The 57,671-nt window shown below is 60.4% G+C and carries 55 protein-coding genes (2 of these 55 cut by a window edge); 43 read left to right on the top strand and 12 right to left on the bottom strand.

The annotated features are described in order from the left end of the window. The 4 genes from leuC to HMPREF3149_RS03270 all read left to right on the top strand — a co-directional run. Nucleotides 1–1,301, top strand: partial view of a 3-isopropylmalate dehydratase large subunit gene (gene leuC / locus HMPREF3149_RS03290; RefSeq protein ID WP_070536574.1) — the 3' portion only. It extends 124 nt beyond the left edge of the window; 1,301 of the gene's 1,425 nt are visible here — the last part of the coding sequence; its start codon lies beyond the left edge, outside the window; the stop codon is at nt 1,299–1,301. A gap of 46 nt (nt 1,302–1,347) precedes the next feature. Next, a complete protein-coding gene (gene leuD / locus HMPREF3149_RS03285) occupies nt 1,348–1,938 on the top strand; it encodes a 3-isopropylmalate dehydratase small subunit (protein ID WP_070536572.1) in 591 nt (196 codons plus the stop codon). A 114-nt stretch (nt 1,939–2,052) separates the two neighbouring features. Then, the gene (locus HMPREF3149_RS13725; RefSeq protein ID WP_070536570.1) at nt 2,053–3,105 is read left to right on the top strand and encodes a hypothetical protein; all 1,053 of its coding nucleotides are present in this window, start codon (nt 2,053–2,055) and stop codon (nt 3,103–3,105) included. 160 nt (nt 3,106–3,265) lie between these two features. Next, nucleotides 3,266–4,246, top strand: a complete 981-nt coding sequence (locus tag HMPREF3149_RS03270) for a hypothetical protein (RefSeq protein ID WP_141741440.1) — start codon at nt 3,266–3,268, stop codon at nt 4,244–4,246. A gap of 51 nt (nt 4,247–4,297) precedes the next feature. Here the strand turns inward: HMPREF3149_RS03270 and HMPREF3149_RS03265 are convergent, their stop codons facing one another. After that, a complete protein-coding gene (locus HMPREF3149_RS03265) occupies nt 4,298–5,296 on the bottom strand; it encodes an NUDIX hydrolase (protein ID WP_070536566.1) in 999 nt (332 codons plus the stop codon). Between the two features lie 130 nt (nt 5,297–5,426). Here HMPREF3149_RS03265 and HMPREF3149_RS03260 point away from each other — a divergent pair, with 130 nt between their 5' ends. Both HMPREF3149_RS03260 and HMPREF3149_RS03255 read left to right on the top strand, forming a co-directional pair. Then, complete coding sequence (locus HMPREF3149_RS03260; RefSeq protein ID WP_070536564.1) at nt 5,427–6,425, top strand: NAD(P)H-dependent glycerol-3-phosphate dehydrogenase; 999 nt, start codon at nt 5,427–5,429, stop codon at nt 6,423–6,425. A 21-nt stretch (nt 6,426–6,446) separates the two neighbouring features. Next, on the top strand, nt 6,447–7,517 hold the full coding sequence (locus HMPREF3149_RS03255; protein WP_070536562.1) for a D-alanine--D-alanine ligase family protein: 1,071 nt from the start codon (nt 6,447–6,449) through the stop codon (nt 7,515–7,517). 7 nt (nt 7,518–7,524) lie between these two features. On the opposite strand, the gene HMPREF3149_RS03250 is transcribed toward HMPREF3149_RS03255, so the two are convergent. After that, complete coding sequence (locus HMPREF3149_RS03250; protein WP_070536560.1) at nt 7,525–8,430, bottom strand: DUF3515 domain-containing protein; 906 nt, start codon at nt 8,428–8,430, stop codon at nt 7,525–7,527. A gap of 46 nt (nt 8,431–8,476) precedes the next feature. Between HMPREF3149_RS03250 and HMPREF3149_RS03245 the strand changes: the two genes are divergently transcribed. From HMPREF3149_RS03245 to HMPREF3149_RS03210, 8 genes are read left to right on the top strand one after another with little or no spacing between them, the layout of a single operon-like run. Next, nucleotides 8,477–9,436 (top strand): thiamine-phosphate kinase, encoded by a 960-nt coding sequence (locus tag HMPREF3149_RS03245; RefSeq protein WP_236684056.1) that lies wholly within the window; start codon nt 8,477–8,479, stop codon nt 9,434–9,436. Continuing rightward, nucleotides 9,433–10,074 carry a uracil-DNA glycosylase gene (locus tag HMPREF3149_RS03240; protein WP_070536558.1) on the top strand — a complete coding sequence of 214 codons (642 nt, stop codon included), beginning with the start codon at nt 9,433–9,435 and terminating at the stop codon, nt 10,072–10,074. Before HMPREF3149_RS03245 ends, HMPREF3149_RS03240 begins: the two co-directional genes overlap by 4 nt. 10 nt (nt 10,075–10,084) lie before the next feature. Next, entirely contained in the window at nt 10,085–11,470 is a 1,386-nt protein-coding gene (locus HMPREF3149_RS03235; protein ID WP_070536556.1) for a DAK2 domain-containing protein, read from the top strand. 3 nt (nt 11,471–11,473) lie between these two features. Then, nucleotides 11,474–13,570, top strand: coding sequence for an ATP-dependent DNA helicase RecG (locus tag HMPREF3149_RS03230; protein ID WP_070536554.1), 2,097 nt, complete (start codon nt 11,474–11,476; stop codon nt 13,568–13,570). 46 nt (nt 13,571–13,616) lie between these two features. Further along, nucleotides 13,617–14,186, top strand: a complete 570-nt coding sequence (gene rsmD / locus HMPREF3149_RS03225; RefSeq protein WP_070536552.1) for a 16S rRNA (guanine(966)-N(2))-methyltransferase RsmD — start codon at nt 13,617–13,619, stop codon at nt 14,184–14,186. Nucleotides 14,187–14,190: 4 nt separating this feature from the next. After that, nucleotides 14,191–14,667: a pantetheine-phosphate adenylyltransferase gene (gene coaD / locus HMPREF3149_RS03220; RefSeq protein WP_042530683.1), complete on the top strand. Its 477-nt coding sequence runs from the start codon at nt 14,191–14,193 to the stop codon at nt 14,665–14,667. A 5-nt stretch (nt 14,668–14,672) separates the two neighbouring features. After that, nucleotides 14,673–15,428 (top strand): sulfite exporter TauE/SafE family protein, encoded by a 756-nt coding sequence (locus tag HMPREF3149_RS03215; RefSeq protein ID WP_070536550.1) that lies wholly within the window; start codon nt 14,673–14,675, stop codon nt 15,426–15,428. A 51-nt stretch (nt 15,429–15,479) separates the two neighbouring features. Beyond that, on the top strand, nt 15,480–16,334 hold the full coding sequence (locus tag HMPREF3149_RS03210; protein WP_070536548.1) for a PPK2 family polyphosphate kinase: 855 nt from the start codon (nt 15,480–15,482) through the stop codon (nt 16,332–16,334). On the opposite strand, the gene HMPREF3149_RS03205 is transcribed toward HMPREF3149_RS03210, so the two are convergent. The 5 genes from HMPREF3149_RS03205 to HMPREF3149_RS03185 all read right to left on the bottom strand — a co-directional run bounded on the left by HMPREF3149_RS03205 (nt 16,331) and on the right by HMPREF3149_RS03185 (nt 19,810). Further along, nucleotides 16,331–16,822 carry a YbjN domain-containing protein gene (locus tag HMPREF3149_RS03205; RefSeq protein WP_070536546.1) on the bottom strand — a complete coding sequence of 164 codons (492 nt, stop codon included), beginning with the start codon at nt 16,820–16,822 and terminating at the stop codon, nt 16,331–16,333. The genes HMPREF3149_RS03210 and HMPREF3149_RS03205 overlap by 4 nt on opposite strands. Next, on the bottom strand, nt 16,819–17,367 hold the full coding sequence (locus HMPREF3149_RS03200) for a hypothetical protein (protein WP_070536544.1): 549 nt from the start codon (nt 17,365–17,367) through the stop codon (nt 16,819–16,821). The genes HMPREF3149_RS03205 and HMPREF3149_RS03200 overlap by 4 nt, the downstream gene beginning before the upstream one ends. Further along, nucleotides 17,367–17,867: a YbjN domain-containing protein gene (locus HMPREF3149_RS03195; RefSeq protein ID WP_042530693.1), complete on the bottom strand. Its 501-nt coding sequence runs from the start codon at nt 17,865–17,867 to the stop codon at nt 17,367–17,369. Before HMPREF3149_RS03195 ends, HMPREF3149_RS03200 begins: the two co-directional genes overlap by 1 nt. Then, nucleotides 17,860–18,375: a YbjN domain-containing protein gene (locus HMPREF3149_RS03190; protein WP_042530695.1), complete on the bottom strand. Its 516-nt coding sequence runs from the start codon at nt 18,373–18,375 to the stop codon at nt 17,860–17,862. Before HMPREF3149_RS03190 ends, HMPREF3149_RS03195 begins: the two co-directional genes overlap by 8 nt. 97 nt (nt 18,376–18,472) lie before the next feature. Further along, nucleotides 18,473–19,810 carry a TIGR01777 family oxidoreductase gene (locus tag HMPREF3149_RS03185; RefSeq protein ID WP_070536542.1) on the bottom strand — a complete coding sequence of 446 codons (1,338 nt, stop codon included), beginning with the start codon at nt 19,808–19,810 and terminating at the stop codon, nt 18,473–18,475. Nucleotides 19,811–19,981: 171 nt separating this feature from the next. Between HMPREF3149_RS03185 and pyrR the strand changes: the two genes are divergently transcribed. From pyrR to secG, 29 genes are all read left to right on the top strand, one after another. Next, entirely contained in the window at nt 19,982–20,578 is a 597-nt protein-coding gene (pyrR, locus tag HMPREF3149_RS03180; protein WP_070536541.1) for a bifunctional pyr operon transcriptional regulator/uracil phosphoribosyltransferase PyrR, read from the top strand. Continuing rightward, a complete protein-coding gene (locus HMPREF3149_RS03175) occupies nt 20,579–21,550 on the top strand; it encodes an aspartate carbamoyltransferase catalytic subunit (protein ID WP_070536539.1) in 972 nt (323 codons plus the stop codon). It abuts the gene before it with no gap. Between the two features lie 18 nt (nt 21,551–21,568). After that, nucleotides 21,569–22,921 carry a dihydroorotase gene (locus HMPREF3149_RS03170; RefSeq protein WP_070536537.1) on the top strand — a complete coding sequence of 451 codons (1,353 nt, stop codon included), beginning with the start codon at nt 21,569–21,571 and terminating at the stop codon, nt 22,919–22,921. 117 nt (nt 22,922–23,038) lie between these two features. Beyond that, complete coding sequence (carA, locus tag HMPREF3149_RS03165; protein WP_070536716.1) at nt 23,039–24,184, top strand: glutamine-hydrolyzing carbamoyl-phosphate synthase small subunit; 1,146 nt, start codon at nt 23,039–23,041, stop codon at nt 24,182–24,184. 30 nt (nt 24,185–24,214) lie between these two features. Then, a complete protein-coding gene (gene carB, locus HMPREF3149_RS03160; RefSeq protein ID WP_070536535.1) occupies nt 24,215–27,556 on the top strand; it encodes a carbamoyl-phosphate synthase large subunit in 3,342 nt (1,113 codons plus the stop codon). Next, nucleotides 27,540–28,379, top strand: coding sequence for an orotidine-5'-phosphate decarboxylase (pyrF, locus tag HMPREF3149_RS03155; protein WP_070536533.1), 840 nt, complete (start codon nt 27,540–27,542; stop codon nt 28,377–28,379). Before carB ends, pyrF begins: the two co-directional genes overlap by 17 nt. Before the next feature lie 258 nt (nt 28,380–28,637). Next, a complete protein-coding gene (gene mihF, locus HMPREF3149_RS03150) occupies nt 28,638–28,958 on the top strand; it encodes an integration host factor, actinobacterial type (RefSeq protein ID WP_039675208.1) in 321 nt (106 codons plus the stop codon). Nucleotides 28,959–28,966: 8 nt separating this feature from the next. Beyond that, nucleotides 28,967–29,536: a guanylate kinase gene (gene gmk / locus HMPREF3149_RS03145; protein ID WP_042530710.1), complete on the top strand. Its 570-nt coding sequence runs from the start codon at nt 28,967–28,969 to the stop codon at nt 29,534–29,536. Between the two features lie 38 nt (nt 29,537–29,574). After that, nucleotides 29,575–29,877, top strand: a complete 303-nt coding sequence (rpoZ, locus tag HMPREF3149_RS03140) for a DNA-directed RNA polymerase subunit omega (protein WP_042530712.1) — start codon at nt 29,575–29,577, stop codon at nt 29,875–29,877. Nucleotides 29,878–30,021: 144 nt separating this feature from the next. After that, on the top strand, nt 30,022–31,263 hold the full coding sequence (coaBC, locus tag HMPREF3149_RS03135; RefSeq protein ID WP_070536531.1) for a bifunctional phosphopantothenoylcysteine decarboxylase/phosphopantothenate--cysteine ligase CoaBC: 1,242 nt from the start codon (nt 30,022–30,024) through the stop codon (nt 31,261–31,263). A 130-nt stretch (nt 31,264–31,393) separates the two neighbouring features. After that, nucleotides 31,394–32,617 carry a methionine adenosyltransferase gene (metK, locus tag HMPREF3149_RS03130; RefSeq protein WP_070536529.1) on the top strand — a complete coding sequence of 408 codons (1,224 nt, stop codon included), beginning with the start codon at nt 31,394–31,396 and terminating at the stop codon, nt 32,615–32,617. A gap of 11 nt (nt 32,618–32,628) precedes the next feature. Then, complete coding sequence (locus HMPREF3149_RS03125; protein ID WP_070536527.1) at nt 32,629–34,662, top strand: primosomal protein N'; 2,034 nt, start codon at nt 32,629–32,631, stop codon at nt 34,660–34,662. 149 nt (nt 34,663–34,811) lie between these two features. Further along, nucleotides 34,812–35,321 (top strand): peptide deformylase, encoded by a 510-nt coding sequence (gene def, locus HMPREF3149_RS03120; protein WP_070536525.1) that lies wholly within the window; start codon nt 34,812–34,814, stop codon nt 35,319–35,321. A gap of 35 nt (nt 35,322–35,356) precedes the next feature. After that, a complete protein-coding gene (fmt, locus tag HMPREF3149_RS03115; RefSeq protein ID WP_070536523.1) occupies nt 35,357–36,337 on the top strand; it encodes a methionyl-tRNA formyltransferase in 981 nt (326 codons plus the stop codon). Next, nucleotides 36,334–37,926 carry an RsmB/NOP family class I SAM-dependent RNA methyltransferase gene (locus HMPREF3149_RS03110; RefSeq protein ID WP_070536521.1) on the top strand — a complete coding sequence of 531 codons (1,593 nt, stop codon included), beginning with the start codon at nt 36,334–36,336 and terminating at the stop codon, nt 37,924–37,926. Before fmt ends, HMPREF3149_RS03110 begins: the two co-directional genes overlap by 4 nt. A gap of 28 nt (nt 37,927–37,954) precedes the next feature. Beyond that, nucleotides 37,955–38,632, top strand: a complete 678-nt coding sequence (gene rpe / locus HMPREF3149_RS03105; RefSeq protein ID WP_070536519.1) for a ribulose-phosphate 3-epimerase — start codon at nt 37,955–37,957, stop codon at nt 38,630–38,632. Between the two features lie 11 nt (nt 38,633–38,643). Continuing rightward, nucleotides 38,644–39,657: a bifunctional diaminohydroxyphosphoribosylaminopyrimidine deaminase/5-amino-6-(5-phosphoribosylamino)uracil reductase RibD gene (ribD, locus tag HMPREF3149_RS03100; protein ID WP_141741438.1), complete on the top strand. Its 1,014-nt coding sequence runs from the start codon at nt 38,644–38,646 to the stop codon at nt 39,655–39,657. A gap of 4 nt (nt 39,658–39,661) precedes the next feature. Further along, a complete protein-coding gene (locus HMPREF3149_RS03095) occupies nt 39,662–40,276 on the top strand; it encodes a riboflavin synthase (protein WP_070536517.1) in 615 nt (204 codons plus the stop codon). A gap of 11 nt (nt 40,277–40,287) precedes the next feature. Beyond that, nucleotides 40,288–41,550 (top strand): bifunctional 3,4-dihydroxy-2-butanone-4-phosphate synthase/GTP cyclohydrolase II, encoded by a 1,263-nt coding sequence (locus HMPREF3149_RS03090; protein WP_070536515.1) that lies wholly within the window; start codon nt 40,288–40,290, stop codon nt 41,548–41,550. A gap of 21 nt (nt 41,551–41,571) precedes the next feature. Continuing rightward, the gene (gene ribH, locus HMPREF3149_RS03085; RefSeq protein WP_070536513.1) at nt 41,572–42,054 is read left to right on the top strand and encodes a 6,7-dimethyl-8-ribityllumazine synthase; all 483 of its coding nucleotides are present in this window, start codon (nt 41,572–41,574) and stop codon (nt 42,052–42,054) included. 68 nt (nt 42,055–42,122) lie between these two features. Beyond that, nucleotides 42,123–42,689 carry a PH domain-containing protein gene (locus HMPREF3149_RS03080; protein ID WP_042533231.1) on the top strand — a complete coding sequence of 189 codons (567 nt, stop codon included), beginning with the start codon at nt 42,123–42,125 and terminating at the stop codon, nt 42,687–42,689. Further along, nucleotides 42,689–44,743: an excinuclease ABC subunit UvrC gene (gene uvrC, locus HMPREF3149_RS03075; RefSeq protein ID WP_070536511.1), complete on the top strand. Its 2,055-nt coding sequence runs from the start codon at nt 42,689–42,691 to the stop codon at nt 44,741–44,743. The genes HMPREF3149_RS03080 and uvrC overlap by 1 nt, the downstream gene beginning before the upstream one ends. Nucleotides 44,744–44,851: 108 nt before the next feature. Further along, on the top strand, nt 44,852–45,733 hold the full coding sequence (gene rapZ / locus HMPREF3149_RS03070) for an RNase adapter RapZ (protein ID WP_083280762.1): 882 nt from the start codon (nt 44,852–44,854) through the stop codon (nt 45,731–45,733). 65 nt (nt 45,734–45,798) lie between these two features. Further along, nucleotides 45,799–46,764, top strand: coding sequence for a gluconeogenesis factor YvcK family protein (yvcK, locus tag HMPREF3149_RS03065; RefSeq protein ID WP_070536509.1), 966 nt, complete (start codon nt 45,799–45,801; stop codon nt 46,762–46,764). A gap of 128 nt (nt 46,765–46,892) precedes the next feature. Further along, nucleotides 46,893–47,882 carry a DNA-binding protein WhiA gene (gene whiA, locus HMPREF3149_RS03060; protein WP_042530740.1) on the top strand — a complete coding sequence of 330 codons (990 nt, stop codon included), beginning with the start codon at nt 46,893–46,895 and terminating at the stop codon, nt 47,880–47,882. Between the two features lie 398 nt (nt 47,883–48,280). Further along, nucleotides 48,281–49,288, top strand: coding sequence for a type I glyceraldehyde-3-phosphate dehydrogenase (gap, locus tag HMPREF3149_RS03055; RefSeq protein WP_042530742.1), 1,008 nt, complete (start codon nt 48,281–48,283; stop codon nt 49,286–49,288). A 152-nt stretch (nt 49,289–49,440) separates the two neighbouring features. Next, on the top strand, nt 49,441–50,658 hold the full coding sequence (pgk, locus tag HMPREF3149_RS03050) for a phosphoglycerate kinase (protein ID WP_070536507.1): 1,218 nt from the start codon (nt 49,441–49,443) through the stop codon (nt 50,656–50,658). Between the two features lie 37 nt (nt 50,659–50,695). Continuing rightward, nucleotides 50,696–51,475 carry a triose-phosphate isomerase gene (tpiA, locus tag HMPREF3149_RS03045; RefSeq protein WP_070536505.1) on the top strand — a complete coding sequence of 260 codons (780 nt, stop codon included), beginning with the start codon at nt 50,696–50,698 and terminating at the stop codon, nt 51,473–51,475. A gap of 185 nt (nt 51,476–51,660) precedes the next feature. Continuing rightward, the gene (gene secG / locus HMPREF3149_RS03040) at nt 51,661–51,894 is read left to right on the top strand and encodes a preprotein translocase subunit SecG (protein WP_039675251.1); all 234 of its coding nucleotides are present in this window, start codon (nt 51,661–51,663) and stop codon (nt 51,892–51,894) included. A 131-nt stretch (nt 51,895–52,025) separates the two neighbouring features. Here secG and pgl read toward each other — a convergent pair whose 3' ends face one another. From pgl to tkt, 5 genes are all read right to left on the bottom strand, one after another. Continuing rightward, nucleotides 52,026–52,787, bottom strand: coding sequence for a 6-phosphogluconolactonase (pgl, locus tag HMPREF3149_RS03035; RefSeq protein ID WP_042530748.1), 762 nt, complete (start codon nt 52,785–52,787; stop codon nt 52,026–52,028). Between the two features lie 44 nt (nt 52,788–52,831). Continuing rightward, nucleotides 52,832–53,770: a glucose-6-phosphate dehydrogenase assembly protein OpcA gene (locus tag HMPREF3149_RS03030; protein WP_070536503.1), complete on the bottom strand. Its 939-nt coding sequence runs from the start codon at nt 53,768–53,770 to the stop codon at nt 52,832–52,834. A gap of 20 nt (nt 53,771–53,790) precedes the next feature. Next, nucleotides 53,791–55,323 (bottom strand): glucose-6-phosphate dehydrogenase, encoded by a 1,533-nt coding sequence (gene zwf, locus HMPREF3149_RS03025; protein ID WP_042530752.1) that lies wholly within the window; start codon nt 55,321–55,323, stop codon nt 53,791–53,793. A 170-nt stretch (nt 55,324–55,493) separates the two neighbouring features. Further along, nucleotides 55,494–56,579 (bottom strand): transaldolase, encoded by a 1,086-nt coding sequence (gene tal, locus HMPREF3149_RS03020; protein ID WP_070536501.1) that lies wholly within the window; start codon nt 56,577–56,579, stop codon nt 55,494–55,496. Nucleotides 56,580–56,647: 68 nt separating this feature from the next. Then, nucleotides 56,648–57,671 carry the final stretch of a transketolase gene (gene tkt, locus HMPREF3149_RS03015; RefSeq protein ID WP_210385400.1) on the bottom strand. The gene runs 1,052 nt beyond the window's last position, so the window shows 1,024 of its 2,076 coding nt (coding positions 1,053–2,076); its start codon lies off the right edge, out of view; its stop codon occupies nt 56,648–56,650.

Below are 57,671 nucleotides of genomic sequence, written 5' to 3'. Positions count from 1 at the left end.
AAGCCTTCGATGGGCTGCGCTTGGCTGGGCGTACCATGCGTCATCCTGAGCTGCACTTGGCTACAGAGGACCACAACGTTCCCACTGTGGGGATTAAGACCGGCAATCTGCTGGAGATTAAGGATGAGATCTCCCGTACCCAGGTCTCCACGTTGCGCAAGAACTGCGAAGAGTTCGGCGTGCGTCTTCATGCGATGGGGGATGCACAGCAGGGCATCGTTCATACCGTTGGCCCCCAGCTTGGTATCACGCAGCCCGGCATGACCATCGTGTGCGGTGACTCCCATACCTCGACGCATGGAGCGTTTGGCTCCATTGCCATGGGTATCGGCACCTCAGAGGTCGAGCACGTCATGGCCACCCAGACGCTCTCGCTGAAGCCCTTTAAGACCATGGCTATCGAGGTGAGTGGTGAGCTGGCAGAAGGCGTTTCGGCTAAGGATCTTATCCTGGCTATCATCGCCAAGATTGGCACCGGTGGCGGCCAAGGCCACATCATTGAGTACCGCGGCGAGGCCATCCGTAAGATGTCCATGGAAGCTCGCATGACCATCTGCAACATGTCTATCGAGGCGGGCGCCCGCGCCGGTATGGTAGCTCCGGATGAGACGACCTTTGACTACGTCAAGGGCCGCGAATTCGCACCGAAGGGTGAGGATTGGGACGCTGCTGTGGAGTATTGGAAGACCTTGCCTACTGATGATGGCGCCGAGTTCGACACCGTCGTCCACATCGACGGCTCTGCACTGACTCCATTCGTAACCTGGGGCACCAACCCGGGACAGGGACTGCCGCTGAGTGCGTCCGTACCGGACCCGGAATCCTTTGGTGACGAAGGCGACAAGGCAGCCACCGAAAAGGCCTTGGCCTATATGGATCTCAAGCCCGGCACCCCGCTGCGTGAGATTGAGATCGATACGGTCTTCCTAGGTTCCTGCACGAATGCCCGAATCGAGGATCTGCGGGCGGCCGCTGAGGTGGTCAAGGGCCGCAGCATTGCTGACGGCACCCGCATGATGGTCGTGCCCTCCTCAGCCGTTGTGAAGGCGCAGGCGGAGGAAGAAGGACTCGACAAGATTTTCACTGATTTCGGTGCTGAATGGCGCACGGCTGGTTGCTCGATGTGCCTAGGTATGAACCCGGACCAGTTGAAACCGGGGGAGCGGTCGGCGTCGACAAGCAACCGCAATTTCGAAGGCCGACAGGGCCCAGGCGGGCGTACCCATCTCGTTTCGCCCGCTGTTGCAGCAGCCACCGCAGTTCTGGGCCACTTGGCGTCACCGGCAGACATCGACGCCTAAGAGGGGACGAGGAAGTACAAGGAAGAATCGGAGAAAGCAGAAGACAATGGACAAATTCGTAAATCACACTGGCGTAGGTGTTCCGCTGCGCGCTTCGAACGTGGATACTGATCAGATCATTCCGGCTCGCTACCTCAAGTCCGTCAAGCGCACGGGCTTTGCTGAAGGGCTGTTTTCAAACTGGCGCTCGGATGAGAACTTTGTACTCAACCAGCCCCAATTCAAAGATGGCTCCGTGCTCTTCGCAGGACCAGATTTCGGTACGGGCTCGTCCCGTGAGCATGCCGTCTGGGCATTGGCTGAGTACGGTTTCAAAGCTGTATTTTCTTCGCGGTTTGCCGATATTTTCCGTGGAAACTCAGGCAAGGCTGGGCTCCTGACCGGGCTCATGGCTCAGGAAGACATCGAGTTGATTTGGAAGCAGCTTGAGTCCGGCGAGACACAGGTGAGCGTTGATTTGGAGGCGCGTACCGTGACCGTGGGCGGCAACAGCTATACGTTCGACATTGATGACTACACGCGGTGGCGCCTCATGGAAGGTCTCGACGATATTGGACTTACCCTGCGCAACGAGGCGGACATTGAGGATTTCGAAGCTGGCCGTCCCTCGTTCAAGCCGAAAGTTGGTGCACAATAATGGTCGGCATCGCGTGAGAATGTGTAAATATCGTTAACCCCTTCTGAGGTAGGAAGGGGTAGTATTCCCCGTCTCATGTGGCACCCCTAACAGGGTGCCGTTAGTGTTTTCCGCATGACCAACCCTTTTGATAGCAATAGAGACCCGTCCAGCGATCAGCACGGCGGAAACAACGGCCACAACAGTTCTGGAGCCTATGGATCCGGCAACGGGGCCTCCACCGGTGGAAATACCTATGGCTCCTATGGGTCCGACCAGAGTAGCTTTGGCAACAAGAACTACGGCGGAACTTCGTATGGGGAGAACTCCTACGGTGCCAGCCAGGGTACGTACGGTCAGGAGTACCAGGATCCCAACGGATACGGTCAGGGATACCAGCAGCAAGGTGGCTATGGCGCGGGCTACCAACAGGAAGGTGGCTATGGCGCGGGTTACCAGCAGCAAGGTGGTCTGACCGTCTCGCCGGTCGACGCCATGGATTCCATCGGTCAGGCGTTCAAGGGTTATTTCAAGCAGCCTATGCCGGGTGCTCTCGCCGCTCTTGCCTACTTCGCAGTGATGGGAATCGGGATTTTCCTGCCTCTTTTCGTCGTGAGCATTGGTGCTGCGTCTACTGCCGCGACGTCGTATGACCCAGCGACTGACGCCTTTTCCGACGGTGGCGCTGCGGGCCTTGGGGCATTGAGCATTTTCGGTTTGGTCGTTGTTTACTTCTTGGCGATTCTTCTCTCTGCTTGGATGTATGCCGGCTGCGTCTCCGCCTCACGCAAGATTGCTAATGGGGAAAATGTCTCTTTCGGCGACTACTTTAAGGGTGGCAACGTCAAGGGTATTTTCGGTGTGTATATCTGCTACATCATTGCCTTTGTTATCGGTAGCTTTACCATCGTTCTGGGCATCGTGGCGGCCGTGCTTTTCTGGGCGGCACCGGTGATCAAAGCTGAAGACCCCGAAAAGAGTATTGGTGAGTGCTTTAAAGAATCGATGAACCTTGTCGTGAACAACTTCGGTCAAATGTTTATTTTCTACCTCTTGTTCTCGATCTTGATGAGCTTGTTCATGTTGATTCCCATTGTTGGAGTGCTCTGTGCTCCTCCGCTCATGAGCTTGGGACATGTCCTTTTCTTGCGCACCGTGCGCAAGCGTCCGGCCATGCGCTGGGCCTAACATCTGGATTGTGTGACAGGGGCGTTCGTCCAAGACGGCGCCCCTTTCGTCGTGGGCGGAATGACTTCACTTGCGTTGCGTGGGGAATAGACCCCTGTTATTGCCGGGATGGAGGGCACTTCAGCGCGCCGACACTGAAACTCCCTATAGACTCCAGTGCATGACCAACCCATATGAAGGATATGACGGGCCACACGGGTATACCGGGCAAGGTGGATTTGGAGGCTCCTCTAGCCCCAACATGGGGCCACACCAATCTGGTTATGGAGCGCAGGGAGGAGGGGTGCCGCCCTACTCAGGACACGGTGGCCCTTATCAGCCGGGGCCCTATGGGGGTGGAAACTACTCAGGCTCCTTTGAGAACCACTTCAACGGAACCGGCCCTTACCAACAAGGGCCGTGGCCGCAGCAGCCCCCAGTGATGATGGGGGTGCCGCAGGCAGAGCCCGGCTATATTATTGGGCAGTCTTTTAAAGCCTTCGGGGATGCTGCTGCAGAGTGGATCGTGGGTGTCCTTGCCCATCTGGGCATCCTTACCGCTGTCTATTTTGCGGTCAATTTTGCCGTGATGGTGGTGTCCTTCAACGTCGCCATTGTTATGGGCAGCATTTCCTCCACCGCGGCCTCTGAACCTTTGAGTTTCGCGGGCGTCGTCGCCTTGCTGCTGACGTTCGTCGCAATTTTCGGTTGCGTGTTTGCTTGCATGCTGTGGATGCAGGCAAACTTTTGCTATGCCGCCAATAAGGCGTTGGACGGCGAAAAGCTGACGTTCGGAGATTTCTTTCAATTCAAATCCGTCGCTGGCTTGATGAAGGTTTTTCTGTGCGTAGGATTTATGGTCACCGTGGGCTCGCTGCTCATCATCCCAGGGATTGTTGCGATCGTGCTGTTCTGGGCGGCACCAGTCATCAAGGCGAAAGAACCTTCGCTTACCGTGGGCCAATGTCTGAGCTTGTCACAGCAGATGGTGCGCCAAAACTTCGGCACTGCCCTGGGCACTGTAGTTCTGCTCGGGTTGATTCAGTTTGCCTTCTCATTGTTTCTGTTTCTCGGGCTAATTCCCGCCTTTCCTATTACGGCATTGGGGTTTGCGTTTGCCGCTCGCGCCATCTCACAGCAGCAATGCAGGCTCTGGCCGTAACTTTGGGGCGGGGGGAAGATGGGATGAGCAAGAAACCTCCCATTCGCGGAGCTAACGCACCGGTAGGGGGCTAGCTAGGTAGTCCGCGCCAGTCAGCTCACCGTCGTTGAAAGACAGCACCCACACTGAGGCCTTCTTAAACTTCAGCTCCTCGATAGGGGTTGTGATGAACTTCGGGGCATAGGACTCGATGATGCCCGGAATAGTGAGACCCTGGCTTACGACAACCGGAACGCCACCGCCATCGACAACGCGCTGGAAAGCTGCGCGGGCGTCCTCAGGTGCGGCGTCAAAAACATCATCACCAAAGGCCTTGTTGATGGCGATGTCCATTCCCAGTTCGTCAGCAAGCGGAGCGGCCGTCTGTTGGCAGCGTTGCGGTGGGGCGCAGTAGATGGCCGTCGGGTGGTAAGGGGCGAGCATCGGGACGAGCATCTCAGCCTGGCGGCGACCCTTCTTGTCCAACGGGCGCAGATCATCATCGCCCTCCCAGGTTCGTCGCTGGTGGGCGTGGGCATGCCGCACGTAGAGAACACGCGTGGTCGGGGCTAGGCGCAGTCGCTTTTGAGCCTTAGCCAACACTTGCGTATCGACTTCATAAGACAGCAACTCGCAGGCTTCGTCGATGGACACCCACCGCAGCTCATCGCTTTCATCATTCGGAGTGTAGGAGCCCTCCAGAACTCGCGCCATCCAGTAGTAGACCACCTTTGTTCGGCCTTGTACCGGGTACGCTACCTTCCCGATGAGCTTGCCCAATCGCACCGTGTAGCCGGTCTCCTCTAGAATTTCGCGGGCAGCGGTAGCTGGCAGTGATTCGCCCGGATCGACCTTGCCCTTGGGCAGCGACCAATCGTCGTAGTGCGGGCGGTGGATGATGGCCACCTCTGGATCCTGCGGCTCACCGCGCCACAACACCGCACCGGCAGCCAGCGTGGTGCGCTTGAACTCATCGGCCGGATCCACCGGAATTTCCTGATGGCGCCCGGAAACAAACACCTCCGATTGGGTATCTTTATCCGTTTCGTGCATGTTCTTTGCCTTGGGCATACTGCTCCTTCAACACCGGTATTTTTCGCTCCCTCCATCTTCCTCCACTGTCCGCCGTGATGCAGCCTTACGCGCCGAGCGTGCTTTAATGGTGGAAACCGACAAAAGCGATTCAAAAGTGAGGTGGCACATGGTTAATGTGGCCGTAATGGGAGCAGGCTCCTGGGGAACCACTCTGGCCAAAGTTTTTGCGGACGCCGGCAACGAGGTGCGCCTGTGGGCTCGCCGTGCAGAGCTGGCGGAGGCCATCAACACTCGCCACGAGAACCCAGACTACCTACCGGACCTGCCACTTCCCGAGTCAATTCAGGCAACGACGGATCCTGCGCAGGCGCTTGGCGACGCCTCCATCGTCATCTTCGGTGTCCCCTCCCAGACCCTGCGCGCTAACCTGGAAGACTGGGCGCCGTTACTGCCGCAGGACGCCACGGTGGTGTCCATCTCCAAAGGCGTGGAAAAGGAAACGCTTAATCTCATGAGTGAGGTTATCGCGGATGCCGCCGGGGTAGGAGAAGAGCGCATCGCGGTGCTTTCAGGGCCAAACTTGGCCAAGGAGGTGGCACAGGAACAGCCGGCGGCGACGGTTATCGCCTGCACCGATGTGGCGCGCGCTGAAGAAGTTCAGCATGCAGCGGCCGCACCTTACTTCCGCCCGTACACCAACACTGATGTCATTGGCGCAGAAATCGGTGGTGCATGCAAGAACGTCATCGCGCTTGCGTGCGGTATGGCCTCCGGAAAGGGCTTGGGTAATAACACCATGGCCACCATCATTACTCGCGGTTTGGCGGAGATTACGCGCCTCGGCGTGGAGCTGGGCGCCGACCCGTTTACGTTCTCTGGTCTGGCAGGAATGGGTGATCTCGTAGCAACGTGTAGCTCGACGCTGTCGCGTAACCGTACGTTTGGCTACCGCCTCGGTCAGGGCGGGACGCTGGAGGAAGCGAAGGCCGCCACCAACGGTCAGGTGGCCGAGGGCGTTATTTCCTCGGACTCCATTTTCCGCCTTGCGCAGCGCGCGGGCGTGGAGATGCCGATTACCCAGGCTGTCTACGGCGTGTGCCACCAAGGGGTAAGCGTGGATGACATGATCGTGGCTCTGATGGGTCGCACCAAAAAGGCGGAGTAGAGCCGAGTAAAGTTGCCGGGTATGACTGAAGCGAAACCTGTGCGCGTAGCCGTCGTCTACGGCGGGCGCAGCTCCGAGCACTCGGTGTCCTGCATTTCCGCGGGCGCCATTATGGAGCACCTCGACCCGGAGAAATACGAGGTGGTGCCTATTGGCATCACCCGTGATGGTATGTGGACCCAGGGTACCCGGGAGGGCCTGCAGATTGTTGACGGCCGCCTCCCAGAGGTTGAACTGCACGATGAGCTTGCCCTCTCCCTCAACCCCGCCACCCGCGGTCGCATTCATAACGTGACCCGTCACGAGCACTATACCGAGGTGGACGTCATCGTCCCGGTCCTGCACGGACCGTTTGGTGAGGACGGGACGGTGCAGGGCCTGTTCGAGCTGTCCGGAATTCCGTACGTGGGCGCCGGAGTGCTGGCGTCTGCCGTCGGGATGGATAAGGAATTCACCAAGAAGCTGCTGGTGGCCGAAGGCCTGCCCGTGGCGCCTCAGGTTGTGCTCACCGGAGAGACTGTGTTGAGCGATGAACACAAGGCCCACCTTGGCCTTCCCGTCTTCGTCAAACCAGCACGCGGCGGATCCTCCATCGGCGTGTCCAAAGTTTCAGCCTGGGAGGATTTCGAGGCAGCCGTACAGCTGGCCTACGAGTCCGATGGAAAGGTGCTCGTGGAGCCGGAGATCCTCGGCGCCGAGGTTGAGGTCGGCGTGCTCGAACACCCAGACGGAACCCTCCAGGCCTCCGTACCCGCGAAACTCCTCGGAACCACGGAGTCCGAGGAAGGTTTTTATGACTTCGACTCGAAGTACATCAATGAGGGCGTTTCTGCAGAAATCCCTGCGCCTTTGAGCCAGGAACTCAGCGCAGAAATCCGCGAACGCGCCATCGAAGCCTTCCGAGCGTTGGGCGCAGCGGGGCTGTCCCGCGTGGACTTCTTCATCACCGACGAGACCTACTACATCAACGAGGTCAACACCTTCCCGGGATTTACCCCGATTTCGATGTATCCGCAGGTCTTCTCCGCAGTCGGCGTGGGTTATGCCGAGCTGCTTGACATACTGATCCAGACTGCGCTCGCGCGCGCCTAGCCGCTGTTTAGGACTGGGGCGGTGTGGCCTTAGCGAGAGCGTCACTCAGCCGAACGAGCGCCGAGTTCGCCGCGTCCTGCGGGGCAGATAGTGCGAGATCCTCGGAGCGTCCCAAGGCGAACCACGTGCCGGCTGTGGTGCCCTCAGCCAAGGTGGTGTCCTCAAACCACGGAACCTCATTGACTTGCTGTAGCTGGACGCCGGCTGCGTAGTTCTCCGGAGCGGCCACGCCGCAGCGTACAACAATTTCCTCGCGCCCCGGCGCGCTATACACCCATGTGTTCTTGTCGCCCACATCCGAGCGGCGTGTGTAGCCTTCCGCGAGCGTTCCTGGCAAAGCTTTGTCGAGCTTAGGGCACATCTTATCCGGCCCGGCGGCTAGCTGGGAGAGCGGAGCTGGGTGTGGCGTGAGGGATTCATGGGGGAGACGGGAGAGGGCGTCGCTAAGCCCCTGTGGTTCCTCATCTGCCGCGGTTGTCATGGCCACGGCCGGGGACCGCTGCGTGGAGTACCACGTTGTGAGGTTCGATCCTGGTGTCGCATCGATAACCTTGAGCCATTCTTCGCCCTCGACGTCGAGGGTCTGCGAGTATTCAGTGTACTGCTGTGGCAAATCTACGCCGCAGCGCACCGTTACGCGGTCCTCCGAGGTACTGGCCCATGCAGCGACGCCGGCGGGCGCAGGATCGGCGAGTTCCGCGCGGGGGTGGCCCAGGAGGACGTCGGGAAGCGCTCGCACCAGCTCCGCACATTCGGGGGAGTCCGCGGCCTCCGACGGGGTCGGTGGCAGCGCAACCGGCTGCTGAGCAGTGGACGTGAAGACGTATTTGGCCCCAAAGATCACGGCCAGCACCATTGTGATGGCAATCCCGAGTGAGACGTAGATGGCGGTGCGGTTAAATTGGGTATCCATAGGGGCTTATCCTAACCCCGGGAGGCCTAAAAGAGAGAAGGAGTCTATGGGTTTGTCGCACACGCTGGAGCAGGTCGGTGAACGGCACGTCATCCATGAGATTGTTGCTGCAGCACCGAGCGCACTCAACGGCGACGATGCAGCGGTACTGTATCCGGCCGCGCCCAATTCCCGGACGGTAGCCTCAACGGACATGATGGTGGAAGGGCGCCACTTCCGCCGTGACTGGTCGACGGCCGCGGAGGTGGGACAGAAGGCGATAGTGCGCAACTTTGCCGATATCGAGGCAATGGGGGCGCGGCCTACCGCAGCTCTGTTGGCCATCGCCGCACCAGGAGACACACCGGTGGGTTACGTGCGAGGAATTGCACAGGGAATCGCGGAGCGGTGTGCGCTGTACAACGCTGAGCTGGTCGGTGGTGACCTCACACGCAGCGACAGTTTGGTCATCAATGTGACTGCCATGGGATCACTGGGTGGCAGCGGTGCGCCGTTGACGTTAGACAAGGCGCGAGCGGGACAAACCCTGGTAGCGCACGGAAAGATTGGCTATTCCGCGGCGGGCCTGGCGCTGTTGGAGCGCTTCGGCCGTGCATTGCCTCAGGAATTGGAGGACCTGTGGCCGCTTGTCGACGCCCACTGTGCCCCCACCCTCACCCCCGGTCGCGGTGTTATCGCGCGCGCTACTGGGTCGACAGCGATGACGGATAACTCCGATGGTTTGGTGCGTGACATGGGTCTTATGGCCCAGCGCTCCTCCGTGAACATCGATCTTGACCCAGCGGCGATTGCGCCGGATGCGCTGCTTGTCTCGGCCGGGGCCGTGTTGGATGTGGACCCGTGGGAATGGGTTCTGAGCGGTGGAGAGGATCACACGCTGCTGGCGACGACGTACAAGGCCGCGCCGTCTGGATTCCGTGAGATTGGCCAGGTGCAGCGCGGAACAGGAGTAACCGTGGGCGGCGAGGCTCCCCGCTTCACCGGGGGATGGGAGAGCTTCGCATGATTGACACCTCACGGATCCACTACTCCTGGCTGCCGTACATCCGTCACGCCCTGGAGGAGAACCTGCCGCGTATTGAGGAGCACATCGGCCAGGAGTTTTTACCGCCACCTGCGGACGTCTTTGCCGCGTTGTCCATGCCGCTTGAGGATGTTCGCGTGCTCATCGTGGGCCAGGATCCCTATCCCACTCCGGGTCATGCCATGGGGCTATCCTTCTCCACGCGCCCAGGTGTTGCGGCTCCCCGCTCGCTGCGGAACATTTATGCCGAGTTACAGGATGACCTTGGACTATCCGGCCGCGACGACGGTGACTTACGTGCCTGGAGCGCACAGGGGGTGTTGCTGCTCAACCGCGTTCTCACCGTTGCCCCGGGGCAGGCGGGCTCGCACCGCCGACTGGGGTGGGAGGCGATTACGGAGGCAGCGATCCGGGCGCTTGCCGGGCGCGACATCGTGGCCATCTTATGGGGCCGCGATGCCCAGAACTGCCAGGCTTTCCTGCCCGGCACCGACTGCATTACCTCGCCGCACCCCTCGCCACTGTCGGCGCGGCGCGGTTTCTTCGGCTCGAAGCCGTTCTCCCGGGCCAATGCAGCCCTCGAGGCACGCGGCGTGCCCGCGGTGGACTGGCGCTTGTAAACTAGCCCTCATGTCGTATCCCGCCGAGTTGGACGCTCGCGGCCTGCATTCCTGGGCCGCGCGAACCGTGGAGGAGCTCAAACGCCGCCGCGCCGAGATTAACGCCCTCAACGTGTTTCCCGTTCCCGATTCCGACACGGGATCCAACATGGCTTTCACCATGGAGTCCGCGCTGGCGGAGGCAAACAAGGGCGAGACCGATGTGGCTGAGGCGCTAGCTCTGGGTTCGGTGCGTGGTGCCCGCGGAAATTCCGGCATGGTGCTCTCCCAGGTGCTGCGAGGGGTGGCGGATACTACGACGGAATCTCGCGTCGACGGGGCTGTTCTAGCGGATGCCCTTACCCACGCTGTCGACCTCGTCGATCGCGCACTTGCCGCACCAGTCGAAGGCACGATTATCACCGTGCTTCGCGCAGCGGCCGAGGCTGCTCGCGGCGCAGGGGCTCTCCCCGGCGCAGAGCTGCATGGCATCCTCACCGCGGCTCTTGAAGCTGCCCGTCGCGCATTGGCCGCCACGCCCTCTCAACTGCCCGCCCTGCGCGACGCCGGTGTGGTGGATGCCGGTGGGGCCGGACTCGTTATCTTGCTTGAGTGCCTGCTGGCTGAGGTCACTGGTGCAGGACCCACGCCACAGCCGTTGACGGTGGATGAGCGGGAGCCTGTGAATGCTGAGGTGAGCGGGGCGGAAATTGAGGCCATCTTTTTCTATGAGGGTGACCTCGATGAACTCCAGCGGGCATTGGACCACATGGGAAATAGCCTCGTTATTGCACGTGCGACGGAATCCTCGGCGAGCGTGCATATCCACAGCTCGGAAATCGGACCGGTGATTGAGAAGGCTTATGAGCTGGGCGGAGTCAGCCGCTTGCGTGTGGAAGCCTTGCCTGCGGCCGGCCTCGGGTCAGCGGATGAGTCCGTCGCGGACACAGGCCGCCGCATTTTTGCTGCCGTGTCCGAGGACGGGGTGCGGGAACTCTTCGAAAAAGTTGGCGTGATTGTGGTGGACCCAGGCGCCGAACTGAATCAAGCACGTGACGGTGATCTGTTTCTACCCAATGGCTGCGGCGGCGATGCGGGGCGGGCCACCGTTATTCCCTCCGATTCCGTGGTGGCTAGCTTGGCCGCTATGTCGGTCTATGACCCGGAGAATCCTGATACCGCTGAGGTCGTGGCAGCGATGGGAGATGCCGCGCGGTCCATGCGCATGGCGCATCTCGCTGAGGAAACCGAGTCCTGTCTGGAGGACACCTGCCGGGCCCTCTTGGTTCAGGGTGGTGAGCAAGTCACCGTGCTGACCTCGCTGGATGTTGCTGAAGAAGAGCTCGCCCACAGACTTGGCGTGGACACTGTTGTCGTAAGCGTTTCCGGTGCGCGCACAGAAATTGGGGTGGAGTAGGCCGTGCTGGGCTGGCAAGATGACCGCGCGCTCACGGCTGTGCTGCCGAAGAAAGATGCCGCGGCGCTCAAGAAGGCTTTCGGCTACACCACCTGCGGTGAGTTACTCAGCCATTACCCGCGCGATTACATCCGCCACAACAAGGAGGTGGGCCTTGGCGGTGCCGAGGAAGGTGACCAGGTCACCATTACCGGCGTCATCACCGATGTGCGCACGCGCTACACCTCCAAGGCGATGGTCTTCACTCTGTATATGGACAGTGGCATTCAGGCGGCTTTTTTCAATGCGCACTTTGTCCAGCGCATCCTGCGTGGCGGAATGCGCATCATGCTCTCCGGAAAGCTGAAGTACTTCCGTGGCACACCGAGTCTTCAGCACCCGGATTTCCTCATCCTGGACCCAGGGACTGCCCAGAGCTCGCTGCTGGATAAAGCAGCAGGGACGGGCACAGGTTCGCTCAAAAAGCTCGCGCAGTTTGGTTCGCTGGAGACCTTCCTCAAACGAGAGTGGATTCCCGTGTATCCGGCCAGCGGCACAGCCACCTCCTGGTACGTCATGGGGGCAATTCACAAGGTACTGGAGAACACCCCACCAATCACGGAGCCGCTGGACTACCGCATGATGGTGACTCTGGATCAGGCTGTGCGTGAAATCCACGAGCCTGGTCCACAGGGGCCGGAGCGGGCGATTCAGCGTCTCAAGTACAACGAGGCACTGTCCATCGGACTCGTCATGGCGTTGCGCCAGCGTGATGTCAAGGCCCGCACGGCACCATCGATGCCAGCCATCATCGATGGTTACCGCGATGAGCTGCTCATGGAGCTTCCCTTCGCGCTTACCGATGGCCAGCGTCGCGTCATTGGTGAAATCGACGAAGACCTGTCCGGAACCGTTCCCATGATGCGACTGTTGCAGGGCGAAGTTGGCTCCGGCAAGACCCTCGTAGCCACGTGCGCGATGCTGCAGGCAGTTGACGCCGGTAAACAAGCAGCGCTACTGGCGCCAACAGAAGTGCTGGCGGTGCAACATGGGGCGTCGATAAGCACAAGCGTTCCCGAGGGCGTCACCGTCACCGTGCTTACAGGCTCGATGAAAACCGCGGACAAGCGCCAAGCCCTTCTGGAGATTGTCTCTGGCGAAGCCGATATCGTCATCGGCACCCACGCCATCATCCAAGACACTGTTGAGTTCTTCGACCTCGGCGTCGTCATCGTTGATGAGCAACACCGTTTTGGTGTGGAGCAGCGTGACAGTCTGCGAACCAAGACGCGGGAGGGAACAAGCCCGCACCTGCTCGTCATGACCGCAACACCGATTCCTCGCACCATCGCCATGACAGTCTTTGGTGACCTTGCCGTCTCAACTCTTAAGGAACTACCGGGTGGGCGCAAGCCCATCTTGTCCGCGGTGGTGCCGGAATGGAAGCCGGAATGGGTCCGCCGCGCAATCGAACGCATCCGTGAAGAGGTAGAGAAAGGCCACCAGGCCTATATCGTGTGCCCTCGCATCGACGGCGAGGGAGGAGTCGAGCAGATGTCCGTTCAGCTGCGCAACCTGCCCTTTAGGGGGCTGACCGTGGAGATGCTGCACGGCAAAATGCCAGACAAGGACGAGGTCATGGCCAGGTTCGCGCGGGGAGAGATCGACATCCTCGTGGCCACCACGGTGATTGAGGTCGGCGTGGACGTGCCGAATGCCACGGTGATGCTCATCCGTGAATCAGAGAATTTCGGCGTGTCCCAGCTGCACCAGCTGCGCGGGCGTGTGGGCCGAGGCGGCAATGAATCGGTGTGCTTGTTGCACACGACGGCGCAGCCGAACTCTAAATCCTATCGGCGCGTGTCCGCCATTGCGGATACCCCATCTGGTTTTGACTTGGCAGAACTGGACCTCAAGCAGCGCCACGAGGGTGACATCCTCGGAACCCTGCAGTCAGGCACGAAACGCACACTCAAACTCTTGGACTTAAGCAATGACCGTGAGATTGTCGAGCGTACGCACAACGATGCCGCTGCGATGGTGGAGCGCAACCCCCAGCTTGCCGAAGAGCTTACCCAGAATCTCACCGCGGACGAGCAGGGTTTCCTAGAAAAGAATTAGGGGGACATCTCCCGACGCTGGACTTTGGGGGGATAGGGTAGAGGCCATGACGAGAATCATCGCTGGGGAAGCCCGCGGGCGCACCATCAAGGTGCCCGAGTCTGGGACGAGGCCAACTTCCGACCGTGCCCGCGAGGGCCTTTTTTCATCTCTCGATGTGCGCTGGGGTTTCGTGGATTCCCGTGTGCTCGATCTCTTTGCTGGCTCCGGTGCGTTGGGCCTTGAGGCCGCCAGCCGCGGTGCGGAGGAGGTCGTTCTGGTGGAACATAACCCCGCTGCGGTCAAGGTGATTCGACACAACATTGGCGTGGTGAAGCACCCCCGCGTGGACGTGCGGGAAATGAAAGCCTCAACGTATCTGGCCACCGCACCGCGCGGCTACTTCGACATCGTTCTCGCGGATCCTCCCTATGACTTCGACGACGTTGACGGGCTCCTGGAAGCGATTGAACCCGTGCTCGATGACGCTGCAATTGTGGTCATCGAACGACACGTGGATTCGCCCCACACTGAGTGGCCGGAGGGTTTTGAGCCGACCGGCCAAAAATTGAAGAAGCGCACTTTTGGTATTGCGCGCTTTGACATGGCTATCTATCACCGAAGCGAGGAGAACTAACATCATGCCCACTCATGCCGTCTGCCCTGGTTCTTTCGACCCCATCACGCTGGGGCACGTCGATGTCTTTACCCGCGCTGCAGAGCTCTTCGACAAAGTCACGGTACTTGTGACCGCCAACCCAGATAAGCCTTCTGGACTCTTCACCGTAGAAGAGCGCGTCGAGCTCATCCGTGACACTGTCTCGCTTGACATCGAGGTCGAGTGGTGGAGCGGTCTTCTCGTGGACTACACCAGCGCCCACGGCGTGGACACGATCGTTAAAGGCCTGCGGTCCTCACTGGACTATGAATACGAGCTGCCCATGGCACAGATGAATCGTCGTCTCTCCGGCATCGATACTGTCTTCCTCCTCACCGATGAGAAGTACGGCTATATCTCCTCCTCGTTGTGTAAACAGGTGGCGAAGTATGGTGGCGATGTGACTGGCATGTTCCCGGAGCGTGTCGCAGAGGCTGTCATGAAGCGCTACCGAGGTTAAGCGCGGTGAGTGTCGTAGCACTTCCCTGTGCCATCCTTCTTATCGTCGCGGTGGGATCGTGTTTGCAGCGCGTCTCCGGCATGGGCCTCGGACTCATCGGTGGGCCCATTCTGACCCTCATGTTGGGGCCGGTGGAAGGCATTATGGTCACGAACGTTCTGGCCTGCATTAACGCGGCCTTAACCACGTATTCCATGCGCGCTGATGTGGATTGGCACAAGTGGCTGCGCATCGGCCCCTTCATGGTTTTGGGCTCGATCCCGGCGGCACTTCTCATTGCACGGATTGATACCGCGAGCCTCCTCGTGTTGGTGGGCGGCGCGCTGCTTTGTGCGCTCGGCGTGGTGTCCTTCGGACGGCGTTTTGTCCCCGAGCTGCATGGAACCGGGCCAGCGATATCTGCTGGCATCCTCGGTGGTTTCACTAACACATTGGCAGGCGTGGCCGGTCCGGTCATCACGGTGTATGCCCAGGCGGCGCGTTGGCCGCAGTCGGTCTACGCCGCGACCTTGCAGCCTTGTTTCTTCATCGGGGGGCTTTTCTCCGTAGTGACCAAGTATTTCTTAGGGGCTGGTGGCTTCGAAGGTTTGCACTGGTTGGTGTGGCCTTTCGGCATCATCGGTATGTTCATCGGCATCAAGGTGGGCACGTCGATTGCAGGGCGGGTCTCCCGAGAGAAGGCACGCAAGCTTTCCTTAACCGTGGCGAGCTTGGGTTCCTTGAGTGCGCTCATTCGTGGTCTTATAGCTTTGGCTGCGTAGGCGAGCAAAGGCTGGTGTTGCTGTGGCGGCGGTCTCTGTAAGCTGGTCGCTATGGCGAAATTCAAGATCGAAGACGCACTGAACCTGCGCGCAGGCAAGAATTTTCAGATCGACTCCGTGGATCCCTCCTCCACGCCGGGGTTCGACGGCGATAAGGATGAGCTTGACGATCGCTTCTCTAAGTATGACGATGAACTGTACGAGCTGCAGGAACGCCTCTTCGCCAACGGCCGCGCCTACGGTGAAGACGCACCAGCTGCACTGATCGTTCTGCAAGGTATGGACACCTCTGGCAAAGGCGGCGCCATTCGCCACGTGCTGAGTACGTTCGACCCGCAGGGCACAACGACGGTTGGTTTCGGCAAACCTACCGATGAGGAGCTGGAGCACGACTTCTTGTGGCGTATCCGCAAACACGATCCCACACCCGGACAGATTGTGGCCTTCGACCGTTCGCACTACGAAGATGTGCTCATCCAGCGTGTGCATGAGTGGGTCGACGAAGAGGAAGTTGATCGCCGCATTGAGGCGATTCGTGACTACGAGCTGGACCTGACGGCCAAGGGCGTCAAGGTCATCAAAATCTTCCTGCACATCTCTAGGGAAGCGCAGAAAGAGAACCTTCTCGAGCGCACCGAACGCCCGGATAAGTTCTGGAAGTATGACCCGTCGGACGTCGAGGAGCGCGCGTACTGGGATAAATACATGGAGGCCTACCAGGACGCGATCCAGCGCACTGATGAAAACTATGCCCCCTGGTATGTCATCCCCACTGACAATAAGAAATACGCCCGCATGGCGCTGAAGTTCCTCATCGTGGATCTCCTGCGGCACGTGGACCTTGAGTGGCCAGCACCCGACTTCGACCCAGAAGTCGAGCGCCAGCGCATCGAAGAGGCCGACTAAGCCTCGTCGCCCGGCACACCGCCCGCAAGCCCGCGGACGGTGTCGTTAAAGGTATCCAGCACGGACAACAATGCCTCTTGGGCACTGATAATGCCTAGGTTGAGGGCATGGAATAGTTGGTCATCAGTCATGCCCACAGCGGTGACGAAACACGCGTCACCGCGCAATTCCACCATGCCCTCAGCAGTACCAACGAGCGCACGGCCGTCGAAAGCACTGGAATTAAACTCATTGCAGAGCACGTGGAACAGCGAAACTACCTCAGCGTCTAGCTGCGTGGGCAGAACGCATTCGAGGCGTACCAGTTCGTCTTCAACAGAGATGACCCAATCCAGGTCGTTGAGGCGAGCCACGACTACTGCGCCGTCGTCGGGCTGGGCCGTTGCGGACATAGCGAGCTCCGTCCCGGTGAGCAAGGTCAGCACGCGGTCGCGAGTAACTTCGGGCAGGGGAGAACCAGCCAGAATCTCGTAAGGGTCTGCACTCATAGTTTCTCCTCTGTCTCCTGTTCCTGCGAGTCATTCCACGTCACGGCCTGCGGGAAGCGCTCAGCGATGACATCGAAGATCTCGGCGAAACTAGCCAATGAGCTCAGCAAGAAGTGCCCCAGCTGGCCCAAAGACAGGCCTTCGCCTACGGCCATGGCGCGGTTGGCACAAAGCTGGATCTCTCCGGGCGCACCAGCCTTGTCGTCCTCGTCGCCGCTCACCAGATAACTTACGGTCGGCGCCACACTGGCCCAGTTGAGCTCGGCCACGGTTGCAGCCACCGCTTCCTCCTCAACGGCAGCAAGCGTGCCCTCCCATGTGGCAAAGATGCTGAGGACGTCGCCGTCTTCGCTAAGGTCGCAATGCACCGCAATGTGCGGGATGCCGGTTTGCAGGACGCGGTGTAAGTCAACGTCGTCAGCGTACGCATCTACCTCGGCATCAGCTCGCGGGGCTTCAATGATGGCATAGTCGGCGTCGATGATCTCACACAGCTCGGCGAGCCTGTCAATGCTCACCGGCTCGATAGCGTGAAGGTCAGTCACTACTCGGCGCTTTCGGTGTTGCCCTCGCCCGCCTGGGCAGCAGACTCGGAGCCAAGCTTCGCCATCTCCTCAGCGGCGGCAACCATGGCGTTCTGGGCATTGATGACGCCATCAACGGAGGCGCGCAGAGCAGAAGCCAGTTGCTCGTCATTCATACCGGCAGCGCATGGAATATCGGACTCAGTGCGCACGAGCAGCATGCCGTCAAAGTCTGTGATCACGGCGCTTGCACCCATAGCCACGGAATTAATCTGGTTAGCAGCCAGGAAGAGGCCAGCATCTGCCTTGGCATATTCGGCGTCGGTAGGCACATCGCAGCGCACAATGGCCACGCTGTCGAGTACCGCAAACATGCAGGGCAGGCCGTTAAGGTTCGCGGTGGCGGCATCGGTGCGACCGGTCACCGGTTCAAGCTCGATGTCGAAAGTTTTCATTGCGGCGATGACACGGTCGAGCGTGACGTCAGGCAAAGCGTTCGGGTCCTTGGCAGGATTAGTCATGGTTGTGCTCCTTCCAGGTCACAAGCTGCGGGTACTGCTGTTCAATCCATTCGAAGGATTGCAGGATGGCATCCAAGGTGGACATCACAAAGGCGCCTAGCTGGTTGCGGGAAGCACCGTGGGTTGTGTCCAACTCGCGGGCACCGGAGACCGCTAGGGCGTTATCTGGGGCCTCAAAGAAGCGGAACGTGGGCGTGAAATGATCCTGATTCCACGAGTTGATGTGCATCAGCAGCGCGGGGCCTTCGGAAGCGGGAACCGAACCGCGCCACACGGAATCCACGATGAGGGAGGAACCGATGAGTTGGAAAGCAATCGCCGCATTGGAGAAGCCAGTGCGCAGGAGAGTAACGGTTCCAGAGTCCTGCGTCTTCTGCTCTTCGATGCGGTACTCCAAGCCCTCGGAATCAAAGATCTCCGCGATGCGCTCGAGGGTCACATCCTCCACGGGGGTGTCAGGCAGCAGCTCGCGCTGCTGCGCTTCTTGCTGATTGGTCGCGTCAGTCACTTTCTTTCTCTCACTCACTTCGCTAGTTTCTGAGCCTTAATTTTCTTTACGGCCCCGACCCTACCGGAGGCATGGGTACCGGGTGAGCGGGTGGGGCCTAGAAGAGCTCCTCGCCGCCCAATTCATGGGCAAGCGCTTGGTCTACCTCGCTGTAGCGGAAAACATGCCCTAACTCGTCTAACTTTGCGGGTATCACCTTTTGATTGGCCAGGGCAAGCTCACGGGCGCCTTCCATGCCTAGGAGCACGGCGGGGCTTAGCTCCGGAATCGGAATGATGGTGGGGCGGTGCAGCTCGGAGCCCAGAGCAGCGATATAGTCTCGATTGCGGACCGGGTTCGGGGAGACGGCGTTGATGGGGCCCTGCCACCTCTGGTCCAGCGCGGCACGAACGTACATATCCTCGAGGTCATCTTGGGCAACCCAGCTGTACCACATCTCGCCCTTGCCAAAAGCGCCGCCACACCCCGTGGAGAACAGCGCACGCAACAGCGGGAGCATCCCGCCGTTTCCGGACTGGACGATTCCGGTACGCATGTTCACCACGCGTTTACCGGCAGCAACCGCCGGCGCACAGGCATTCTCCCAAGCTTCCACCACGTCGGCAAGGAAACCTTCACCACGCGCGGAATTCTCCGTCAGTTCTTCATCGCCGCGGTCAGGCCCATAGAAACCAATCGCCGAAGCACAGACCATGGCGCTGAGTGATGTGGTCTCCGCGGCGACCTGTGCCAGCAGGTGCGTTGGGCCCACGCGGGAATCCCGAATGGCCTGTTTGTGGGAGCTGTTGAAGCGGCCAAAGATGGGCTCGCCAGCCAAGTGGATGAGCACGTCCACGCCCTCCAGCAGGTCCTTGGCCGGCAGGTTCGGGCGCCAGAGGCGGTCGCCCACGCTCGGAGTGGCGCGAACCAAGGGGATGACGGTGTGGCCGAGCGTAGTGAGCTGTGCTGCGACGGCCTTGCCCACCGTGCCGTGGGAACCGGTGAGGGCGATGGTCAGAGGATTATCGTTCAGCGCGCCCAAGCGCTGTGCGAACCGGAAGTCCTCGATGAGCTGATGCTGGCGGTAGGCAAACGTGGACCTGACGGCCGCGGAGGGGATGCGGGTATGAACCTTGTCCGTGATCAGTGTGCCGTCCGGGTGATCTTCGAAGAGATGCTCATGACGCCAGTTCGCCAGCACGCGGAAAGGGGCGTTGACGCACACGTCGGCGAAGGACTTCTGCGGTTGGTAACACGCCAAGTCATGGCGGGCGACCCATTTCAGCCCGCCCGGCAGGCCCAGTATCGACGTGCCGGTGGCTAGAGACTCTGCCTGGCGGATGGGAGTCATGACACCAAACGGTGCGTTCAATCGAAGGAGTGCCCCGGGACGCTCGTGCCACCGCCACACCTCCTCGCGTGATGCTGGAACAACGTGCTGGGTGGTGAAACTCACTAGTGGACAACCTGCCTTAAGGATAGTGGGGCATGAAGGCTGGGTTTTAGCCTTCAACAGTGCACGGAAAAAGTGCTAAGGTTGGTGCTGGCTTTCAAGCATAGACAGTCTTTCTAACCATTGTCCGACATCCTTTAAAGACCGCACTGTGAGGCGGGGAAGGAGGTCACGATGAGTGAAACCGACATTCACGCGGAGTCCAATGAGCTTTTGAGCTCGTCAGACGTCGCGCGCACCGTCGCACGCATCGCGCACCAGATCATTGAAAAAACCGCGTTGGATTCGAGTGACTCATCGCGAGTCATTCTCCTTGGCATTCCCTCTGGTGGCGTGCCACTAGCCCAGCGCCTTGCTGAAAAAATAGAGGAATTCTCCGGGGTAGAGGTTCCCTGGGGTTCTCTCGACATCACCTTGTACCGTGATGATCTTTATTCGCGCCCACACCGCGCGCTTAAGCCCACTACTGTGCCGGACGGCGGTATCAACGCCACCACCGTCATCCTCGTGGATGATGTGCTCTATTCCGGCCGCACGATTCGTGCCGCGCTCGATGCGTTGGCGGATATCGGCCGCCCCGACATCATCCAGCTCGCGGTCTTGGTGGATCGCGGCCACCGCCAGGTTCCCATTCGCGCCGATTATGTGGGCAAGAACATTCCCACCGCGCGTGATGAGGACGTCACCGTCTACAACGCCGAAATCGACGGCCGTGACGCCGTCGTGCTCACCCGTTCGGTCGAGTCGGCACAGCCCGGCAAGGAGGCCTAAATGAAACATCTCATCAACATTGCTGACTTGAGCGCTGAGGAGATTCTGGCGCTCATGGATGAAGCGGACCGCTTTCGTGAGGCGCTTGATGGGCGTGAGGTTAAGAAGCTTCCCACTCTGCGCGGCCGCACGGTCTTTACCTTGTTCTACGAAAACTCCACTCGTACGCGCTCGTCCTTCGAGACGGCCGGCAAGTGGATGTCTGCGGATGTCATTAACCTCTCTGCGTCGAGCTCTTCCGTGAAGAAGGGCGAGTCTCTCAAGGATACCGGCTTGACGCTGACCTCGATTGGCGCGGATGCCATCATCATTCGCCACCCGTCCTCGGGTGCTGCGCAGCAGCTGGCCAGCTGGGTCGCCCCAGACGGACAGGGGCCGAGCGTCATCAACGCCGGAGACGGTTCGCACCAGCATCCGACGCAGGCGCTTCTCGACGCCACCACGATGCGCCAACGCCTCAACCTCGATACCGAGCGCTCCGCGGGCGGCACGGGGTTTGAAGGCCTTAAGGTCACCATCGTCGGTGACTGCCTGCACTCCCGCGTGGTGCGCTCCAACGTGGATTTGCTCTCCACCTTGGGCGCTGAGGTCACCCTCGTTGCGCCGCCGACGCTGCTGCCCTATGGGGTAGACACCTGGCCGGTGCGCGTCTCACACGACCTCGATGCCGAGGTGGCTAATGCAGACGTCGTTATGATGCTGCGCGTGCAGGCCGAGCGTATGAACGGCGGTTTCTTCCCGTCTCATCGTGAATACGCCTCCCTTTATGGTCTATCCAAGGATCGCGCGGCCGCGATGAAGAAGGATGCGATCATCATGCACCCAGGGCCGATGGTCCGCGGCATGGAAATCAACTACGCCGTGGCGGACTATGACAACGCGGCTGTGCTTCAGCAGGTCAACAACGGTGTTCATGTGCGAATGGCCACCTTGTTCACACTGCTTACCAATGGCGAGAACGCCGGAATCTAGACGAGGAGATACTGAGATATGACTACTTATCCTGACACCGGCGCGCTGTCTGCACCCGCGGAAGGCACCCTGCTCATCACTAATGTTCGCCCGTATGGCGAAGGCGAGCCGACGAGCGTCCTCATCAAGGACGGCATTATCACAGCGGTGGGCACCACGAACGATGCAACGGGCAGCGCCGCGCCAGACCGCACCATTGATGCTGGCGGTCACGTCCTCCTTCCAGGCTTGGTGGATATGCACGTTCACCTGCGTGAGCCCGGCCGTGAGGACACCGAGACCATTGAGACTGGTTCGCGTGCCGCTGCCAAGGGCGGCTTCACCGCCGTGTTCACCATGGCGAATACCTCGCCCGTGACCGACCAGCCCATCATCGCTGAGTCTGTCTGGGCCAAGGGCCAGGCCCGCGGCCTGTGTGATGTCCACCCGGTTGGCTCTATCACCAAGGGCCTTGAAGGCAAGACGCTCACCGAATTTGGCATGATGGCACGGTCTGATGCCAAGGTGCGAATGCTCTCCGATGACGGAAAGTGCGTCCAGGACCCGCAGCTCATGCGTCGCGCCCTGGAGTACGCCAAGGGCCTTGACGTTCTCTTGGCGCAGCACGCCGAGGATCACCGCATGACCGAAGGTGCTTCCGCCAACGAGGGTGAGGTCGCTGCACGCCTGGGCCTGCGCGGATGGCCGCGCGTGGCGGAAGAATCCATTGTCGCCCGCGACGCACTCTTGGCCCGTGACTACGGCAACCGCATGCACATCTGCCATGCGTCCACTAAGGGCACCGTCGAGCTGCTCAAGTGGGCGAAGGAGCAGGACATTCCACTGACTGCCGAGGTCACCCCGCACCACTTGCTCATGACCGATGAGAAGCTCGTGACCTATGACGGTGTCTTCCGCGTGAACCCGCCGCTGCGCGAGGAAGCAGATACCTTGGCGCTGCGCCAGGCGCTTCTCGACGGCCTCATTGACGTCGTCGCCACCGACCATGCCCCGCACGGAAGCGAAGACAAGTGCGTCGAATTCGAGAACGCAAAGCCCGGCATGCTGGGGCTGGAGTCCTCCCTCGCGGTCATCGCCAAGCTTTTCGTCGCTACCGGGCTCGCGGACTGGCGCTTCGTTGCCCGCGTCATGTCTGAGCGTCCAGCCGAAATCACCCGTCTGCCTGGCCACGGCCGCCCCATCGCCGTGGGCGAGCCAGCCAACCTCACCATCGTCGATCCAAAACACTCGTGGGTATCCGATTCCACCCGCCTGGCTTCTAAATCGGACAACAACCCCTATGAGGGCGAGGAATTCGGCGCGCGCGTGACCCACACCATTCTGCGCGGCGCGGTGACGTATGACCTCGCCGCCGACCACTCGGGACAATAGTTACTTAGAGACACCACGAGCACCTAGTGCTACATACTGAAAGGCCACCACACAGTGACTTCCACAGAAACTTCTCCTGCAACCGCGACCGGTGAGGCGTCGCCAAGCGCCCAGCCCATTCCCGCCATCCTGGTACTCGCTGATGGCCGCACCTTCCGCGGCCACGGCTTCGGCGCGACTGGCACCACCCTGGGCGAGGCCGTCTTCACCACCGCCATGACCGGCTACCAGGAAACCATGACGGACCCGTCGTACCACCGCCAGATTGTCGTGACCGCTGCCCCGCAGATCGGCAACACCGGCTGGAATGACGAGGACAATGAGTCCCACGGGGACACGATCTGGGTCGCCGGCCTCGTCATCCGCGACCTGGCACGCCGCGTCTCCAACTGGCGCGCTGCGCGTACTTTGCCGGAGGAGATGGAAAAGCAAGGCATCATCGGCATCAGCGGAATCGACACCCGTACCGTGGTGCGACACCTGCGCAACCACGGCTCCATCAAGGCCGGTCTCTTCTCCGGCGAAGCCGCTGAGAGGGACGTTGCGGAGCTCATCGAGGAGGTCAAGAACCAACCGTCTATGGCTGGCCTGGATCTCTCTGAGGAGGTCTCCACGGATAAGCCCTACACCATTGAGGCAGTCGGGGAGAAGCGCTACACCGTCGTTGCCTACGATATGGGTGTGAAGACCGCTACGCCGAACAACTTTGCGCAGCGCGGCATCGAAACCATCGTCGTTCCGGCCAATACTCCGTTTGAGGAGATCACGCAGTACAACCCGGACGGTGTCTTCGTCTCCAACGGCCCGGGTGACCCGGCTACGGCTGACGCCATGGTGGAGGTCGTCCGTGACATCCTCGCCGCCAAGTACCCCTTCTTCGGCATCTGTTTTGGTAACCAGATTCTCGGCCGTGCGCTGGGCATGGACACCTACAAGCTCAAGTTCGGACACCGCGGCATTAACGTGCCGGTGCGCAACCAGCTCACCGGCAAGATTGACATCACGTCCCAGAACCATGGCTTCGCCCTGGCCAGCCCGTCTGGCAAGGAGGACCCTGCCGGCGAGGAATTCGATACCGACTTCGGCCCAGCCATCGTCTCCCACACCTGCCTGAACGACAACACCATTGAAGGCGTGGCCCTCAAGGATGGTATGGCCTACTCAGTGCAGTACCACCCGGAGTCTGCTGCTGGCCCCCACGATGCCAACTCGCTCTTTGACCAGTTCATCGAGCTTATGGCCGAAAAGTCCCCGAACAAGTAAACCGCAACCAGGAAAAGGAAGAAGAAACTTATGCCAAAGCGCACCGACATCAATCACGTCCTGGTTATCGGCTCCGGCCCAATCGTCATCGGCCAAGCCTGCGAGTTCGACTACTCCGGCACCCAGGCGTGCCGCGTCCTGAAGGAAGAAGGCCTGCGCGTGACGCTGGTCAACTCCAACCCGGCCACCATCATGACGGACCCGGAATTCGCCGATCACACCTACGTCGAGCCCATCGAGCCGGAATTCATTGAGAAGATCCTCCTGAAGGAAAAGGAAGAAGGCCACCCCATCGATGCCGTGCTGGCAACCCTTGGTGGCCAGACCGCTCTCAACGCTGCGGTTCAGCTGGATCGCCTCGGCATCTTGGACAAGTACGACATCGAGCTCATCGGCGCGGACATTGACGCAATTGAGCGCGGTGAGGACCGCCAGAAGTTCAAGGACATTGTTGCCTCCATCGGCGGTGAGTCGGCTCGTTCCCGCGTGTGCCACTCCATGGAAGAAGTCCACGAGACCGTGGCCGAGTTGGGTCTGCCGGTTGTCGTGCGACCGTCCTTCACCATGGGCGGCTTGGGCTCCGGTCTGGCCTTCACCGAGGAGGATTTGGAGCGCATCGCCGGCGGCGGTCTCGCAGCATCGCCAGAGGCCAACGTGCTCATCGAGGAGTCCATCCTTGGCTGGAAGGAGTTCGAACTCGAGCTCATGCGTGACGGCGACGATAACGTCGTGGTCATCGCCTCAATCGAGAACGTCGACGCCCTAGGCGTGCACACCGGTGACTCCGTCACCGTGGCTCCGGCGCTGACCCTGACCGACCGCGAGTACCAGAAGATGCGTGACCAGGGCATCGCCATCATCCGTGAGGTCGGCGTTGACACCGGCGGTTGCAACATTCAGTTCGCCGTCAACCCCCAGGACGGCCGCATCATCACCATCGAGATGAACCCGCGCGTGTCCCGCTCCTCTGCGCTGGCGTCCAAGGCCACCGGTTTCCCCATTGCGAAGCTGGCCGCCAAGCTCGCCATTGGCTACACCCTCGATGAGGTTCGCAACGACATCACCGGCGTGACCCCAGCCGCCTTTGAGCCGACGTTGGACTACGTCATTGTCAAGGCTCCGCGCTTTGCGTTTGAGAAGTTCCCGGGTGCCGATGACACCTTGACCACGACGATGAAGTCGGTGGGTGAAGCCATGGGCATTGGCCGCAACTACATTTCCGGCCTTAACAAGGTGATGCGTTCGCTGGAAGGCAAGCAGGCCGGTTTCTGGACCCAGCCGGACGAGTACTTCGCTGGGGAGCGCGCCACTGACCTGGATGCCGTACTCAAGGATCTCGAGCGCCCGACCGAGGGCCGCATGTACGACATTGAGTTGGCTTTCCGCCTCGGCGCTACCGTGGAGCAGCTGCATGAGCACTCCAAGCTCGACCCGTGGTTCCTGGCCGAGCTCGAGGCCTTGGTTCAATTCCGGAGCGAGCTTGTCGATGCCCCCGTGCTCGATGCCGAGCTGCTTCGCCGCGCCAAGGTCTTTGGCCTGTCCGACGCCCAGATTGCCGCCTTGCGCCCAGAGTTTGCCGGTGAAGACGGCGTACGTTCTCTTCGCTGGTCCTTGGGGATTCGTCCGGTGTACAAGACCGTCGATACCTGTGCAGGCGAGTTCGAGGCACAGACCCCGTACCACTACAGCACCTATGAGCTTGACCCGAACGCCGAGTCCGAGGTCCGCGAGAGCGCGGACGGTTCCAAGGGCAAAGTCATCATCCTGGGCTCCGGCCCGAACCGCATTGGTCAAGGCATCGAGTTTGACTACTCCTGCGTTCATGCCGCCTTGGAGCTCTCCCGCAAGGGCTACGAGACCGTCATGGTCAACTGCAACCCCGAGACCGTGTCCACGGACTACGACACCGCGGATCGTCTCTACTTCGAGCCGTTGACCTTCGAGGACGTTATGGAGGTCTACCACGCTGAGGCGCAGTCCGGCGAGGTCGCCGGCGTCATCGTCCAGCTCGGTGGCCAAACCCCGCTCGGCCTGGCAGAGCGCCTCACCGCTGCGGGCGTACCGGTGGTGGGCACCTCCGCTGCTGCCATTGACCTGGCAGAGGACCGCGGCGAGTTCGGCAAGGTCCTGGAAGAAGCCGAGCTGCCGGCCCCGGCCTTCGGTACCGCCACGTCCTTTGACGAGGCCCGCGAGGTTGCCGCTGGCATTGGCTACCCGGTGCTAGTCCGCCCGTCCTACGTGCTGGGTGGACGCGGCATGGAGATCGTCTATGACGAGGGCTCCCTGCGTGACTACATCGACCGCGCTACCGAAATCACCTCCGATCACCCCGTCTTGGTGGACCGCTTCCTTGATAACGCCATCGAGATCGACGTCGATGCGCTGTGCGACGGCGAGGAGGTCTATCTGGGCGGCGTCATGGAACACATTGAGGAAGCCGGCATCCACTCCGGTGACTCCTCGTGCGCGCTCCCGCCGATGACGCTTGGCCCGCAGGATATTGAGAAGGTGCGTGAATCGACGCGTCGACTAGCGCACGGCATTGGCGTCAAGGGTCTGATGAACGTTCAATACGCCCTCAAGGACGACACTCTGTACGTCATTGAGGCTAACCCTCGTGCCTCCCGTACCGTGCCGTTCGTGTCCAAAGCCACGGGTGTTCCGCTGGCCAAGGCTGCCGCGCGCGTCATGCTGGGTGATTCCATTGCGCAATTGCGTGGAGAAGGCATTATCCCGTCCAATTACGATGGCGGCTCCTTGCCGCTGGAGCACCCGATTGCGGTGAAGGAAGCCGTCCTTCCATTCAACCGCTTCCGCCGCCCAGATGGACAGCTGCTGGACACCCTGCTGTCCCCAGAGATGAAGTCCACTGGTGAGGTGATGGGCTTGGCCGATAACTTCGGCGCGGCCTACGCCAAGGGTGAGACGGCGGCCTTCGGTGAGCTGCCAACGGAGGGCACGGTCTTCGTATCCGTGGCTAACCGTGACAAGCGCACCCTGATTTTCCCGATCCAGCGTCTGGCCTATATGGGCTACACCATCGTGGCCACCGATGGCACTGCGCAGATGTTGCGTCGCAATGGTGTGGAGTGTGAGGTCGCTACGAAGGTTTCGGAGGCCAAGGACGGCGAGGAGTCCATCGTTGATGCCATCCTCGGTGGCAAGGTGGACCTCATCCTCAACACCCCGGCTGGTTCCGCGGGTGCCCGCCACGATGGCTATGACATCCGTGCCGCCGCTGTGTCGGTTGGTGTTCCGCTGGTCACGACTGTCCAGGGCGTCACTGCCGCGGTGCAGGGTATTGAAGCATTGCGCCAGGGTGATCTCAAGGTGCGCGCACTTCAGGAGCTCGAGCATGCCCCAGCCAACTAGCACTGTCGCGTCTTTTGGCGAGCGCGCTGTCGCAGCCGGACGTGAGCGAGGACGTCTGTGCGTGGGCATTGACCCGCACCCACACCTACTTGAGGCGTGGGGCCTGACTGTCGACGTTGACGGCCTGCGCACCTTCACCATGACGTGTGTGGAGGCTTTTGCTGACACCGCAGCCATGGTGAAGCCGCAGGTGGCTTTCTTCGAGCGCTTCGGCTCCCGCGGCTTCGCAGTGCTAGAGGACGCCCTGGCGGCGCTGCGTGAGCAGGGCTGCTTGAGTCTGGCCGATGCCAAACGCGGCGATATCGGCTCCACCATGGCCGGCTATGCCGATGCCTGGCTGGGGGAGAGCTCTCCTCTGCGTGCGGACGCCGTAACGGTGTCGCCCTACCTCGGCGTTGGTGCTCTGAATCCAGTCTTTGACCTTGCCGAGGCGACAGGCAGGGGAGTCTTCGTTCTTGCCGCAACCTCAAATCCGGAAGCAGTGGCCCTCCAGTCTTTAAGCGTTGATGGGCGAAGTGTAGCCCAACGCGTTGTGGACGAGCTCGCAGAACGCAACACGGCGGCCGGGGCGGCTGTAGGTGCTCTCGGCGTGGTCGTTGGCGCGACCCTCGACACGCCGCCCAAGCTAGACCAATTAAATGGTCCTGTGCTGCTTCCAGGTGTCGGCGCCCAGGGAGCCACGCCTGACGACGTCCGTACACTGACTGCGGCGGCGCCTGAACTGGGGTTTGCCAACGTGTCACGAGCCATTCTTTCACATGGCCCACAGGTTGCTGACCTGCGTGAATCCGTCATATCGACGGCTGCGGAGTTCCGGGATTAAGTGTGCGGCGCGCCCGATTAACGAGCGCGCCGTTTACCTGGTATTTTGTTTAGGGCATATGCGTTGACGTGCAGGAACCTTTAGAACAAGGGGGCCGGGTTACGTCATCGTGTACAGACCAGTGCTAGGATTGCCAGAAGTCGGTTCGTGGAGATGCTAAAAGCTATTTCGCGCTGGGGAAACAAACCCCTGAGGACCGAAAATCTGGTGCTAGCCATCAGACGAAAATGTTCACACTAATGAAATCGGAGGAAACCCGTGGCCCTTCCCAAGTTGACTGATGAGCAGCGCAAGGAAGCTCTCGCAAAGGCCGCTGAGGCCCGCAAGGCTCGCGCTGAGCTCAAGGCTGCGCTGAAGCGCGGCGAGACCAACCTGCAGGACGTTCTGGAGAAGGCTGAGACCGACGAGATTATCGGCAAGACCAAGGTCTCTGCTCTCCTCGAGGCCCTGCCGAAGGTGGGCAAGGTCAAGGCCAAGGAAATCATGGAGGACCTGGAGATTGCTCAGACCCGTCGCCTGCGTGGCCTGGGTGACCGTCAGCGTCGCGCCCTGCTCGAGCGTTTCGGCTACGGCGAGTAATTAGCGCAATGGCTGACGAAACTGCACGCGGACGGCTGGTCGTACTGGCCGGTCCGTCTGCTGTGGGTAAGTCCACTGTGGTTTCGCGCCTGCGTGACGATATTGACAACCTCTACTTCAGCGTCTCTATGACGACGCGCCAACCCCGTCCTGGCGAGTCCGACGGGGTTGACTATTTCTTCGTCAGCCCGGAGGCCTTCCAGGAGCACATTGACGCCGGAGACATGCTCGAATGGGCAGAAATTCATGGCGGCTTGCAGCGTTCCGGTACGCCGGCTCAGCCCGTGCAGGAGGCCATGACGTCTGGTCGCCCGGTGTTGGTGGAGGTTGATCTTGCAGGCGCCCGCAACGTCAAAGCGGCGATGCCGGAGGCGGAAACCGTGTTTCTCGCCCCGCCGTCATGGGAAGTTCTGGTTGAGCGCCTTACTGGGCGGGGAACCGAACCCCAGGACGTTATCGACCGCAGGTTGCAGACCGCAGAGACGGAGCTTGCCGCGCAAAAGGAGTTCGACCACGTCGTTGTCAATAATGACCTCGATGAGGCCGTTGCTGCTATTAGTGCTATCCTGCGTGGATAGACCAAGATTTTGACCATCTATCAACAGTAAAGGTGCATGTGACCAACGTGACCACACCTGCTAATTCTGAGGCCGTCAAGCCGGAGCCAGTCTTCGATCCGCCGACGGGCATTACCGCCCCGCCGATCGATGAGCTCCTGGACAAGGTCTCGTCCAAGTACGCACTGGTGATCTTCGCTGCAAAGCGCGCGCGTCAGATCAACAGCTACTACCAGGAACAAGACGAAGGCGTATTCGAGTTCGTTGGACCGCTGGTGACCCCGGAGCCGGGTGAGAAGCCGCTGTCCATCGCTCTGCGCGAAATTGAGGCCGGTCTCCTAGACCACGAGGAAGGTAACTAATCTTCCTTGACCGCTCGGCAGGCGGGTGAGTGCCCGGTGCCGCGCCTTGTAACCCACCCTGTGCATCGTGTGCGGATGCCCGGGTGGGTTTTCTGCGTCTTGGGTAACATTGTCCGAGTGAATGACGTACAGGAGAACCCAGACATGACCAGCAACCCGCGTCGCATTCTTGTTGGCGTGGCGGGTGGTATCGCCGCGTATAAGGCCTGCCACCTCATTCGTGACTTCAAAGAGCATGGCGATGATGTGAGCGTGGTTCCCACCGAAGCCGCGCTCAACTTTGTTGGGGCAGCAACTTTTGAGGCGCTTTCTGGGAACCCAGTGTCGACCACGGTTTTCGATGCTGTGGATGACGTTCAGCATGTGGCCTTGGGGCAGCAGGCCGACGCCGTCGTCATTGCTCCAGCGACTGCGGACCTCATTGCCCGCTTGGCCGGTGGCCGTGCTGATGACTTGCTAACAGCCTCAGTCCTCGTGGCTACCTGCCCGATCGTCGTTGTGCCTGCCATGCACACGGAGATGTGGCTTAACCCGGCTACGCAGGACAATGTTGCTACGCTTCGTCGCCGTGGCATCACTGTTATGGAACCCGCTCATGGGCGTCTTACCGGCAAGGACACCGGCGCTGGGCGTCTTCCGGAACCTAGCCAAATTGCGGAGTTTGCACGTACGGTCCTTGCCGGCCACCCCGTTCCGTTCGATTGGAAGGGCCGTAAGGTCGTGGTTTCTGCTGGCGGCACCCAGGAAAACCTCGATCCGGTTCGCTACATAGGTAATCGATCGTCCGGACGCCAGGGTTTCGCCTTGGCGGAGCTCGCTGCACAGCGGGGCGCGGACGTGACCATCGTGGCTGGAAATACCGAGGAAATTCCTGTGCCGTCGGGAGCGACTATTGTCCGTGTGACGTCGACGCGCGACATGGAGAAGGCCATGAATGAGGCCGCGGCTGATGCCGATGTTGTCATCATGGCGGCCGCTGTAGCGGATTATCGTCCAGCTACTGTTGCTGGCTCGAAGATGAAAAAGGGAGCTGCGGACGAGCAACTCGCGCAGCTCGAGCTGGTGGAGAATCCGGATATCCTCAAGGGCCTTGTAGCTCGCCGTGACGGCGGTGAGCTCAAGAAAGATGCTGTCATCGTGGGCTTTGCTGCCGAAACTGGTGATGCAAACACGAGTGTGCTTGAGTACGCCCAGCAGAAATTCAAGAAAAAGGGCTGCGATGTGCTCATGGCCAATGAAGTAGGCGAGGGCAAAGTATTTGGACAGTCCACGAGCGCCGGCTGGATTCTTCGCCGAAATGCCGAACCGCTGGAGGTCGCTCACGGCAGTAAACAGGTGGTTGCGGCACAGATTCTCGATGCTGTGAATGAAAAGCTAGCGAAGTAGTGGTCGTTCTTGCAGATATAGACTGCTTGGTCTACGATGGCCTAGTGTTAACGCGTCGGGCTTTCAAGCTGGCATTGCGTCCCAGTTTCTTTTTTCCTTACGGCGCGCAGTACTAGTTAAAGGACTATGTGTGACTGAATCAGCTTCTCAGGCAGTACGCCTCTTCACCAGCGAATCCGTGACCGAAGGCCACCCGGATAAAATTTGCGACGCAATCTCGGACGCCATTCTTGATGCCCTTTTGGAGGCCGACCCTGACGCCCACGTCGCCGTGGAGACCTTGGTGACGACTGGCCAGGTCCACGTCGTCGGTGAGGTTCGCACCTCCGGGTACGTGGAGATCCCGCACATTGTGCGCAAGACCCTCGTTGACATTGGATTTACCTCCTCCGATGTTGGCTTCGATGGCCACACCTGCGGTGTCAACGTGGCCATTGGTGAGCAGTCCCAAGAAATCGGCGCTGGTGTGGACGCATCGACCGAGGTGCGTTCCGGAACCTATGAGGATGATGACCAGTATGGTGCGGGTGACCAGGGCCTCATGTTCGGCTATGCCACCAATGAAACCCCGGAGTTCATGCCGCTGCCTATTTCCACGGCACACCGCCTCTCGCGCCGTCTTACCCAGGTGCGTAAGGAGGGCATCGTGCCCTCCCTGCGCCCCGACGGTAAGACCCAGGTGACCTTCGCCTATGACGAGGACGATGTTCCTACTCACCTGGAGACCATCGTTATCTCCACGCAACATGATCCGGACGTGACGCAGGACTGGCTCATGGAACAGTTGCGCACCAACGTGGTGGAGTGGGTCGTGAGCGATGCCAACCTGAGTAAGTACTACACCGAGGACACGGAGTTACTGATCAACCCGTCCGGATCTTTCATCCTTGGCGGCCCGATGGGTGATGCTGGCCTGACTGGCCGCAAGATTATCGTCGATACTTATGGCGGCATGGCCCGCCATGGTGGTGGCGCGTTCTCCGGCAAGGACCCGAGCAAGGTTGACCGTTCCGCTGCGTACGCCATGCGGTGGGTGGCCAAGAACATCGTGGCAGCCGAGCTTGCTGACCGCGCTGAGGTGCAGGTTGCCTATGCCATTGGCCGTGCAAAGCCAGTGGGCCTCTACGTTGAGACCTTCGGCACGGCAAAGAATGGACTGAGCGACGGTGCCATTCAGGCCGCGGTCAACAAGGTCTTTGATCTTCGTCCTGCCGCCATCATTCGTGATTTGGACTTGCTTCGCCCGCTGTACAGCGCAACTGCAGCCTACGGTCACTTCGGCCGTACTGACGTTGATCTCCCTTGGGAGGACACCACCCGTGCCGAGGAACTGCGCCGCGCCGCAGGCCTGTAGAATCGGGCGCTATGCCCAAGAAGACACCCGCCGCCCATCAACCGGTCGCGCGGGTGTTGCCCTTATTAGGGGTTGCACACCTGGATAGATCCTTTGACTACCTCATTGATGAGGCCGATTCGGAGGTTGCTCAGCCAGGTGTTCGGGTGAGGATTAGGTTCAATGGCCGGCTTGTCGACGCCATCCTCCTCGCCCGCGGCAGTGACTCAGAGTTCGATGGATCGCTACGCTACATCGACCGCGTAATCTCACCTTTTGCGGTGTATACGCCGGCCATGTCTGACCTGGTGGAGTCATTAGCCGCGCGCTATGGCGGAGTTCGCTCCGACATTATCCGCACCGCGATTCCTTCCCGCCATGCCAAAGCAGAAGAAGCAGATCTCGAGACTCCGTGGGAGGAACTTGGTACCACCGAGCATCCTGATTTGTCGGCGTGGTCGCACTATGTTCATGGCGAGTCCTTCGTCGATTCGGTACTGGAAGGCAAAATTGCCCGCGCTGCCTGGCAAATCGCGCCCGGCGCGGACTGGGCCGATGCCCTGGCTGCCTTGGGAACGAGCGTGGCGCTCACTGGCGGGGGAGTGCTCCTCGTCGTACCTGATCAGCGTGATCTTGACTGCTTGGAAGCGGCCTTCCGTCAGTATGTGTCCGCCAAGCAGATCACGGTGTTGGCCCATAGTACTGGCCCTCAGGCGCGTTATCGGCGTTACCTGTCCGCACTAACAGGCCAATCCCGGATCGTTATTGGCACACGTTCGGCCGCATTTGCTCCGGTCAAGGACCTTCAGCTGGCCGTCATCCTTAACGATGGCGACGACAACCTTGTTGACAATCTCAAACCCTATGTCCATGCCCGCGAGGTTCTCAGCACTCGCTCGGCTCAAGAAAGCTGCAGCCTCATTCTCGCCGGGCATTCGCGTACAGCGGAAGCCCAGTTGCTGGTTGAGTCTGGGTGGGCGCACGATCTTCTCCCGACTGAGGAGTCAGTGGCAGCCTCCTGCCCCGACATCGTGCCGGTAGGCCGCTTCGGAGTGAACCTCACTAGGCACATGCAGGGCGGAACGACCTCTGTGTCCGGGCCCGCCTTCCAGGCAACACGCGCTGCTTTGGAGCGTGGCGAACCAGTGCTGCTACAGGTTCCGCGCAAGGGGTATGCGCCGATTCTGGCGTGTGGGAACTGTTCCTCCCCGGCGCGCTGCCGACACTGCAATGGGCCGTTGGGCCTGCCGTCCGCTGGTGGTCGCGACACCCAGTCCGCTGCTTTGCCCACCTGTCGCTGGTGTGGGCGTGTGGATACACATTACCGTTGCTCTGACTGCGGTTCACCGCGACTTCGAGCCATCGTCTTGGGCTCTGAGCGCACCGCGGAAGAGATGGGCCGCGCCTTCCCGCAGACGCGAGTTATCCAGTCGGGCGGTTCCAAGGTCATCGACGAAATAGCTCAGGAACCCGCGCTCGTCATAGCCACCCCCGGCGCGGAGCCACGCATCGAGGAAGGCGGGCGCTATGGAGCGGCCCTTCTTGTCGAGACCGGAGCGCTCTTGGGCCGACAGGATCTTCGCGCCACGGAAGACACCCTCGCCACATGGGCGGCAGCAGCAACACGCGTCAAGCCCGCACAGGATGGTGGCGTAGTTATCGTTGCCGCCGATGAACAGCTGGCTTTGGTCGGTTTCTTCGCACGTTGGGACATGGTAGGCGCCGCCGCCGCGGAGTTGCAGGCCCGCCGTGAAGTACGTTTCCCGCCAGCTGTTCATATGGCAGCCATCGATGGCGCCGATGCCTCCCTTGATGCCTTTCTTGAGCTTGCTGAGCTTCCAGAACACGCGGAGCTTCTGGGACCTGTACCGCTCCCACCCGGCGTCAGCCTTCCGGGCGACTATGACCGGGAGAGGGGAGGTGAGCCGCAGCGCCTGCTCGTGCGCACACCTTTAGGACCGCGTGCGGAGCTCGGCACAGCCTTGCGAAAGGCTAATGCGGTACGCAGCGCGCGCAAAGATGTGTTGCCCTTGCGTATTGCGGTCGATCCCATCAACATCGGCTAACTGGCTGATGCTGTCGGAGTCAGCGCGGGATGGGGCTGGCGGGGTGAATAGGGCAGGATGCAGACGGGGTGAGGGGGCCTCGTCGGCAAGCGCGGAGCCTCGTGAACTATTGTCGGTCTGTAACGCCCCAACGAAGAGGAGTACTCACCATGACCGTGCGCGAGGTTCGCCTGTATGGCGATCCCGTCCTCAACACCCGTGCCGATGAGATCACCGACTTTGGCCCGTCCTTGGAACGCCTAGCACAGGACATGCTAGAGACCATGGAGGATGCCGGTGGAGTCGGACTGGCGGCCAACCAGATTGGCTTGACCAAGCGTATCTTCGTCTTCGATTGCACCCACTACCAGGATGGTCTGCGCGGCGCCATAGTGAACCCGGAGTGGGAGGCCATTGGGGAGGAGACGCAGCTGGGCACCGAAGGCTGCCTGTCCATCCCGGGTATCTCGCAGCCGACCGAGCGCTTCAACACCGTGCGGGTACGCGGCGTCGATACAGCAGGCCACCCGATCGCCATGGTGGCGTCTGGGTTGATGGCTCGCTGTATACAGCACGAAACCGATCACCTCGACGGCGTACTCTTTCTGCAGCGCCTGGGTGATGACCTGCGTAAAGAATCCATGAAGACCATCCGCGAAGCGGATTGGTTTAACGCTTAGATCCATACCTAACCAAGAAAGAGACACGACCTACTGTGCGTATCGTTTTCGCCGGAACCCCTGAACCTGCCGTGGTGGCGCTGGAGAAGCTCATTGCCTCGCGCCACGAGGTGGCTGCCGTTATTACCCGTCCGGATGCCCGCCGTGGACGTGGCCGCAGTCTGCATCCCAGTCCAGTTAAGGCCTTGGCCGAAGAGCACGGCATAGAGGTGCTCACCCCGACCACTCTCAAGGCCGGCACCGAGGACGGCGATGTGCTGCGTGCACGCTTGGCGGAGCTTTCTCCAGAAGCCATTCCAGTGGTGGCCTATGGCAACCTCATTACTGAGGATCTCCTCGACGTGCCCACGCACGGCTGGGTGAACCTGCACTTTTCTCTACTTCCGGCGTGGCGAGGTGCAGCCCCAGTCCAGGCATCCATCGCTGCGGGTGATGAGGAAACAGGAGCCACGACGTTCCGCATTGACAAGGGCCTCGACACTGGTGACATTCTTGCCACTGTGGAAGAATCCATCCAGCCTACCGATACTGCTGATGATCTCCTTACGCGCTTAGCTTATTCCGGCGCGGACTTGCTCGTGCGCACGATGGATGGTCTCGAGGACGGCAGCATCACCCCGAAGCCGCAGCAGGGGGAGGCCACCTACGCGCACAAAATTGCTACGGAGGACGCCCGCATCGACTGGGCGGCGCCTGCCGACGTCATTGATCGCCACATCCGTGCGCATACCCCAGGCCCTGGCGCATGGACACTACTGGGCGAATCCCGTCTCAAGGTTGGTCCGGTGACGGCGGCACCTCAGTTCTCGGAAGAGAATGATTCCGCCAGTAGCGCTCTTCGCCCCGGTGAAGTTCGCGTGACCAAGAAGGATGTCTTCGTGGGGACCGGCAGCAGTCCGGTTCGTTTGGGCCAGATTCAACCGCCCGGTAAGAAGATGATGAACGCCGCCGACTGGGGCAGGGGCCTCAGCAGCAAGATGGCTCAGGATGGCAAGGATGAGGTGATCTTTTCATGAGCGGAGGATTCAGATCCCGAAGCAAGTCTGGGGATCCCGCTGACCGCGGCAAGAAAGAGCGAGGAAACACAGGCCAGCGCGGTGCCCAGCACTCGCGTGGACAGCGCTCCGGCAAGTCCGGTGGCCGGCCGAAAGGTGGGCGCAGCCAGCGCGCACATGCTGGAAGTAGGCCACGCGGTGAAGGCCGTGACACGCGCCATTCCCAGGCGGATTCACTGATTCAGTCGGCTCGCCGATGCGGAGTGGATATGCCACGCGCGGTGGCCTTTGACGTGCTCCGTCGCGTCGATGCTGATGATGCCTTTGCCAACCTCACGCTGCCGAGGGCCTTGAGCGCTAACAAGATCAGTGGGCGGGACGCTGCGTTCGCCACTGAGCTGACCTACGGCACCCTGCGTACCGAAGGGGTACTCGATGCGGTCATTTCTGAGTGCGCGTCCCGCGGCCTTGAGGCCATGGCCCCGGAGGTGTTGACCGCTCTGCGCTTGGGAACCTACCAGGTGTTGTATACTCGCGTGGAAGCGCACGCTGCCGTCGATACCACTGTGCGCCTTGTCGAGGCAGCGGGGCAGGAGAAGGCTAAGGGGTTTGCTAACGGCATCATGCGCACCATTACGCGTACCCCAGCGCAGGTGTGGTTCGATAAGCTCACCCCAGTGGGTGAGCTTCCAGCGGTGGCTTTCCGCCACGCACATCCGGAGTGGATTGCGCGATCCTTTGCACGCGCCCTGGGGAATACTGACGAGCTAGAGCAAGCACTTGAGGCAGACTCGCAGCGTCCGATCGTTCACCTTGTGGCACGTCCTGGTGAGATTACTGCGGAGGAGCTGGCTCTGATGACCGGCTGCGAGGAAGGCCGGTATTCGCCCTATGCGGTCTACCTTGAGCAGGGCGATCCGGGTGCGCTGGAGCCCGTACGCCAGGGCATGGCTGCGGTTCAAGATGAAGGATCACAGCTCATTGCCCGTGCGGTAACTGAAGCTCCGCTCAGTGGCGAGGACACTGGCCGCTGGCTCGACTTGTGCGCGGGCCCCGGTGGGAAGGCGGCGCTCATGGGCGCCATTGCCCGTATCGAGAGCGCCACCGTTGACGCCGTGGAGGTTTCACCGCATCGTGCGAAACTCGTGGAGAAGACGGTGGGTGATTTGCCTGTTCGTGTGCACACCGCCGACGGGCGCACTCCCGGACTGGAAGCGGGGTATGACCGCATTCTTGTCGACGCCCCCTGTTCCGGGCTCGGAGCCTTGCGCCGACGTCCCGAGGCACGGTGGCGCAAGTCTGAGTCCGACTTTGCTGAACTCACCCGCCTGCAGACAGAGCTGCTTGAGTCCGCTCTGAAACTCGTGCGCCCTGGCGGCGTGGTGGTGTACTCCACGTGTTCGCCAGACCTGCGCGAAACCCGCGAGATCGTCGATGCCGCACTCGCTGAGCACGGTGGCGAGGCGGAGATCCACATTGAGGAACTCGACGCCCGCGACATGCTGCCGACGGTGGGCAATATTGGCTCCGAGCTGTCTGCCCAGCTGTGGCCGCACCGTCATGGCACGGATGCAATGTTTTTCGCTGTCCTTCGCCGAGTAGCGGACTAGGAGGAGTGAAGGGACTAGGCTGTGTGACATGTCTGCAGAAAAGTCTGGTCCCATCATTGCTCCGTCCATTTTGGCCGCTGACTTCACTCAGCTCGGTGATGAAGTCCGTGCAGTAGCCAACGCGGACTGGATTCACGTTGACATCATGGATGGTCACTTCGTTCCCAATCTGTCGTTCGGCCCGGACATTACCGCCACCGTAGACGGCATCACCCCCCAGACTCTCGACGTGCATCTCATGATTGAAGAACCCGAGAAATGGGTAGAAACATACGCCAAGGCGGGTGCTGATTGCATCATCTTCCACGTCGAAGCCGTAGCGGACAAGGACGCTGCCGTGGCTTTGGCCCACAGGATTCGAAACATGGGCGTGCGCGCGGGTTTCTCCATAAAGCCGGGCACCCCGATCGAGCCGTGGTTGGACACGCTTGAGCACTTTGATGAGGTTCTTGTCATGTCCGTTGAACCTGGATTTGGTGGCCAAAGCTTCATGCCAGAGCAACTGGACAAGGTCCGGACGCTGCGCCAAACAATCGATGAGCGTGGCTTGGATGTGCTCATCGAAATCGATGGCGGCATATCTGCCGAGACCATTCGGGAATCCGCCGAAGCCGGCTGCGATGCATTTGTGGCAGGTTCGGCCATTTATAAGCAGGACGATAAGGCCGCTGCCGTTGACGAGCTACGCCGTCTAGCAACGCTGTGATCGTATCAGGAATGCTCTCACCAGCAATCCAGCATGCGCTGCGCCTCGCCATGGAGGCCGGCGCACAGGCGCGTGGTACGACGAGCCCCAACCCGCCCGTCGGTGCGGTCATCCTCGATGCGGCCGGTCAGGTCGTAGGCGTGGGCCACACTCAGCCACCGGGTGGGCCGCATGCGGAGGTCATGGCTTTGGCAGACGCGGGGGACAAAGCCCGGGGTGGCACCGCGGTGGTGACCCTGGAGCCCTGCAACCACACTGGTCGTACGGGGCCCTGTGCTCAGGCGCTTGTCGACGCCTCCGTTAGTGCCGTCTACTACCTCCACTCAGACCCAACCCCTCAAGCAGGGGGAGGAGCAACCACTCTCGCGCGGTCGGGGGTCACTGCCAGACAACTTGATGCTCCTTCTGGGCCGCAGGATGTGCTCATCCCCTGGCTGACTGCCGCATCCCTGGGACGTCCTCACGTGACCCTGAAGTTCGCCCAGAGCCTCGACGGTTTCACAGCCGCCGTCGATGGCACGAGCCAGTGGATCACAGGCGAGCGGGCTCGCGAGTATGTTCACGAGGATCGCGCCCGGCGCGATGCCATTCTCATAGGCACTGGCACCGCACTAGCGGATAACCCCTCGCTCACCGCTCGTTTTCCAGACGGCTCGCTGCGTGAAACACAGCCGCGGCGAGTGGTGGTGGGGTCGAGGGACGTGCTTCAGCACGGCGCGGACAACCTTGGAAGCCTAGGCTTCGAGCAGTACGCCACCCCCGAGGAGGCACTGGCGGAGCTCTATTCGAGTGGTGCGCGCGACGTCCTTGTCGAAGGCGGGGCAGGCCTTGCCATCAGCATGCTGGAAATGGGCTGCGTGGATGCCGTGCAGGCCTACCTCGGCAACGTCATTCTCGGTGAGGGCACCGGGGTTCTCGCCCGTGCGGCGGCATCGACGCTGGCCACAGCACCGCGCTGGCAGCGTACGGCCGTGATGGAACTGGGCGATGATCTGCTTGTTGAATACCGGAAGAAAGGACAATGACACAGTGTTTACGGGACTTGTTGAAGAGATTGGTCGTGTCGATAGCGTGGAGAAGCAGGGCGATGCCGTGCGGCTTGGTATAGCGGCGACCACCGTTCTCGGGGATGCTGCGCTTGGTGACTCCATCGCTGTTAACGGTGTGTGCCTGACCGTGTCCGAGCTGGGCGAAGGCACCTTTATCGCTGACGTTATGCAGGAATCCCTCAACCGCAGTTCGGTTGGTGGGCTGGAAGTAGGTTCTGCAGTGAACCTAGAGCGCGCGGTGCTTCCGACGACACGGCTCGGTGGGCACATCGTCCAAGGACATGTGGATGGCACCGGAGAGCTACTGTCGCGCACGCCTTCTGACAACTGGGACGTGCTGCGCTTTAGCCTGCCTCAGGAACTAGCGCACTACGTGGTGGAGAAGGGCTCAATTGCGGTTCAGGGCACCTCATTGACGGTTTCTGCCGTGGGGGAGGATTTCTTTGAGGTCTCTCTGATTCCGACTACTTTGCGCGATACCATCTTCGGTTCCTTGGAGCCTGGTTCACGGGTAAACCTCGAGGTAGACGTTGTAGCAAAGTATGTGGAGAAGATGGTTCACCCTAACGTCACCGCGTACGCGGCGGAGGGATAGAGTTATTTCCTATGAGCGCCGCAGATTCCACCTTCACTTTAGATAGCGTCGACCAAGCCATCGCCGATGTTGCGGCTGGCAAAGCGGTTGTCGTCGTGGACAACGAGGACCGCGAAAACGAGGGTGACCTCATCTTCGCCGCAGAATTGGCCACGCCTGAGCTCGTTGCCTTCATGGTGCGCTACAGCTCCGGCTACATTTGTGCACCGCTGTTGCCCGATGATTGTGAGCGCCTGAACCTTCCACCCATGATGGCCGTCAACCAGGATGTTCGCCACACGGCCTACACCGTGACGGTGGACCTGGCTAACGGCTCCACCGGAATTTCTGCCACCTCGCGCTGCGACACCATCCGCGCGTTGGCGGATCCGTCGTCAGCACCTACTGATTTCACTCGCCCCGGTCACGTCGTTCCCCTCGCTGCTCGCCCCCACGGCGTACTTGAGCGTGACGGCCACACCGAGGCCGCTATCGACCTTGCTCGTCTGGCGGGCCTACGCCCGGCAGGAGTGCTGTGTGAGATCGTCTCTGAAGAGGATCCGACCGATATGGCTCGTTCCCCGGAGCTGCGCCGTTTTGCGGATAAGCATGGTCTGACGATGATCTCCATCGAGCAGCTCATTGAGTGGCGCCGCCACAATGAGCAGCAGGTGACTCGCCAGGTAGAGACTCGCCTGCCCACTGAGCATGGTGTGTTCAAGGCGCTGGGTTACCAGAGTGGCGTCGACAAGCGCGAGCACATTGCCCTCGTCGTGGGTGAGGTTGATGATTACGCCGGTGCTAAGGACGTACCCGTGCGTGTTCATTCCGAGTGTCTTACCGGAGATGTCTTCGGCTCCCAGCGCTGTGACTGTGGTCCGCAGCTTCAGGAATCTCTCCGCGCAGTGCAGGAAGCTGGGCGCGGAATCGTTATCTACCTGCGGGGTCAGGAAGGCCGTGGCATTGGTCTGGTGAACAAGCTCAAGGCCTACAGCCTGCAGGATGGCGGCATGGATACCGTTGACGCAAATGTGGAGCAGGGCCTGCCGGAGGATGCCCGTGAATATTCCGTCGCCGGCCAGATTCTGCGGGACATCGGAGTTAAGTCCGTCAACTTGCTTACCAACAACCCTCACAAAGGCGAGGGCCTGCAGGGCTTTGGCATTGATGCCTCCGCGCGTACCGCCTTGGCAACCCCGGCTACGGCGGAGAACATTGCTTACCTGCGCACCAAGCGCGACCGTATGGGCCATGATCTGCCTCAGGTGGCAGAGTGGGATAAAAAGCACTCTTAACACTTCACGAAGGAGCACACAATGAGCAAAGAAGGCCTGCCGACCCCGAAGAACGTCTCCGGCGAAGGACTGCGCGTGGCCGTGGTCACGGCGACGTGGAACGAGGAGATCTGCGATCAGCTGCATCGTCGTGCCATAGAGACTGCTGAGGAGGCCGATGCGGAGGTCACCGCCGTGCGCGTAGTCGGCGCACTAGAGCTTCCCGTCGTGGTGCAGGCCGCCGCACGGACGCACGACGCCGTTGTCGCTTTAGGCTGTGTTGTTCGTGGTGGAACCCCGCACTTTGACTATGTGTGTGACTCGGTAACGCAAGGTTTGACGCGCATCGCGTTGGACGAGTCAACACCAGTAGGAAATGGTGTTCTCACCGTGAACGAGTATGACCAAGCCGTGGATCGCGCTGGCTTTGAGAACTCCGCTGAAGACAAGGGCGCGGAATCTATGCACGCAGCTTTAGAAACAGTGCACACGTTGCGTACACTGAACGGGTCGAACGCGCAGTAGGTTGCACACAGCCCACGCGACGCGGTCCACACCGTGTGGTGGGGAGTATGGAGGAGATGGAGGTCTCGATGACGGACTCACAGGTTCCCTCGGACAAGGAACAGCAGGCGAGTGCTGTTCGCCCAGGGATCAGCGACGAGCAAGTGATGGCGTACACCAGTGCCGATCCCTTCGCCATGACGTCCACCAAGCCGTGGGAATATGAGGCCCGCTCGCCGTTCCTGCGCAAGGTCGCCATCATCTGGATTATCCTCGTCATGGCTGCCCACCTCTTCATGGGATTCACCGTCGGTCTGTCGTTCACCGGTGCTACGGTCACCACCATCGATAAGTTCGCGTTCCCCGGCGTGGGCGTGGTGATTTCGATCCTGTCCTGGATTGCGCTGACCCGCCCGCGCTTGCGTGCCAACTCCGATGGCGTTGAGGTCCGCAACATCGTCGGCACCCGCTTCTACCCGTGGCAGGTCATCTACGGATTGTCCTTCCCAGAAGGTTCCCGCATGGCGCGCATCGAGCTGCCAGATTTTGAATATGTCCCCGTGTGGGCGCTGCAGTCCGGGGACAAGGAGGACGTCATCCCCAAGGTGCGTTCCTTCCGTGACCTTGAAGCCCGCTACATGCCGCAGGACGACTAGTGGCTGATCCCACCACCTATCGCCCGGCGCCGGGGAGCATCCCCACTGATCCGGGCGTATACAAGTTCAGGGACGAGAATCGCCGCGTTGTCTATGTGGGCAAGGCAAAGAACCTGCGCGCACGCCTGTCTAACTATTTCCAAGACATCACGCAGCTGCATCCCCGCACCCGACAAATGGTGCTCACGGCAGCCTCGGTGGAGTGGACCGTAGTAGCCAGCGAGGTCGAAGCGCTGCAGTTGGAGTACACGTGGATTAAGCGCTTCGATCCGCGCTTCAACGTCATGTACCGCGACGACAAGACCTACCCCATGCTCGCGGTGTCCGTTGGGGAGACCATTCCACGCGCTTTCTTCTATCGTGGCCCGCGGCGCAAAGGAGTGCGTTATTTTGGGCCTTACTCGCATGCCTGGGCCGTGCGAGAGTCCCTCGACTTACTGACTCGGGTGTTTCCCATGCGAACGTGCGCGAAGGGCGTGTACAACCGCCATGAGCGCTTGGGCAGGCCTTGCCTGTTGGGCTACATCGGAAAATGTGACGCGCCGTGTATCGGGCGCGTAAGCCCCGAGGAACACCGTGAGACGGTCAATCAGCTCATCAGCTTTATGAACGGCAACACCGCGCCAGTGCGCAAGCGTCTCACCAAGGAAATGGAAGAGGCTTCCGAGAACCTCGAATTCGAGCTCGCGGCTCGCTTGCGCGATGACTTGGGGGCCATTGACAAGCTCATGGAGCAGCAGGCAGTGGTGCTCTCTGATGGAACTGACGCTGACCTCATCGCTTTCAGCTCCGATGAGTTGGAAGCCGCAGTTCAGATCTTCCATGTCCGGTCCGGCCGCATCCGCGGCCAGCGCGGCTGGGTGGTGGAGCGCTCCGGTGACCAGGCCACGGCAGAACCACGGCAGGAAGGCGAACCGGATCCGGGCCTGCCGGCGTTGATCCAGAACTTCCTCATGCAGTTCTATTCTGACGCCGTCGAGAGGCAGCGCCAAGAAGCCGCCGAAGACGCCAAACTAGAGCGCAGGGGAGTGGACCAGGAGTCTCACACCGACATTCATCGAGGCAATGCCATCCCGCGCGAAATTCTGGTCCAAATGCCACCCGAGGAAGCCGATCAAGTCAAGATAGTTCTGGAGGAGCTTCGCGGCGCACAGGTAGACCTGCGCGTGCCGCAACGCGGCGATAAACGCGCGCTCATGGAGACTGTGGAGCGCAATGCGAAAGAGCAGTTGCGTCAGCACAAACTCAAGCGCGTGGGTGACCTGACGGCGCGCTCGGCTGCTTTGCAGGAGCTGCAGGAAGCCCTGGGCATGGATTCGGCACCACTGCGCATCGAATGTACGGATATTTCGCACATCCAAGGCACCGATGTGGTGGCTTCCCTCGTAGTCTTTGAAGACGGCTTGCCACGCAAGTCGGACTACCGGCGCTACCGAATCAAGGAGGCTGCCGGGGACGGCCACTCCAATGACGTGGCCTCCATCGCGGAGGTCACGCGGCGCCGGTTCAAGCATCACCACGACGACAAACGCGCCGTGCCCGATGAAGAACTGGAAAACACCACCTTCGCGGAGGAGCTCGTGCGGGAGGAAGCGGCCAGCACTACGAAGCGCAGCTCTTATCCTCCGCAACTTTTTATCGTCGACGGCGGGGCACCTCAGGTGGCTGCGGCCCAAGAGGTCTTTGATGAGCTCGGCATTGTTGACGTCACCCTCATAGGCCTTGCCAAGCGCCTTGAAGAAATTTGGGTACCCGGCGACGATGAGCCAGTCATTCTCCCGCGTAACTCCCAAGCGTTGTTTCTTCTTCAGCACCTGCGTGATGAGGCACACCGCGTGGCCATTACGTATCACCGCCAGCAGCGCTCTAAGCGCATGCGGACGTCTGTGCTAGATGCCGTACCTGGACTTGGTCCGCAACGCCGCACCGATTTGGTGAAACACTTTGGCTCCGTCAAAAAACTCAAGGAGGCCAGTGTGGAGGACATTGCTGAGGTCAAGGGCTTTGGTCCGAAGCTGGCGCAGACGGTCTTTGACAATTTGCAACAAACCTAAGATTGCGGGACTGCACAGATGGGGCTGCGCCGCATGTCGGAATGAAGTTTCACCCCGTCACGGGATCGTTGTCGTTTTCTCACCGAACTTTCAGTGTAGGTGGTAAGAATAGAGGCCATGACGTTGTTTGATTCCCCGCCCATTTTGGTCACCGGCATGTCTGGCGGAGGCCTGACTTCGGCCGCCAAGGTGCTGGAGGATAAGGGCTACTACGTGGCTCACAACATTCCCCCGAAGGCCATTGTTGACCTGCTCAAACTCTGCGCCCGTCCGGATTCTCCGGTCACCAAGATCGCCGCGGTGACGGATGTTCGTTCGCGCATGTTCCCAGGTTCTCTCCCAGAGACCCTCGATGAGCTTGCCGAGCTAGACATGAAGCCGACGCTGCTCTTCCTCGATGCCCGCGATGATGTTCTCATTCGCCGTTTCGATTCGGTGCGCCGAACCCACCCGCTTCAGGAGGGGGAGACTCTTAAGGCTGGAATCCAGCGTGAACGTGTCGCCGTCCAGGAAGTCAGGGATCGCGCCGACATTATTATCGATACAACGAACCTGTCTATTCATGACTTGCGCCGCGCGATAGAGGCCTCCTTTGGCGAGATGGGCCACGAGAGACAGCACGTGACGTTGGAGTCCTTCGGCTTCAAGCACGGTTCTCCGCGCGATGCTGACGTTGTTGTTGACGTGCGTTTCCTGCCCAACCCTTATTGGGTTCCGGAGCTGCGCGGCTACCGTGGCACGGATGAACCAGTGGCGGATTATGTCCTGTCACAAGAAGCCGCAGAGCCCTTCATCGAAAACTTCATTGAGATGTTCGATTCGATGCTTAAGGGCTACCGCCACGAAGGCAAGAATTTCATCACCGTGGGCATCGGCTGCACTGGCGGCCACCATCGCTCCGTCGCTGTCACTGAAGAAATTGCTCGTCGTTTAAGCGAGCGCGGGGATGTCGACGTTAACACGTTGCACCGCGACATCACTCGGGATTAAATTCAGATCTCTCTCATAGTTAACAATTGAAAGCCGGTACGTACGTGACCACACCCCCATCTCACATGGCTAGCCTGGGCGGCGGCCATGGTCTTTATCAAACCCTGTTGGCGGCGCGCCGAACGGGCGCGGAGGCAATTTCAGCTATCGTCACCGTGGCTGATGACGGCGGCTCCTCCGGCCGCTTGCGCCGTGAGCTGGAAATCATCCCGCCAGGGGATCTCCGCATGGCCTTGGCTGCTCTGTCAAGTGATTCTGAGCACGGCCAGCTATGGGCCAAGACCTTGCAGCACCGCTTTCGCGGCAATGGCGCTATGGCAGGGCATGCCGTGGGCAATCTGCTCATTGCGGGCCTCAGTGATGTTTTGGGTGATTTCCAGGACGCTCTCGATGCCATCGCGAACCTTACTGATTCCGCCGGCCGCGTGCTGCCGTCAGTGAACTTGCCGCTCGATATCGAGGCTGATGTTGCCGGGCTTGATGACGACCCCCGAATCATGCGCTCAGTCCGTGGCCAGGTTGCCGTTGCCTCGACAGTGGGGCAGGTGCGTCGCGTGCGTATTATCCCAGAGCGGCCTAAGGCCAACCCAGAAACGCTACAGGCGCTTCACGACGCCGACATGATCACCCTGGGCCCTGGTTCGTGGTTCAGCTCGGTCCTGCCCCACGTTTTGGTTCCAGATATCGTTGAAGCCATCACCTCTTCCGATGCGCTGCGAGTAATCGTGCTGAACCTATCTTCGGAGCCAGGAGAGACCCAGGGCTTCTCCGCAGAGCGGCATCTTCACGTGCTGGCACAACATGCCCCGAATCTCCGGGTAGACCGCGTCATCGTAGACGAGGAAAGTTTGCCAAATGAGTCAGAGCGCGTCTTTGTTCAGCGTGCGGCAAGTGTTCTCGGAGCGACGGCAGTCTTCCGGGATGTGCGTCAGGTGAACGAAGACGGGCAGGTTTTCAACAAGCATTGCCCAGATAAGCTTGCGGCTGTTTTCAACGAGCTCTATGCCGAGCACATCTGCGATGCCGAGTAAAAGACGCTGATGTGCAGCGTGAAAGGCGGGTTCTAGCCCGGGCATGCACGCCTACTCGGCGCGCACGTTAAACTATGGGACACTCATAGCCGCGTGGCGGCAACAACAGTCGAAAGGGGAGACACGAGGTGTCTGCGTCATTGACCGATCAGGTCAAGGAGGAACTTACGGCGGTATCCGTACCGCGGCAGTCTGCCCGCGCGGCAGAAGTTGCCGCCATTCTCAGGTTTGCCGGCGAGCTACAGGCCACTGGTGAACGCGTCACCTATGACGTCGAGCTGGAATCAAAAAAGGTAGCTGACCGTCTGGTCACTGCGTTGGATGAGCTTTATTCGATCACTGCTACAACGCACTTGGCTGGCCCAGCATCGTCGTCGAAGAAGAACCGTATCCAGGTGCGTATTGCCACGGGAGCCAAGGAGCTCACCCGCCGCCTTGGCTTGATTACGAGGTCGGGGCACCCAGTAGTAGGCCTTCCGCCCCAGGTCATATCTGGCTCAATTGCGGATAACGAAGCCGCGTGGCGCGGCGCTTTCTTGGCGCAGGGAACGCTCACTGAACCGGGCCGTTCATCAGCTCTTGAGGTGACCTGTCCGTGCCAGGAAGCAGCCCTTGCCCTTGTGGGCTGTGCCCGCCGTCTTGGAGTACCGGCAAAGACCAAGGAAACCCGCGGTGCGGATCGCGTGGTGATTCGTGATGGCGATGCAATCGGCGCACTGCTGACTCGTATGGGTGCCCAAGAAACCCGTCTTACGTGGGAAAAGAAGCGTATCCAGCGCGAGGCGCAGGATACCTCTCGCCGCCTAGATAATTTTGATGATGCCAACTTGCGTCGTTCCGCACGCGCTGCGGTAACTGCGGCTGCTCGCGTGGAACGCGCGATGGTCATTTTGGGCGACGATGTACCAGAGCATTTGGCTGATGCCGGCCGTTTGCGTGTGCAGCACCGTGAAGCTTCATTGGAGGAGCTGGGCCGCCTAGCGGACCCACCTATGACTAAAGATGCTGTCGCTGGACGTATTCGCCGTTTGCTCTCTATGGCAGATAAGCGAGCCAAGGAGTTGGGCGTTCCGGATACGACCCAGTCCGTGACTGAGGATCTCTTCGACGACGATTAAGCGGCTCGCGCTTACGTAACGCCCGTTCGGGCATCCGTTCTGTGGCGCCCCACGTAGCCACCCTGAATTGTTGTCTGGGTGGCTTCGCTCATTTCCGCTTGGGTGATATATCCCACGCGGTGCCAAAACTATTCCACACATTCCCACATGAACGGGCATAGGCGCAGGTGTAGCGGTGTGGTTTTCCTCGAACTAAACAAAGGCGCTCAACAACTGTACTCCGATTTTTGCTGTGCCGCGGTCACGAATGAGGTGTCCCTGACTAGGCAGTGCGAGAGCCCACAACCGTGGGTACTATCGACCGTGTTGGGAAAACCGACGACGACGTCACGAGAGCGTGGCCGCCTATCGGCAGTCCCCACGAAGAACTTCACTCGATTATTTGAGGAGACATCACAGTGACCATTCGCGTAGGCATCAACGGCTTTGGCCGCATCGGCCGCAACTTCTTCCGTGCAGTAGCACAGGGCAACAATGACCTTGAGGTTGTCGCTGTCAACGACCTGACCGACAACGCCACCCTCGCCAACCTGCTTAAGTACGATTCCGTTCTCGGCCGCTTCAACGGCGAGATCGAGCATGACGAGGAGTCCATCACCGTCGACGGCCACCGCATCGCTGTTTCCGCCGAGCGTGACCCGAAGAACCTGAACTGGGGCGAGCACAACGTAGATATCGTTATCGAGTCCACCGGCTTCTTCACCGACGGCGAGGCAGCCAAGGCTCACATCGAGGCCGGTGCCAAGAAGGTCATCATCTCCGCTCCGGGTAAGAACGTTGACGCCACCTTCGTCTACGGCGTGAATTCCGACGAGTATGACGCTGAGAACCACAACGTCATCTCCGCCGCATCCTGCACCACCAACTGCCTGGCGCCGATGGCAAAGGTCCTCCACGAGAAGTTCGGTATCGAGAAGGGCCTCATGACCACCATCCACGCTTACACTGGTGATCAGCGCATCCAGGACGCTCCGCACCGCGACCTGCGTCGTGCCCGCGCCGCTGCCGTCAACATGGTTCCGACCTCCACCGGTGCTGCTAAGGCAGTTTCCCTGGTTCTCCCAGAGCTCGAAGGCAAGCTGGATGGCTACGCAATGCGCGTTCCGACCATCACCGGTTCCGCTACCGACCTGACCTTCCAGGCTTCCCGCGACGTCACCGTTGAAGAAATCAACGCAGCCATCAAGGAAGCATCCACCGGCGAGTTCGGCGAGACCCTGGGCTACACCGAGGACCCGATCGTCTCCACCGACATCATCACCGACCCGCACGGCTGCATCTTCGATGCTGGCATGACCAAGGTCTCTAACGGCAACTTCGTTAAGGTTCTTGGTTGGTACGACAACGAGTGGGGCTACACCAACCAGCTCGTTCGCACCACCGCCCTGGTTGCTTCCAAGCTCTAAAGCTTTAAGCACCTTGTGATACACCGGCCCATGCGCCACGCCCTCAACCTCCGTGGCGTGCGCTGGGCCGGTTGTCGTCTATTAGCCCGCCTAAGCGCATAAAAATACGTACGATTTTAGTTAGTCAATCACTTTCCATAAGGAGAATCACCATGGCTTTCAAGACTTTGGATGACCTGCTCGCAGAAGGCGTCGAGGGCCGCCACGTCCTCGTCCGCTCTGACTTCAATGTCCCTCTGGATGACGAGGGCAACATCACCGACTCCGGGCGAATTACCGCATCCCTGCCCACCATCAAGGCTCTCATCGAGGGCGGTGCCAAGGTCATTCTGACTGCCCACCTTGGTCGCCCGAAGGGAGAGGTGAACGAGAAGTACTCCCTAGCACCAGTCGCTGAAGCCCTTTCTGAGGCTCTCGATCAGTACGTTGCACTTGCGGGTGACGTCAGTGGTGAGGACGCTCACGAGCGAGCCAACGGCCTTAATGAGGGCGATGTCCTCCTCGTGGAGAACGTGCGCTTCGATCCGCGTGAGACCTCCAAGGATGAGGCAGAGCGCGGCGCCTTCGCCGATGAGCTCGCCGCACTAGCAGCCGACAATGGCGCTTTTGTGTCCGACGGTTTCGGTGTTGTCCACCGCGCACAGGCGTCCGTGTACGACGTCGCCAAGCGCCTTCCCGCCTACGCCGGCAAGCTGGTTCAGAAGGAAGTGGAGACCCTGGCGTCCGTAGCCAAGGACCCGGAGCACCCGTATGTCGTGGTCCTGGGTGGCGCGAAGGTCTCCGACAAGCTCGGCGTTATCGAAGCACTGGCTGACAAGGCCGACAAGGTCATCATCGGCGGCGGCATGTGCTACACCCTGCTGGCAGCACAGGGCTACAACGTTCAGAACTCCCTGCTGCAGGAAGACCAGATCGACAACTGCAAGGACCTCCTCGAGCGCTTCGGCGACAAGATCGTCCTGCCGGCCGACCTCATTGCCGCCACCGAGTTCAACGCAGACGCCGAGAACAAGGTCGTTGCTCTTGACGGCATCCCGGAGGGCTGGATGTCCCTCGACATCGGCCCCGAGTCTGTCAAGAAATTCGACGAGGTCATCGCCACCTCCAAGACTGTATTTTGGAACGGACCGATGGGCGTCTTTGAAATGGAAGCCTTCTCCAAGGGCACCGCTGGTGTTGCACAGTCCATCATCGATGCCACCGCCAACAACGGTTCCTTCACCGTCGTCGGTGGCGGCGATTCCGCTGCATCTGTCCGCCTGCTCGGCTTGGACGAGGACGGATTCTCCCACATCTCCACCGGTGGCGGCGCTTCCCTCGAGTTCCTGGAAGGCAAGGAGCTGCCGGGCGTCGAGGTCCTCGAATCCTAATCACCACTCACCACGTTCCCCTGTAGAAAGGCACATCATGGCACGTACCCCGCTTATTGCTGGTAACTGGAAGATGAACCTCGATCACAAGGAAGCTATCGGCTCCCTTCAAAAGTTCGCCTTCGCACTGCCTCAGGACTACTACGAGAAGGTCGACGTGGCCTTCATGGTCCCGTTCACGGATATCCGCACCGTGCAGACGCTTGTCGACGGCGACGGTCTCAAGTTCACCTATGGCTCGCAGGACATCTCCAAGCACGAATCTGGCGCCTACACCGGCGAGGTGTCCGGCAAGATGCTCTCCGCTTTGGGCTGCTCGTGGGCCGTCGTCGGTCACTCGGAGCGCCGCGAATACCACGGCGAGACCGATAAGCTCGTAGCAGAGAAGGCTGCTGCGGCGCTGGCTAACGGAATTAGTCCGATCGTCTGCGTCGGTGAACCACTCGACGTTCGGGAGAAGGGCACCCACGTTGATTACGTGGTGACCCAGACCCGCAACTCGCTGCAGGGCCTGTCTGCTGACGACCTTGCCAAGACCGTCATCGCGTATGAGCCGGTCTGGGCGATCGGCACCGGTAAGGTCGCCTCCGCCGACGACGCGCAGGAAGTCTGCGCTGCTATTCGCGGTCTCGTGCGCGAGCTCGGCGGCGACGAGGTTGCAGAGGGCATTCGCATTCTCTACGGCGGTTCCGTCAAGGTTGACTCCGTAGCTGAGATCGTGGGCAAGCCGGACGTAGACGGCGGTCTCGTTGGCGGCGCCTCGCTGAAGGGTGAGGATTTTGCGAAGCTGGCAGCCAACGCTGCGTCTGAGGCCTAAGCGCTAGGGCATAGGCACTGGTGGCTTAGTCTCCCTAAGCGGGTCGGAATGGTTTCCGGCCCGCTTTATGGTGTAGCATCGAAGAATGTCTTGCGCCGGTTGGACGCCTCGGCACACCCGAGTGCGCCGCCGAATACCGCGCAACCTGTACAAACGTCACAACTGTGTAAACAAGGAACTTTTTCATGATCTTGGCACTGGAAATCATCCTGGTGATTGCCGCAATCCTCATGTCTATCTTCGTGCTGCTGCACAAGGGTAAGGGCGGCGGCCTGTCCAGCCTCTTCGGTGGCGGTGTGCAGTCCAACCTGTCTGGTTCCACTGTGGTGGAGAAGAACTTGGACCGCTACACCGTGGTCATGGTCATCATTTGGCTGGCCTGCATCGTTGCGCTGAACCTGCTGCAGGCTTACAGCTAAACGCACGGTTCCCGCACACCTGCTACGGGGATAGAGAAGAACGCCGCGGCCCCTTTCCTAGTCGAAGGGAGGACGCGGCGTTTCTTTGATTTCTGGCAGTCTCCGTGAGAGACTGCCAGTGCTCCTGAGGGCTAGAGTTTCTCAGCTGCGTCGTCGGCGAGGAAGAGAACGGTTTCCTCAACGCCGTGGGCACCGGCCGCTGGCCAGTCCTCAGCAGCGGCGCCGGCAACAAGATGGGCAGCGGCCTCGGCCTTTTCTTCTCCGGCTACCAGGAACCAGACGCGCTGGGAGCGGTTGATGGCAGGGTAGGTGAGCGTGACACGCTCCGACGGGGGTTTAGGGGAGTCATGCACCGCAAAGGCAAAGTCAGTGTCCTCGTAGACGGCCTCAGCGTGCGGGAAGATGGAGTTGATATGGCCTTCGCCGCCCATCCCCAAAAGGTGAAGGTCAAAGCCTTCTGGGGCGAACTCACGAATTTCTCCCTCATAGGCTTGAGCTGCGTGCTCCATGGAAATGGCGCCAAGGTCATAGCCGTGGATATTGTGTTCCGGGACTCCGACCGGACCGAGCAGGGCCTCGCGGGCCTGCCCCTCGTTGGAGTCCGGATCACTGACGGGTACGTTGCGCTCATCACCGAAGAACACGTGCACGCGAGTCCAATCCACCGTCAACGCTGGGAAGTCAGGGCCCTGCTTCTGTGCAGCATGATCCAATCGCGCAAGCTCACGCAGAAGCCCAATTCCCGCACCTCCACCGGTAAGCACTACTCGGGCGACGCCGTCCTTGTGCAGGCCGCCGCCCGGAGTCTGGATGGCCGCAATCGTATCGATGAAAGCGAGTGCGGCGGAGGATATGAGCTCATCTACATCGCTCACGCGGTGAAGAGTAACCATGGTGCAGGAAGATCCTTTATAGAGAAGTGTAGAGGTGCTGGGACTTAGTGTTTCTCACTGTAGTCCACGTTAGCCAATGCGCGGAGAGTACGGGCGTATGTCCTGTCCGCGTCGAGATGACGCAGTTCTTCAGACAAGACTTCGGCTTCCGAGCGAATATCCAGGCTCACGAGCGACTCTGGCGATCCCGGGACGCTGACCTTGACGGTTTCCGAATCCACTACGGTGATAGCGACATCTGTAGTGGGGCGGCGGAAGACGAGGGAGGTAATTGGGAAGGTGTTCTCATCGCACTCCGCAACTGTGCGATGGACGGGGACGGAGAGGGCGTCGAGAAGCCAGCCAGCGGCAAAATCCACGGCGGCGTGGTTGTGAGCACCCGAAATCTCCACAGAGTGCACAGGCTCATGTGGGTGACGGTCCAGCGCAGACGCAACAATGCCGCGCCACAACGTGATGGCGCCCCAGGACATGTCGGAATCACCCGGCTTATATCCCGAGGACAGCAGGTGGAGATCGTACTGATCGACGCCATCGCCATGCGCCACATTGGTAATACGACGCTGAGCGAGCGCACCAATGGGGACCGATGCCGGGGATTGCGGGCACGCCGTGGGCCACCACGCCACAATGGGGGTATCAGGAAGCAGCAGGGGAGTCACGACTGCCTCTGCTTGGTCCGCCAATGCTCCATGCAGGTGCATCACCACGATTTCGGAGGCACCGGCCTCGCCACCCACGCGAAGTTCAGCGTCAAGGCGAGTCTTGTCCACAGGATTACCGCGGGCAATAACGATCACACGGGATGGGTGCTCATGAGACGCATCGCGGACGGAAACCAAGAGGTTGTCCAGGTCGTCGCCCTCCTGCGTCATGACAATGAGGGTAAGGACGCGGCCCGTGGTCAGAGTGTAGTGCTCCTGCATCTCCACGAGCTTCTGGGAAATCTTGCGCGTCGTCGTTTCGGGCAAGGGGATAATCATGTGGTGTTCCTCCTGTGGGCCTACGGACGGCGCCAGGAGTGACCCTGACGGCGCAGCATTCTATCAGCGGACTCGGGACCCCACGTGCCAGCGCGGTACTGCTCGGGCTGTCCAATTCCTGCCCAGTACTCGATGATGGGATCCAGGATGGACCAGGACAGTTCAACCTCGCGGTTAGTGGGGAAGAGGGAGGATTCATCCAGCAAGGCATCGAGGATGAGGCGCTCATAGGCCTCGGGAGACTCCTCAGTAAACGCGGAGGCGTAGGCGAAGTCCATGTTGACGTCGCGCACCTCCATGGTGGAACCAGGCACCTTGGAACCAAAGCGCATGGTCACGCCTTCATCCGGCTGGACGCGGATGACCACGGCGTTCTGATCCAAAGCCTCGGCCTGCCCCTGGTCAAAGGGCTGGTGTGGGGCAGTCTTGAACACGAGGGCGATTTCTGTCACGCGGCGCCCCAAACGCTTGCCGGTGCGCAGATAGAAGGGAACGCCCGCCCACCGGCGGGAATTCACCTTAAGGGTGCAGGCAGCATAGGTCTCCGTCGTGGACTCAGGATCAAAGCCCTCTTCCTCACGCAGCCCCTTAACGTACTCCGAGCCCTGCCAACCGGCCGCGTACTGGCCGCGTGCCGTCGTTTTGTTGAGCGGGTGCACCGCCTGTGTGGCCTCTAGAACCTTGATCTTTTCTGCCTGGAGGGCTGCCGGGGCAAAGGAGGACGGCTCCTCCATGGCGACGAGGGCGAGCAGTTGCAGAAGGTGGTTCTGGATAACGTCGCGAGCGGCACCAATACCGTCGTAGTAGCCAGCGCGCCCGCCCAAGCCGATGTCTTCAGCCATCGTGATCTGAACGTGGTCAATGTAGTGTGCGTTCCACATCGGCTCGAAGATCTGGTTGGCAAAGCGCAGCGCCATGATGTTCTGCACTGTTTCCTTGCCTAGGTAGTGATCGATACGGAAGACCGAAGACTCCGGGAAGACGGCGTTGACAATCTCGTTGAGCTCGCGGGCAGAAGCCTGATCGTGGCCAAACGGTTTCTCAATGATGACACGGCGCCAGGAACTCTCCGTGTTGTTTGACATGCCGACTCGCTCCAGTTGGTGGCAGATATCGGAGAAGAATTCCGGCGGAACGGAAAGATAATACGCCCAGTTACCACCGGTACCACGAGAGGTGTTGAGCTCGGAAAGGCGTGCTGACAGTTTATCGAAGCCGGCGTCGTCAAAGTTGCCTTGAATAAACTCGATGCCCTTGGCAAGGTGCTCCCAGACACGTTCGTTGAAGGTCGTGCGGGCGCCCGCCTCGGCTGCCTCGCGGACGTAGTTGCAGAAAGCTTGTTTGTCCCAGCCGCGACGGCCATAGCCCACGAGGGTGAAGCCGGCCGGCAACAGACCACGGTTGGCCAAATCATAAATGGCCGGCAGGAGCTTCTTGCGTGCCAAATCGCCGGTCACGCCGAAAATCACCATGCCAGAGGGGCCGGCGATGCGCGGAAGGCGCTTGTCCTTCGCATTGCGCAACGGGTTAACCCACGCGCTGGTAGTGCTCACTAAGTGTCCTTTCGGTCTGTGTGAGGTTAGTCCAACAGCCCAGCATAGCGATACGCGCCCCGCCAACGATAGTTGCCTGTTCGTTAGTGGGGCGTGTGTGACTAAAAAGTGTTAAAGAAATCTTCTACCATTTGAACAATTCCTCATCGCCGGGGCAGGGAAAGTGGAGCCTAAGAGAGACGGTCCACCATTGATGCGAGGAGCTCCTCCCACGCGGCCACGAACTTGTCGACTCCCTCGCGCTCCAATACCGCAAAGACGTCATCAAAGTCGATGCCGACTGCTTCGAGCTCTGCGAAGAACGTATCCGCCTGCTCACCGGCACCAGTCAGGGTATCGCCGTGGAGGTTGCCCTGGTCGAGAACTGCATCGATGGTCTTCTCCGGCATGGTGTTAACCGTATCGGGGCCGGCCAGCTCAGAGACGTAGAGCGTCGCCGGGTACTCCGGATTCTTCACGCCTGTCGACGCCCACAGTGGACGCTGCACCTGCGCACCTTCCGGAAGATCCGCGCCGGCGCCAAATTCCTTGGCAAACAAAGCATAAGCGCGTTGGGCGTTGGCCACGCCCGCCTTTCCACGCAGTGCTAGAGCCTCCTCAGAGCCGATGAGCTCGAGGCGCTTATCCACTTCGGTATCGAGACGAGAGACAAAGAAGGAGGCCACGGAGTGAATCGTCGATACATCCTTGCCCGCCGCGGCGGCGCGCCTGTTCCCTTCCTTATACGCGGCAATGACCTCGGCGTAGCGCTCCACCGAGAAAATGAGCGTGACGTTGACGGAGATGCCCGCGGCTAGCGCGTCGGTGATTGCTGGGAGGGATCCCTTCGTGGCCGGAATCTTGATCATGAGGTTGGGGCGATCCACCTGCGCCCACAGTTCACGGGCCTGAGCCACAGTGGCCTCCGCATCGGCGGAAATGCGCGGGTCGACCTCGATGGAGACGCGACCATCGCGGCCCCCTGTCTTCTCGAAGATGTCGCTGAGGACATCGCACGCGTTGCGGACGTCGTCAACGGCGAGGGAGTAGACAGCCTCATCGGCTTTCACGCCCTTTTCCTTGAGGTCGGCGATAGCCGCGTCGTAGGAAGTGCCGGACGACATTGCGGAGGCGAAAATAGCTGGATTGGTGGTGACACCCACAATGGACTTGGTAGACACAAGCTCGCGGAGATTCCCGGAATCCAGGCGCTCGCGCGACAGATCGTCGAGCCACGTCGAGGTACCGATCGTGGCGAGTTCATCGATGTGAGTCATGGTGTGTACAGGGTCCTTTCGTCAGCAACGGCGCTGGGCCGTCGCACTGGCCTGGTAGAAGGTGCGGACTAGATGGCGTGGGCTGCGCCAAGGGCATCGCGGGCGGCGTCCACAATAGCCTCGGCGGTAAAGCCGAACTTCTCAAAGAGCTCGCCAGCAGGGGCAGAAGCACCGAAGTGCTCCAAGGACACCGTACGGCCGAAGGAGCCGGTGTACTTGTGCCACGGCATGGAGATGCCCGCCTCGACGGATACGCGTGCCAGGACTGCGGATGGGAGCACGGACTCGCGGTAGTCTGCGTCCTGCTCGTCGAACCATTCCAGGCAGGGAGCGGATACGACTCGGGTCGCGGTTCCCTCAGCCTCGAGCTGTTGTGCGGCCTCTACTGCCAGCTGCACCTCGGAACCGGAGGCCAGCAGGATAACGTCCGGGGTCTCCTTCGAAGCCTCAACAAGTACGTAGGCACCGCGACGAACGCCGTCGGCAGCCTTGTCCTTGGTGCCTTCGAGGACGGGGAGGTTCTGACGGGACAGCGCCAGGCCCTTTGGCGCTGCCTTGTACTCAAGTGCGGCGGCCCAGCCCTGAGCGGTCTCATTGGCATCGGCTGGACGGATCACGGAGAGGTTCGGGATCGCACGCAGAGCGGCGAGGGTCTCAACCGGCTGGTGAGTAGGACCATCTTCGCCAAGGCCGATGGAATCATGGGTCCACACGTAGTAGGTATCAGTGGACATCAGCGCACCAAGGCGTACGGCCGGGTACTGGTACTCAGAAAAGATGAGGAAGGTACCGCCGTAGACGCGGGTATTGCCGTGCAGGGCAATGCCGTTCATGATGGCGGACATGGCGTGCTCGCGGATACCGAAGTGCAGGTTGCGGCCAAAGGGCTGCGCAGACCATGCATCAGTGGTGATGGATTCGGGACCAAAGGAGTCAGCTCCCTTAATCACGGTATTGTTGGAACCCGCCAGGTCGGCGGAGCCGCCCCACATCTCCGGCAGGGAGGCAGCCAGCGCTTGGATAGCGGCCTCGGAAGCCTTACGAGTTGCCAGGGACTCGCCTGCCTCCCAGCTTGGGAGCTCAGCGGCGAAG

This window comes from Corynebacterium sp. HMSC05E07 (genome assembly GCF_001807225.1).
GTDB lineage: Bacteria > Actinomycetota > Actinomycetes > Mycobacteriales > Mycobacteriaceae > Corynebacterium > Corynebacterium singulare.
The sequence above is the reverse complement of the archived record's forward strand: the minus strand, read 5'-3'. Positions and strand labels throughout refer to the sequence as shown.

Coding starts and splice junctions, on each gene's coding strand:
- leuD (WP_070536572.1), top strand. CDS start 1,348: ATGGACAAATTCGTAAATCACACTGGCGTAGGTGTTCCGCTGCGCGCT.
- HMPREF3149_RS13725 (WP_070536570.1), top strand. CDS start 2,053: ATGACCAACCCTTTTGATAGCAATAGAGACCCGTCCAGCGATCAGCAC.
- HMPREF3149_RS03270 (WP_141741440.1), top strand. CDS start 3,266: ATGACCAACCCATATGAAGGATATGACGGGCCACACGGGTATACCGGG.
- HMPREF3149_RS03265 (WP_070536566.1), bottom strand. CDS start 5,296: ATGCCCAAGGCAAAGAACATGCACGAAACGGATAAAGATACCCAATCG.
- HMPREF3149_RS03260 (WP_070536564.1), top strand. CDS start 5,427: ATGGTTAATGTGGCCGTAATGGGAGCAGGCTCCTGGGGAACCACTCTG.
- HMPREF3149_RS03255 (WP_070536562.1), top strand. CDS start 6,447: ATGACTGAAGCGAAACCTGTGCGCGTAGCCGTCGTCTACGGCGGGCGC.
- HMPREF3149_RS03250 (WP_070536560.1), bottom strand. CDS start 8,430: ATGGATACCCAATTTAACCGCACCGCCATCTACGTCTCACTCGGGATT.
- HMPREF3149_RS03245 (WP_236684056.1), top strand. CDS start 8,477: ATGGGTTTGTCGCACACGCTGGAGCAGGTCGGTGAACGGCACGTCATC.
- HMPREF3149_RS03240 (WP_070536558.1), top strand. CDS start 9,433: ATGATTGACACCTCACGGATCCACTACTCCTGGCTGCCGTACATCCGT.
- HMPREF3149_RS03235 (WP_070536556.1), top strand. CDS start 10,085: ATGTCGTATCCCGCCGAGTTGGACGCTCGCGGCCTGCATTCCTGGGCC.
- rsmD (WP_070536552.1), top strand. CDS start 13,617: ATGACGAGAATCATCGCTGGGGAAGCCCGCGGGCGCACCATCAAGGTG.
- coaD (WP_042530683.1), top strand. CDS start 14,191: ATGCCCACTCATGCCGTCTGCCCTGGTTCTTTCGACCCCATCACGCTG.
- HMPREF3149_RS03210 (WP_070536548.1), top strand. CDS start 15,480: ATGGCGAAATTCAAGATCGAAGACGCACTGAACCTGCGCGCAGGCAAG.
- HMPREF3149_RS03205 (WP_070536546.1), bottom strand. CDS start 16,822: ATGAGTGCAGACCCTTACGAGATTCTGGCTGGTTCTCCCCTGCCCGAA.
- HMPREF3149_RS03195 (WP_042530693.1), bottom strand. CDS start 17,867: ATGACTAATCCTGCCAAGGACCCGAACGCTTTGCCTGACGTCACGCTC.
- pyrR (WP_070536541.1), top strand. CDS start 19,982: ATGAGTGAAACCGACATTCACGCGGAGTCCAATGAGCTTTTGAGCTCG.
- HMPREF3149_RS03175 (WP_070536539.1), top strand. CDS start 20,579: ATGAAACATCTCATCAACATTGCTGACTTGAGCGCTGAGGAGATTCTG.
- HMPREF3149_RS03170 (WP_070536537.1), top strand. CDS start 21,569: ATGACTACTTATCCTGACACCGGCGCGCTGTCTGCACCCGCGGAAGGC.
- carB (WP_070536535.1), top strand. CDS start 24,215: ATGCCAAAGCGCACCGACATCAATCACGTCCTGGTTATCGGCTCCGGC.
- pyrF (WP_070536533.1), top strand. CDS start 27,540: ATGCCCCAGCCAACTAGCACTGTCGCGTCTTTTGGCGAGCGCGCTGTC.
- gmk (WP_042530710.1), top strand. CDS start 28,967: ATGGCTGACGAAACTGCACGCGGACGGCTGGTCGTACTGGCCGGTCCG.
- coaBC (WP_070536531.1), top strand. CDS start 30,022: ATGACCAGCAACCCGCGTCGCATTCTTGTTGGCGTGGCGGGTGGTATC.
- HMPREF3149_RS03125 (WP_070536527.1), top strand. CDS start 32,629: ATGCCCAAGAAGACACCCGCCGCCCATCAACCGGTCGCGCGGGTGTTG.
- def (WP_070536525.1), top strand. CDS start 34,812: ATGACCGTGCGCGAGGTTCGCCTGTATGGCGATCCCGTCCTCAACACC.
- HMPREF3149_RS03110 (WP_070536521.1), top strand. CDS start 36,334: ATGAGCGGAGGATTCAGATCCCGAAGCAAGTCTGGGGATCCCGCTGAC.
- rpe (WP_070536519.1), top strand. CDS start 37,955: ATGTCTGCAGAAAAGTCTGGTCCCATCATTGCTCCGTCCATTTTGGCC.
- ribD (WP_141741438.1), top strand. CDS start 38,644: ATGCTCTCACCAGCAATCCAGCATGCGCTGCGCCTCGCCATGGAGGCC.
- HMPREF3149_RS03090 (WP_070536515.1), top strand. CDS start 40,288: ATGAGCGCCGCAGATTCCACCTTCACTTTAGATAGCGTCGACCAAGCC.
- ribH (WP_070536513.1), top strand. CDS start 41,572: ATGAGCAAAGAAGGCCTGCCGACCCCGAAGAACGTCTCCGGCGAAGGA.
- HMPREF3149_RS03080 (WP_042533231.1), top strand. CDS start 42,123: ATGACGGACTCACAGGTTCCCTCGGACAAGGAACAGCAGGCGAGTGCT.
- yvcK (WP_070536509.1), top strand. CDS start 45,799: ATGGCTAGCCTGGGCGGCGGCCATGGTCTTTATCAAACCCTGTTGGCG.
- pgk (WP_070536507.1), top strand. CDS start 49,441: ATGGCTTTCAAGACTTTGGATGACCTGCTCGCAGAAGGCGTCGAGGGC.
- tpiA (WP_070536505.1), top strand. CDS start 50,696: ATGGCACGTACCCCGCTTATTGCTGGTAACTGGAAGATGAACCTCGAT.
- secG (WP_039675251.1), top strand. CDS start 51,661: ATGATCTTGGCACTGGAAATCATCCTGGTGATTGCCGCAATCCTCATG.
- pgl (WP_042530748.1), bottom strand. CDS start 52,787: ATGGTTACTCTTCACCGCGTGAGCGATGTAGATGAGCTCATATCCTCC.
- HMPREF3149_RS03030 (WP_070536503.1), bottom strand. CDS start 53,770: ATGATTATCCCCTTGCCCGAAACGACGACGCGCAAGATTTCCCAGAAG.
- tal (WP_070536501.1), bottom strand. CDS start 56,579: ATGACTCACATCGATGAACTCGCCACGATCGGTACCTCGACGTGGCTC.